General features: G+C 42.3%; 42 protein-coding genes and 4 tRNA genes (2 of these 46 running past the window's edge). 3 read left to right on the forward strand and 43 right to left on the reverse strand.

Going from position 1 to position 57671, the window contains the following annotated elements; translation table 11 throughout:
* The 20 genes from R8695_RS12630 to R8695_RS12725 all read right to left on the reverse strand — a co-directional run.
* Positions 1 to 202, reverse strand: the 5' portion of a protein-coding gene (locus tag R8695_RS12630) for an NADAR family protein (protein ID WP_118508267.1). Its footprint begins 272 nt before the window's first position; 202 of the gene's 474 nt are visible here — the first part of the coding sequence; it begins with the start codon at positions 200 to 202; the stop codon falls past the left edge of the window.
* A gap of 357 nt (positions 203 to 559) precedes the next feature.
* Complete coding sequence (locus R8695_RS12635; RefSeq protein WP_154780193.1) at positions 560 to 1723, reverse strand: RNA-guided endonuclease InsQ/TnpB family protein; 1164 nt, start codon at positions 1721 to 1723, stop codon at positions 560 to 562.
* Positions 1686 to 2330, reverse strand: coding sequence for an IS607 family transposase (locus R8695_RS12640; protein WP_154780192.1), 645 nt, complete (start codon positions 2328 to 2330; stop codon positions 1686 to 1688). Before R8695_RS12640 ends, R8695_RS12635 begins: the two co-directional genes overlap by 38 nt.
* A gap of 139 nt (positions 2331 to 2469) precedes the next feature.
* The gene (locus tag R8695_RS12645) at positions 2470 to 4407 is read right to left on the reverse strand and encodes a bifunctional metallophosphatase/5'-nucleotidase (protein ID WP_330585104.1); all 1938 of its coding nucleotides are present in this window, start codon (positions 4405 to 4407) and stop codon (positions 2470 to 2472) included.
* A 94-nt stretch (positions 4408 to 4501) separates the two neighbouring features.
* A complete protein-coding gene (locus R8695_RS12650) occupies positions 4502 to 5371 on the reverse strand; it encodes a DegV family protein (protein WP_118512491.1) in 870 nt (289 codons plus the stop codon).
* A 498-nt stretch (positions 5372 to 5869) separates the two neighbouring features.
* Positions 5870 to 6976 (reverse strand): RNA-guided endonuclease TnpB family protein, encoded by a 1107-nt coding sequence (locus tag R8695_RS12655; protein WP_154780191.1) that lies wholly within the window; start codon positions 6974 to 6976, stop codon positions 5870 to 5872.
* 365 nt (positions 6977 to 7341) lie between these two features.
* Positions 7342 to 9015 carry an IS66 family transposase gene (locus R8695_RS12660; RefSeq protein WP_195979764.1) on the reverse strand — a complete coding sequence of 558 codons (1674 nt, stop codon included), beginning with the start codon at positions 9013 to 9015 and terminating at the stop codon, positions 7342 to 7344.
* 24 nt (positions 9016 to 9039) lie between these two features.
* A complete protein-coding gene (locus R8695_RS12665; RefSeq protein ID WP_167515506.1) occupies positions 9040 to 9204 on the reverse strand; it encodes a hypothetical protein in 165 nt (54 codons plus the stop codon).
* Positions 9205 to 9606: 402 nt separating this feature from the next.
* Complete coding sequence (locus R8695_RS12670) at positions 9607 to 10140, reverse strand: hypothetical protein (RefSeq protein ID WP_154781020.1); 534 nt, start codon at positions 10138 to 10140, stop codon at positions 9607 to 9609.
* A gap of 96 nt (positions 10141 to 10236) precedes the next feature.
* Positions 10237 to 11421 carry a S41 family peptidase gene (locus R8695_RS12675; RefSeq protein WP_154781019.1) on the reverse strand — a complete coding sequence of 395 codons (1185 nt, stop codon included), beginning with the start codon at positions 11419 to 11421 and terminating at the stop codon, positions 10237 to 10239.
* A gap of 62 nt (positions 11422 to 11483) precedes the next feature.
* Positions 11484 to 12389 (reverse strand): permease-like cell division protein FtsX, encoded by a 906-nt coding sequence (gene ftsX, locus R8695_RS12680; protein WP_154781018.1) that lies wholly within the window; start codon positions 12387 to 12389, stop codon positions 11484 to 11486.
* Complete coding sequence (gene ftsE / locus R8695_RS12685; RefSeq protein WP_118509339.1) at positions 12379 to 13062, reverse strand: cell division ATP-binding protein FtsE; 684 nt, start codon at positions 13060 to 13062, stop codon at positions 12379 to 12381. Before ftsE ends, ftsX begins: the two co-directional genes overlap by 11 nt.
* Positions 13063 to 13345: 283 nt before the next feature.
* Positions 13346 to 14434, reverse strand: coding sequence for a PucR family transcriptional regulator (locus tag R8695_RS12690; RefSeq protein WP_118509338.1), 1089 nt, complete (start codon positions 14432 to 14434; stop codon positions 13346 to 13348).
* A 185-nt stretch (positions 14435 to 14619) separates the two neighbouring features.
* Positions 14620 to 15492: a YitT family protein gene (locus tag R8695_RS12695; RefSeq protein WP_154781017.1), complete on the reverse strand. Its 873-nt coding sequence runs from the start codon at positions 15490 to 15492 to the stop codon at positions 14620 to 14622.
* A 107-nt stretch (positions 15493 to 15599) separates the two neighbouring features.
* Positions 15600 to 15968, reverse strand: coding sequence for a PqqD family protein (locus tag R8695_RS12700; protein WP_118509336.1), 369 nt, complete (start codon positions 15966 to 15968; stop codon positions 15600 to 15602).
* Positions 15968 to 17866 (reverse strand): OPT family oligopeptide transporter, encoded by a 1899-nt coding sequence (locus R8695_RS12705; RefSeq protein ID WP_118509335.1) that lies wholly within the window; start codon positions 17864 to 17866, stop codon positions 15968 to 15970. Before R8695_RS12705 ends, R8695_RS12700 begins: the two co-directional genes overlap by 1 nt.
* A 178-nt stretch (positions 17867 to 18044) precedes the next feature.
* Positions 18045 to 19838, reverse strand: a complete 1794-nt coding sequence (locus R8695_RS12710; protein WP_154781016.1) for a cobaltochelatase CobT-related protein — start codon at positions 19836 to 19838, stop codon at positions 18045 to 18047.
* Positions 19828 to 20748 (reverse strand): AAA family ATPase, encoded by a 921-nt coding sequence (locus tag R8695_RS12715; protein ID WP_118509334.1) that lies wholly within the window; start codon positions 20746 to 20748, stop codon positions 19828 to 19830. The genes R8695_RS12710 and R8695_RS12715 overlap by 11 nt, the downstream gene beginning before the upstream one ends.
* A 116-nt stretch (positions 20749 to 20864) precedes the next feature.
* Complete coding sequence (locus R8695_RS12720) at positions 20865 to 22985, reverse strand: glutamine synthetase III family protein (protein ID WP_118509333.1); 2121 nt, start codon at positions 22983 to 22985, stop codon at positions 20865 to 20867.
* Position 22986: 1 nt separating this feature from the next.
* Positions 22987 to 23937: a diacylglycerol/lipid kinase family protein gene (locus tag R8695_RS12725; protein WP_118509332.1), complete on the reverse strand. Its 951-nt coding sequence runs from the start codon at positions 23935 to 23937 to the stop codon at positions 22987 to 22989.
* 237 nt (positions 23938 to 24174) lie between these two features.
* Here R8695_RS12725 and R8695_RS12730 point away from each other — a divergent pair, with 237 nt between their 5' ends.
* Positions 24175 to 24969: a Cof-type HAD-IIB family hydrolase gene (locus R8695_RS12730; RefSeq protein ID WP_154781015.1), complete on the forward strand. Its 795-nt coding sequence runs from the start codon at positions 24175 to 24177 to the stop codon at positions 24967 to 24969.
* A 44-nt stretch (positions 24970 to 25013) separates the two neighbouring features.
* Here R8695_RS12730 and trpA read toward each other — a convergent pair whose 3' ends face one another.
* The 9 genes from trpA to R8695_RS12775 form a co-directional block, all read right to left on the reverse strand.
* A complete protein-coding gene (gene trpA / locus R8695_RS12735; protein WP_154781014.1) occupies positions 25014 to 25793 on the reverse strand; it encodes a tryptophan synthase subunit alpha in 780 nt (259 codons plus the stop codon).
* Positions 25786 to 26970, reverse strand: a complete 1185-nt coding sequence (gene trpB / locus R8695_RS12740) for a tryptophan synthase subunit beta (RefSeq protein ID WP_154781013.1) — start codon at positions 26968 to 26970, stop codon at positions 25786 to 25788. Before trpB ends, trpA begins: the two co-directional genes overlap by 8 nt.
* 40 nt (positions 26971 to 27010) lie before the next feature.
* Complete coding sequence (locus R8695_RS12745; protein WP_154781012.1) at positions 27011 to 27634, reverse strand: phosphoribosylanthranilate isomerase; 624 nt, start codon at positions 27632 to 27634, stop codon at positions 27011 to 27013.
* Between the two features lie 30 nt (positions 27635 to 27664).
* Positions 27665 to 28465 carry an indole-3-glycerol phosphate synthase TrpC gene (gene trpC, locus R8695_RS12750; protein ID WP_154781011.1) on the reverse strand — a complete coding sequence of 267 codons (801 nt, stop codon included), beginning with the start codon at positions 28463 to 28465 and terminating at the stop codon, positions 27665 to 27667.
* A 39-nt stretch (positions 28466 to 28504) separates the two neighbouring features.
* A complete protein-coding gene (trpD, locus tag R8695_RS12755; protein WP_154781010.1) occupies positions 28505 to 29518 on the reverse strand; it encodes an anthranilate phosphoribosyltransferase in 1014 nt (337 codons plus the stop codon).
* Complete coding sequence (locus R8695_RS12760) at positions 29511 to 30089, reverse strand: anthranilate synthase component II (protein ID WP_154781009.1); 579 nt, start codon at positions 30087 to 30089, stop codon at positions 29511 to 29513. The genes trpD and R8695_RS12760 overlap by 8 nt, the downstream gene beginning before the upstream one ends.
* Positions 30086 to 31573 (reverse strand): anthranilate synthase component I, encoded by a 1488-nt coding sequence (gene trpE / locus R8695_RS12765; RefSeq protein ID WP_154781008.1) that lies wholly within the window; start codon positions 31571 to 31573, stop codon positions 30086 to 30088. The genes R8695_RS12760 and trpE overlap by 4 nt, the downstream gene beginning before the upstream one ends.
* A gap of 461 nt (positions 31574 to 32034) precedes the next feature.
* The gene (locus R8695_RS12770) at positions 32035 to 34860 is read right to left on the reverse strand and encodes a bifunctional diguanylate cyclase/phosphohydrolase (protein ID WP_243139600.1); all 2826 of its coding nucleotides are present in this window, start codon (positions 34858 to 34860) and stop codon (positions 32035 to 32037) included.
* Positions 34861 to 35087: 227 nt separating this feature from the next.
* Positions 35088 to 36014 (reverse strand): hypothetical protein, encoded by a 927-nt coding sequence (locus tag R8695_RS12775; protein ID WP_118509322.1) that lies wholly within the window; start codon positions 36012 to 36014, stop codon positions 35088 to 35090.
* A gap of 213 nt (positions 36015 to 36227) precedes the next feature.
* On the opposite strand from R8695_RS12775, the gene R8695_RS12780 reads away from it, so the two are divergent.
* Positions 36228 to 37556 carry an ATP-binding protein gene (locus R8695_RS12780; protein ID WP_118509321.1) on the forward strand — a complete coding sequence of 443 codons (1329 nt, stop codon included), beginning with the start codon at positions 36228 to 36230 and terminating at the stop codon, positions 37554 to 37556.
* 15 nt (positions 37557 to 37571) lie between these two features.
* A complete protein-coding gene (locus R8695_RS12785; protein ID WP_118509320.1) occupies positions 37572 to 38285 on the forward strand; it encodes a LytR/AlgR family response regulator transcription factor in 714 nt (237 codons plus the stop codon).
* Positions 38286 to 38483: 198 nt separating this feature from the next.
* On the opposite strand, the gene R8695_RS12790 is transcribed toward R8695_RS12785, so the two are convergent.
* The 14 genes from R8695_RS12790 to R8695_RS12855 form a co-directional block, all read right to left on the reverse strand.
* Positions 38484 to 39944 carry a uracil-xanthine permease family protein gene (locus R8695_RS12790; protein WP_118509319.1) on the reverse strand — a complete coding sequence of 487 codons (1461 nt, stop codon included), beginning with the start codon at positions 39942 to 39944 and terminating at the stop codon, positions 38484 to 38486.
* A gap of 265 nt (positions 39945 to 40209) precedes the next feature.
* Positions 40210 to 40551, reverse strand: a complete 342-nt coding sequence (locus tag R8695_RS12795) for a hypothetical protein (RefSeq protein ID WP_154781007.1) — start codon at positions 40549 to 40551, stop codon at positions 40210 to 40212.
* Positions 40552 to 40846: 295 nt separating this feature from the next.
* Positions 40847 to 40920 (reverse strand) — tRNA-Met (locus tag R8695_RS12800).
* Between the two features lie 17 nt (positions 40921 to 40937).
* Positions 40938 to 41010, reverse strand: a tRNA-Val gene (locus R8695_RS12805).
* 31 nt (positions 41011 to 41041) lie between these two features.
* Positions 41042 to 41115 (reverse strand) — tRNA-Met (locus tag R8695_RS12810).
* A gap of 16 nt (positions 41116 to 41131) precedes the next feature.
* Positions 41132 to 41204, reverse strand: a tRNA-Val gene (locus tag R8695_RS12815).
* Between the two features lie 213 nt (positions 41205 to 41417).
* Positions 41418 to 46055, reverse strand: a complete 4638-nt coding sequence (locus R8695_RS12820; RefSeq protein ID WP_118509317.1) for a leucine-rich repeat domain-containing protein — start codon at positions 46053 to 46055, stop codon at positions 41418 to 41420.
* Between the two features lie 293 nt (positions 46056 to 46348).
* A complete protein-coding gene (locus R8695_RS12825) occupies positions 46349 to 46756 on the reverse strand; it encodes a hypothetical protein (RefSeq protein WP_118509316.1) in 408 nt (135 codons plus the stop codon).
* 134 nt (positions 46757 to 46890) lie between these two features.
* Positions 46891 to 48927 (reverse strand): protein kinase domain-containing protein, encoded by a 2037-nt coding sequence (locus R8695_RS12830; protein WP_167515503.1) that lies wholly within the window; start codon positions 48925 to 48927, stop codon positions 46891 to 46893.
* Between the two features lie 291 nt (positions 48928 to 49218).
* Positions 49219 to 50124 (reverse strand): MetQ/NlpA family ABC transporter substrate-binding protein, encoded by a 906-nt coding sequence (locus tag R8695_RS12835; RefSeq protein ID WP_118509314.1) that lies wholly within the window; start codon positions 50122 to 50124, stop codon positions 49219 to 49221.
* Between the two features lie 107 nt (positions 50125 to 50231).
* A complete protein-coding gene (locus R8695_RS12840; protein WP_117675204.1) occupies positions 50232 to 50891 on the reverse strand; it encodes a methionine ABC transporter permease in 660 nt (219 codons plus the stop codon).
* Positions 50878 to 51933 (reverse strand): methionine ABC transporter ATP-binding protein, encoded by a 1056-nt coding sequence (locus tag R8695_RS12845; RefSeq protein WP_118509313.1) that lies wholly within the window; start codon positions 51931 to 51933, stop codon positions 50878 to 50880. Before R8695_RS12845 ends, R8695_RS12840 begins: the two co-directional genes overlap by 14 nt.
* 229 nt (positions 51934 to 52162) lie before the next feature.
* The gene (locus R8695_RS12850) at positions 52163 to 52612 is read right to left on the reverse strand and encodes a FliH/SctL family protein (RefSeq protein ID WP_147419141.1); all 450 of its coding nucleotides are present in this window, start codon (positions 52610 to 52612) and stop codon (positions 52163 to 52165) included.
* A gap of 29 nt (positions 52613 to 52641) precedes the next feature.
* Positions 52642 to 57671, reverse strand: the 3' portion of a protein-coding gene (locus tag R8695_RS12855) for a leucine-rich repeat protein (protein ID WP_317676142.1). Its footprint extends 445 nt past the window's final position; the window shows 5030 of its 5475 coding nt (coding positions 446–5475); the start codon falls outside the window, past its right edge — the gene reads right to left on this strand; it ends in the stop codon at positions 52642 to 52644.

Below are 57671 nucleotides of genomic sequence, written 5' to 3' on the forward strand. Positions count from 1 at the left end.
CTAATTTCTTAATCTCTGCAACATTATCTGTATGAAGTATGTTATCAGCTATTTCTTCATCATGAAAGCGATATGCCTTCTGATACATCATAAACTGCTCCATTGACGAAAAATCTATTCCGTTGACTGTGAAATGACTAAGATACCAGTTACTTAAATAGCCATTTTCTTCATCTGGGTTATGGAAACATATAACGTTCATTACATTTCACCTGCTTTCTTTTTATAAAATCATTTAATTTAGATAAACTACTGTTCTAATTTTCCCTACGGATTTGCACTACTCACTGGTTTTTCCAGTTGCACAGTGTGTGCCTTTAAAGGCTTCATATTATGAGGTCTTTTTCTTTTTTCCAAAATAGAAATAGCTTTTCACATATCCGCCCTTTACCCGTTACTGAAAACTTATAAAAAGTTATAAACTTCTATGTTTCATTCCTACTTCAACGAGTATGCTTTTGATGATATAAATATCTATCTACTCACAAGTTCTTGTACTCTCCATAGGCGTAAATTCCGGACTAACGTATCCGTACATATTTGCATTAACGTTTCAATGTTAGCTTGCAAATTTTTCTCCATAAGTCTTGAGATTTATAGATGCCTGGAAATCTCTGTCAATCATATTCCCACACTCACATCTATAAAATCTGTCAGATAACTTCAAATCTTTTTTGATATTCCCACAACAGCTGCAAAGCTTTGATGATGGATAAAACCGATCAGCCACAATAAGCTGAATCCCTTTATCACTGCACTTATATTCAAGCTGTTTTCTAAACCAAAAAAATCTCTGTTCCTGGACTGCTTTGGATAAATGTCTGTTTTTCATCATTCCGCTGACATTCAGATCTTCAATACATATAAATCTTGGTTTTCGATTTATGATCTCAGATATGGTCTGATTCAAATAGTTTTTACGGATATTTGTTAATCTGTGATCTCGTTTTAATAAAAGTTTTTCCTTTTTGATTACATTATTTGTTTTACAGTAACTTTCTCCTTTTTTATTTTTCTCGTAAGAACGAGAGATACTACGCTGTAATCTGCGTTTCTGTTTTTCTAATTTCTTTATTTTCTGACTCTTATTGATGTTCTTATACTTAGTTCCATCAGAGCAGACAGCCAGTTCTTTGATTCCCAAGTCTATACCGACTCCGTCATCATTAAGTATTTCCCTACAGTCAGGAAATTCTACACATACACTGATCCACCAGTTCAATCCGTCAAAGGATATTCGCGGATTCATATATTTAGCATTTGTCGGAATTCGTCCATGTTCTGCAAGTCTTACCCAATTCATTTTTTGTTTATTGGCTTTCCTGCTGGAGGAAAAGCCCTCAAATTTAACGTGGGTATTACTAAATCGTATCTTAACGTTGTCCTGATAGAACTTCGGCATTGACCTCTTTTTTGACTTGAATCTCGGGAATTTCTGCAAACCCCTGAAAAAGTTCTTATAAGCAGTACAGGCATCTTTGATCGCCTGTTTTGTTACATTATTTGAAATATTCAATAACCATGCATATTCATCAGAATGTCTAAGCTTTGTAAATTCTTTTCTGAGTTCTGCATCTGAAATGAATTTTCCGCCTTTTTCATAGTTTTCTATTTCCCTGGCCAAAGCCCAGTTATAGGCAAATCTTGAAGCACCGGCGTACTGAAACAACTTAGTTTTCTGCACGTTATTTGGTATCAACATTACTTTTATGGCTTTTACCATCTGTTTCCTCCTGTATCAATTCCCGGATAAGTTTCTTAGCTTTGTTTGCTCGTTTTCCTTGTAATTTGCAACTGAATACAGTAATTATCTGAACCAGATCTTCAACAAGTTCCTGCTGTTCGGACTTTTCAGTATTATCAATAATCTCAATCTCACAATTATAAAGTGAAGCGATATATTCTATCAACTCAAAACCAAATCGCGGTAACCGATCTTTATACAAAATAACAACCTTTTCAACCTGATTTTGAGATATTAGCCTAATCAATTCCTGGAGCCCTTTTTTCTTATAATTAATTCCGGAACCGATATCACTTATTATCTCAAACGGCTGTCCTTTTGCCAGAAGATATGTTTTAACATTATCAATCTGTCGTTCCAGATCATCTTTTTGTTTATGACTGGAAACACGACAATATCCAATTGTAATGCGGTTTTTAGGCTTTACATTTATTACCTGGTTGAGTTGCTCATCAGAATAATATCTATAGCCACTTACTGTAGTATGATGCGGATGAAGTTTTCCATTGGCATCCCAATTTCGTAATGTCTGGGCAGATACGCCTATAATTTTTGAAAATTCATGTATAGAATAATATTTACTCAAAGTATCAACTCCTTTCAATAATATTCTACTCTAATATCTTATAAAACTCAACATATACTTATATGATTTTATAATTTATATTTAACTGTTAATTTTCTCCTGATAGAGCAACTGATCATGCAATGTTTATAGTAAAATGCTATCTCCTTCTTCTGATAATCTTTACAATTCCAAAGATCAGCAACAGAATCACCCCAACAGCCACAATACAGATTCCCACAATCGCTATGGCAAATTTATTCGGATGTTTTACCAGATTTATGATGTTTTTGCTGTTGTCTACAACTTTTCTTTCGTGTGTTGTATTATAATATTCCGGCACATTTGCAATTCCGTCTTTGTCTGTGTCTTCAAAGGATTGCATGTATTCTGCGATTGCAGCCCAGGCTTTCAGTTCTTTTTTTCCATCCATGACTGCATAATCTTCCAGGTTCTCTATGGGATTGCCGTCTTTATCCTTAGGGACGATGGATATCAGTCCATAGGATTTGTCCAGAACAGAACCCAGCATACGGCCTGTGTACAGGTCGGTGACAACATGATACAATTTATCGTCCTGTATTTCTTCCCTTTCCCCGTCCTTGCCTGTCAGATAACAGTCTGTTACTTTATTTAAGATCATGCGGTGGGGATTATAGGTGAAATTCATTCCACTGCAATATAATCTGGCTATTGTCATAAAATCTGAAATTGAGGCATCTACCTCTGCCACTGTTTTCAGTTCTTTTCCCGTTAAATATGCACTGATCAGAGGATAACCTGCAAGTCCGTCCTTTCCTGTTCCCAGCGAGAAGGAATTATATACCTGCTCCACTGTTATATCGCCTTTTGTATAAGTATCTCTTACAGTTCCGGCAGGTACGATTGCAACATCTACTTTTTCTCCGTCAGAGTCTCCTGTATTCTCTACTGCATATACATAAGCATCTGATATGATATCTCCCAGATTTAACTCCTCATGCTTTGTTTCCATCTCACTGAGGCTGTTAAATTCAATGTCATTCTCTGCCAGAATTTCCTCTCTGGTGTAACCAAAATTGGAAAGATAATTGGTGTCAACAGTATCTGACAATTCATCTATTTTCTTCTGTGTGGCTTCATCTGCCTTGATTTCATCCGTAACCGGAACAAGCTCATAGGTATCAGGTTCCCATCGTCCATTCTCTTTCTGAGTCATGGAAAGCGTTCCCAGATTTTTCCCATATTCTCCACAGGATACGATGCAGGTATCTCCCTGCAGGATTGGTTCTGCCAACTGTGTGTGGGTATGTCCGCTGACGATCAGATCAATGTCCGGAACATTCTTTGCAAGGATTTCGTCCTCTGATACTTTTTCGTCCTCCCATGTTCCGCTGTGTGATACACAGGCGATCATGTCTACATCTTCGTTCTTCTTTATTTCCTCTACTGTTTCTCTGGCTGCTTCTGACGGATCTTTGAAAAGAAGCTCGCATGTAGGAGCGCAATCCAGAGAATCCTTGCCGAAAACACCCAGTACTGCAATCTTTACATCGCCTTTTTGAATTACCGTATAGTCTTTTACTCCATATGTCTGAAATGCTTCATAAATCTGTTTCTGCCCTTCACTAAGTCCGGCTTTTTTCATTTCATCCCAGTCCACATTACACACAACCATCCCGGGAAGGTTTTCGCCTGAACTGACTGCGGCGTTTAGCATATCTGCCAGGCCATCAGAGCCGTAATCAAATTCATGATTTCCCAGAGTTGTCACATCACAGCCCAGATATCCAAGCATCCGCAGTTCGGCGGCCTCAGTGTCATATACAGTCTGTATCAGAGTTCCCATGGAGAAGTCTCCGCCATCCAATATGAGTGTATCTGTATTCTCTTTCTCGTGCTCATTGATCAATGTTTTCAGCCGGGCAAACCCGCCGGTCTCCTGCTGTGTCCCGTCTACAATCGTTTGAAAGCTGTTCAAATGGGAATGCAGGTCATGGGTGAACAGGATATCCAGATGTTTTTGCTCCTCTGAGGCGTTTACCTGATATCCTGTCAGCCCTGAAACGCTCAGCATAAATATAAATATGAATGTGAATGCTTTTTTTAATAATTTCATAAAATTCTCCTGTAATATCAAAAATGGTTCCACAGTATCATTTATCTTCCTGCAGGATAATGATACCATGAAACCAATTTATAAAAAACCTAAATTATCTTTCATCTCCCACAAAGAACAATGCCATTGTTCCCGGACCGGAGTGGGCGCCGATGGTGGCTCCTACCTGGTTCATGATGATGGTGTTGATCTGGTATTTCTCTTTTACTTTCTCTGCTACGTAGTTGGCTTCGTCTTCGCAGTCGCCGTGGCTGATGAAGATGGTGTGGCAGGTGTCGTGGTAGCTGCCTATCTTCTCATCCATGAGTTTTACCAGTTCCTGAAGGGATTTCTTACGGCCGCGAACTTTACCAATGGCAGTGAGTTTTCCGTCATTGTCCACATGGAGGACCGGTTTGATGTTCAGCATGCTTCCTACCACTGCAGTAGTTCTGGAAACGCGGCCGCCGCGGTACAGATGATTTAAGTCATTGACTGTGAACAGATGTACTATGTGAAGCTTATTCTCTTCTGCCCATCTGGCTACGGTTTCTATATCTTCGCCCTGCTCTTTCTTCTCCTGTGCAAGATAGACCAGAAATCCCTGACCGAGGGATGCTGCGAGAGAATCTATGACGATGATCTTGCGGTCCGGGTATTCTTCCATCAGTTCCTCTGCTGCGATGCGGCAGCTGTTGTATGTACCGCTTAGTCCGGAAGAGAATGCAATATGAAGAATATCTTTGCCTTCCTTCAGGTATGGTTCCAGCAGTACTCTGGCGTTCTCCGGGTTTACCTGTGCGGTGGTCGGCATGGAGCCGTTTCGCATTGCTTCATAGAATTCATGTTCCGGGAGGAAATTTCCGTGTGTATAGTTCTTTCCGTCCATGGCGTAGCTAAGGTACATACATCCTACACCGTGCTCGGTGAGGTATTTCTCTGGAAGGTCTGAATTGTTGTCTGTGGTGATCACATATTCGTTCATATTGTCTGTCCTCTTTTTTCTGAATTTTCATATAACTATGTATAGTATAGCATCAAATTTTTTCTCTCACAACTATATTTACATTAATTCACAACCATTCTTCTTTCAAACCGTTACATCTGACAAGAAAAAAAGTACAGAACAATCGGAAATGACTGTTCTGTACTTTTGGTTATAAATGTTCTGCCATTACTTTGTCTTAACTGATTTTGCTTTTGACCAGGTAGAATAGTATTTTGTTTTGCCTGATGTTTTGTATGTACGGATCCGTACATAATATTTTTTCTTTTTTCCTAAACGTGAAATCGTTTTGGAAACAGTTTTGGAAGAAGAAATCGTAACGGTTTTGGCATTCGTGACATGCTCTCTCCACTTAAATCTTACAGATTTTGAAGTAGGGGCTTCCTGCTCGATTGCCCTTCAGGGCAAAGCTAAAACAGGCTATCCCCGCGTGTCCCGCGGTTCTTTTTTATCCGGTTACGGATCTTTTCTGTACTATTATGCACATTTTTTATATATTCTTTTTCCTTCTTCCAGAATATTGACCGCCGCATTCACATCCCGGTCCATCCGGTTTCCACATTCGCATAGGTATGTCCGTTCTGATAATGCCAGCTCTTTCTTCTTATGTCCACATACGCTGCATATCTTACTGGATGCAAAATGTCTGTCTACTTTTATCAGATATTTTCCACGTTCTTCCAGCTTATATCCAAGCATGGAAAGGAACTGACCGTATCCGTTATCCTGTATCCCTTTTCCGAAATGCAGGCCTCCGGCTATCCCCTTCAGGTTCAAATCCTCCACACATACCGCGTCATAGTCTTCTGCAAGGCTGTGACTGAGCTTATGCTGGAAGTCCTTCCTCTGGTTCTTTACCTTTTCATGATATAATGCAATCTTTTTCTTCTGTTTCTGATAGTTACGGCTGCCCTTTTCACATCTGGAAAGCTTTCTCTGTTCCCGGGCAAGTTTTTTCTCTGCATTCCGGTAAAACATGGGATATCCGGCTCTTTCACCGGTAGAAAATACACACATCCCATGCATGGCAAAATCGATCCCAAGAAATTTTTCCGCCTGTCTTTTCTCCGCTGTTTGGTTTTCACAGTCGAACAGCAGGCTGCCAAAATATTTTCCGGACGGTTCCCTGCTCACAGTCACTGATTTCAGCTTCCATCCCTCCGGGATCATACGGTGGAGTTTTATTTTTACCGGCTGCATCTTTGGCAGTTTCAGGAACCTGTCCTGCAGACAGATATTCCCATTTACCATATTCGTTGTATAGGATTTCCGCGAATGTTTTTTTGATTTATAATGCGGAAATCCCACTCCCGGTTCCCGGAAAAATTTCCGGAAAGCCCCTTCCAGATTTAACTGTACATTCGCCAGCGCAAGAGAATCTACCTCTTTCAGCCATGGATATTCTTTTTTATATCCGGCCGGCGTATTTTTCAGCATCTTTTTTTCTTCCTGATAATAACGGATCTTATCCGCAAGCATCCGGTTATAGAGAAAACGACTGCAGCCGATTGTCTTCTCTATCTGGGCTATCTGTTCTTTATTTGGATAGATCCTTATTTTTACTGCCCGGTTTATCTTTCTCACCCTGACTCTCTATATACTGATGGATTGTTTCAACAGGTACTATATTTCAAAAATTTCTTTTGTTCTCTCTGACATCTTATCGTCCAGCATCTTTCTGCTATATTTCATAACCAGAATCAAACAAAAACACTGAATGAGAATTATTATCTAAACTCATTATGTACACTCACTTATTGCTTATTTCGACCATCCAATTTTCAAGAGCATATTGTTCTTTTTCTATTATAATATATTTATTGTATCAGAACAAGTGTTTTTGTGATTTTTTATGAATTTGAGCAGACATGCTGTTACTGTTCAAGGGTTAGCTGGACTTGAGAAAACCGATGGTGTAGACTGATAACAGTCAAAGCCATCGGTTTTCTTTATCCAAATATTCTGGACACTCTGTCATATATATTTGCCGGATCTTCAAGGCGCATCAAAACAAGCATGCTCATGCATTGGCAGAGATAATCGATGCTTTCGAAACTTCTGAATGTCACGGCCTGCGCCTGTTTCCGCTTATAATTCCTTAGAAGCCTTTCGGCTTCATTATTCGTGGCAGGTACCCGGATATCATGCAGGAACAACAGATGGTTGTGCATGTATTTCTCCATTCTCAGGAATAAATTGTACCCGTCTTTATAATAATCATTTGCCGGAATGTCTTCATATTCTTTCCGGGCAGTTTCCAGTATCTCACGGTATCGTTTTTCGAATCCGGAGACTATTTCCGGATCTGGCCCGTGTGGCTGCCGGCATCCATTTCGGAAGTGGACCATTTCCTGCACCAGTGCATGCATTTTTTTATTCCAGGTACGGTCTGGTTCATTCTCCATGCTGGCTTTCAGATACCGCAGTACATGGGCAAGGCATTCCTGATGATCTGCTCCATAATTATAAAAGGTAATATCATGGTCATGGACAAGGATCCCCTGATAGTCTTCTGTAACCGTACCCTTTACTCCTTCGTGTCCCTTTTTCTCGCGGGCAAAGTACAGGGCTTTTCCGTCCGGGGTTGCACAGACATATACCTGGCAGCTCTTTCCGTTTTCCCTGGCATTTGTACAATCCGTATGCATAACAGGGGAAAGCAGCATATCTGCATAGGCAGACCTGCGTTCAGGCTCAGTTTTTAAAGCAAACTCCCGGTTTAGTCTGCTTATCATGCCTTTGGAAATATTCAGTTTTCCACCCGTCAGGTCGGACAGAAAAGCTCTGCTCTTATCAATGGATGTACAGCAGTCATTGTTCAGAAGGAACAGAAAAGCCCGTATGCTGCCATCATAATTCACATCATCGATAACTCCATCTGGAAATGCTGCATGTGCACGTTCTCCCGTATGACTGTTATAATAAACATCTGCATGATATTCCATTACATTCAGGACCATACGGATACTTACCATCTGCTTTATGATGGTCCTGGCAGTCTTTTTAAAAGCACAGTCTTCGAGCACTTCTTCAGGTGGAGGAAGGAGGATAACTGGCTGCGTAGGCTCCTGCCTTTTCCGGCAGTGCCCTTTGTGGCCAGGCTGCCCGCCTGGTTTTCTGCCTGTTTTTTCCCTGTTGTTTGTGATCTTTTTACGTCGTACTGCTTTTGAAGAAGGAATAGAAGAGTTTTCATAATCGCGGTTGATCTGTGCCCGTAGTTTCAGATTCTTTCCCTGTTCTTCTTCCAGTCTGGATGCCGCTTCATAAAACTGATGTCTGAAAACGGCTGCTTTATCCAGTGCATCATCTCTTTGCTTTTCTGCATTCAGTGCACGGATCTCCATTTTTCGGAGTTCCTGCGCGGACCTTTTTTGTGCCTTTTCAAACTCTCGGAGCATATCCTCCAGTACCTGAAGCCAGTAATTGCGCACACGGATCGTTTCTTTGTGCGCATCTGCAAGTTCTTTTTTCAGCTTCTCAATCTTATGTTCATAAACGTTGTACTCTTTCTGATGAAGTTCTTCTAACTGGATATATCTTTCGCCAGATTCCAGTTCTTTGTTTCTGCGTTGTGCAGCTTTCAGCCGACACATGAGAGTGATATGATCATAAGTATCAGGCATACGTTTTCCTCCGGTACAGTCCTGCTAAACACTGCTGACGATATCTGTGATCTTTGAGATATGATCCTCGAGATATTCGATCAGCTCTTTCTGTTTCTGGATGAATTCCTCCTGGATCTCGATCTGCCTGAGATAGCCGTCAAGAAGTTCATCACGTTTTTTTAGTTCCTGTATAAAATCAATCTCCATAAAAACAACCTCTCTTTCTTGAAAAAAGTATAGCAGAAATGCAGAAAAAAGCGAATTCCCGGAAATGACCCATTGGGCAATCTGACTGTGGATAAATCTCCATTATAAGATTAAAAATGAGCAGATATAAGGCCTCTGTCTGAAAGAATGGATAAGATTCGGTGTATAACTTTTGTGAAAAAGAACAGCAGAAAAAACTATAAACACAGTTTTTTCTGCTGAAGATAATTATCCACAAAATAGAAAAAATAATTTCGTCACTTTTTACAATGACTTATACACACCTTTGAACAGTAACGACATGCTCGAATGTGCAATTCATCCCATCACCTATAGAGGGGAGGGAATTCTTGCTACGGTTGTTAAACCTTTTCTTTTCATTGTCCTTTTCTCCTGTTATTTTTACTTTTTCATAGATTCCATTATTCTTTCACCAATCACTTCCACGGGATACAGCTCCAGATCCCGGAAAATAATTTCCATCACCCCTTCCTGAAGATTCACTGCATACATATAGGAAAGAATCCCGCACAGATTTTCTTCCAGCCAGCCCAAGACTGTATCCAGTTCATGCTGTTTGTAATTTCCATCTGCCGAATAAACCTGAAACCCCTTTAACTTCCCGGCTTTCGAATATCCTGCCGGTAGGATCCTCTGGTACACCTTTTCCTTATAACAGTAAATCTGTCCCTTTATACAGCTGTCTTTTATTTTCAATACACATCCCGAAAAGCCCCAGTCAGACCATTTCCGCTGTCTGTCAGTATCATAAAATCTGGTCTGATAGAACAGCTGAACTTCTTTTTTACCGCAAAAGTACTGACGTACACTGTCACAGATCAGATTTTCACCATATCCTGCCAGTTCCGGCAAAAGACTGACTGTCTTTCCATCAACATCAGCTGTTGCCTTTGGCATATTTCTTTTAAAAAACACTGCACGACTTCCTTTCCTGCTTATTTGTAAATTCTCATAGGACATGCCTTTCTTTTTCTTATTGTATCGCTCTATCTGATACAAGTACAGCAGAATTTATTTTTCTACTGCCTTTATGGCTTCCTGCAGCTGATTGTCTTCTTCATGAGTAATCTCGTCTTTATCTTTATTTAGAAGGCTGGTATCCAGGGAAACTTCTATGTCCGGTTTGATCCCTATTTTGTTGATGTTGTTTCCTTTTGGAGTGTAGTAGTTGGCGATGGTCAGTTTGATGGCACTTCCGTCTGAGAGCTGACGGATGGACTGTACCACTCCTTTTCCATAAGTAGTTGTACCTACGATGGTTCCGATTCCATAGTCCTGTACTGCACCGGCAAAAATCTCCGATGCGCTGGCGCTGTTTTCATTTACCAGGACTGCAAGTGGAATCTGGAGTTCATTTTTGCCATCACAGGTTTGTTCTTCTCTGTTTCCGTCTTTATCCTCTGTATATACGATCAGGCCTTCCGGCAGAATCTCTCTGAGTATCTCGCATACAGAGTCCAGAAGACCTCCCGGATTGTCCCTAAGATCTACGATCAGACGTTTCATTTCCTGTTCATCCAGATTCTGAAATGCCTCACGATACTGCTCGCAGGTCACGCCTTTAAATTCTGTAATACGGATATAACCAATCTGGTCATCCAGCATTTCATGGAATACAGAGGGCAGTTCCACATCGGTTATGGAAACTTTGATCTTCATGGGTTCTTCCACATTCTCTCTGTGGACAGTAAGCACCACGCTTTCTTTGTCTGAATTCCGGATCATATCTGCCACATCAGAAACTGCTGTATCTGTAATATCTTCCCCGTCAATGGCGCTGACGATATCATCTTTCTTCAGGCCTGCCGCTTCCCCGGGACCGCCCTCATAGCATTCTACGATCCGTATCCCTCCTTCTTTGTTCTTCTCCATGGAAATTCCAATTCCCTGATAAGTTCCCTGATTGGAGGTGTTTTCTTCTTCGTATTCTTCTGCTGTATAATATCTGGAATAAGGATCATCCAGGCCGTAGATCAGTCCTGTATAAAGACCTTCTTTTAATTTCTCCTGATCCTTATCTCCCAGATAAGACTCATCAATGATTTTCTCCAGTGCTGCCAGTTTCACGGTACACTTTCTGTCACTGAGCACACTTTTCCCGCCTGTGTAATTCACACCATAAAACACTCCTGTTCCCAGTACTGCCACAACAAGGCCTCCCGCAAGGGTGCCTTTCCAGAATTCTTTATTTTTCATGTTTATTCTCCACTTCTTTATAAAGAAACAGCCGTCGGTAAAATCCGGCGACTGCTTTTGTACTATACTCTTAAATGTTTTCTGGTTGTAAAGAAACTTCCGATCAGACCGATTCCGATTCCAAGTCCGAGACTGATAGGAAGCAATGTCTGATAAATCTGCCATACAGGAATGAAATCCACCACTCCGCTGAGCACATTAAATTTCGTGAGAATATAGGATACTGCTCCATTATAACAGAAATACAGACCGATCAGCGGAACAGCCGCTCCGATAACGCCCAGAACAATTCCCTCCAGAACGAAAGGTGCCCGGACAAACGCATCAGTAGCTCCTATATATTTCATGATTCCAATCTCATCCTTACGTACAGCAATACCTACTGACACAGTATTACTGATCAGGAAAATGGAAATAACCAGAAGCAGCACAATGATCGCAATGGAAACATAGGAAACCAGTTTGTTTACATTTCCCAGCGTCTTCGCAGCTTCTTCCGACTGGTTGACTTTTCTTACATGTTTCAGTTCCTGTATATAAGAAACAAGTTCTGTCTGTTTCGTGATGTCATTCATATATACACGGTAGTTCGCTGAATTGGCAAGCGGATTATCGTCCTTGAATCCATCTGCCGCTTCTGATCCCTGGAAATACTGATCTTTATATTCCTGCCATGCATCATCTGCTGACTGGTACTCGATCTTCTCTACTTCCGGACGGGCTTTAATCTTTTTCCCGATGGCTTTGATCTGCTTATTTGTAGTTTCCTCATCAAAGAATACGGTGATGGGTACTTCCTGCTCTACTTTATGTGCAATGTTATTGACATTATTTACAATAGAAAAGAAAATCCCGAACAGAAAAATGCAGGCAGCCATGGTAATAATGGAAGCCAGGGAAAACATCCAGTTTCTTTTGATATTTTTGACACCCTGTTTCAGGGTGTACCAGATTGTACTAGGCCTCATGATATTCTCCCTCTTTCTCGTCACTTATAATGGAACCTTCGTGCATGGTCACAACTCGTTTACGCATGGCGTTTACGATTTCTTTGTTATGTGTAACAACCACTACTGTGGTTCCTCTGTCGTTGATCTGTTCCAGAAGTTTCATGATCTCTTCGGAAGTCTTCGGATCCAGGTTTCCGGTTGGCTCATCTGCCAGAAGGATATCCGGGCGGTTTACCAGAGCTCTGGCCAGTGCTACTCTCTGCTGTTCTCCTCCGGATAACTCATCCGGATTGGATTTATATTTACCGGCAAGTCCTACCTCCTGAAGAACTTCCGGAACCCTTTTACGGATGACGCGGGTAGGTCTGTTTACCACACGCTGGGCGAAAGCTACGTTCTCGTATACGTTTCTGTCTTTCAGAAGACGGAAATCCTGAAATACTACCCCGAGTTTACGGCGGTATTTGGCTACTCGTCTGTGTTTCATTCCTTCAAGGCGCTCTCCGCTTACAGTGATCTGGCCGGATGTGGAATCCAGTTCTTTCATAAGAAGCTTCACCAGGGTTGTTTTTCCTGATCCGCTGTTTCCTACTATAAATACGAATTCACCTTTATCTATATGTAAGTTCACATGGTTCACGGCCGGAAGCCCGGGTCCGTAGGACTTGCTTACATCTACAAGGTCTATCATGTATGTTTCCTCCAAATGGTTAATGTTTTCGTAATATTATTGTAATATACGTTTCCGATTTGTGCAAGAGGGTGTTTTCAGGTTTCATAGAATGTTCATACTTATTGACGTTCACTCCGTGTTCCTACACAACCCGAATTTTAACTATACACTGTTGCAGAGAATTTGTAAAGAGCAGATATCTGACAGCAATAATGCCTGCCGTAAAAAACGGCAGGCATCTGGTAGACAAAGTTTCTTTTTTTAGTTGTTCAAAACGTCTCTTTTCCGCTAAAATACGGCATCAGTACTCCAATGTTTCCATATATTTCATATACCGTACTACCATCAGCGCGATCTTGAATGTGATGGCATCTTCGAATACACGGAGGTCAAGCCCTGTGCTTTTCTGAAGTTTATCGAGACGATAAACCAGAGTGTTTCTATGGATGTAAAGCTGTCTGGAAGTTTCGGATACGTTGAGACTGTTCTCGAAGAATTTGTCAATGGTAACAAGAGTCTCTTCATCGAAATCGTCAGGGGACTTGCCGCCGAAGATCTCCTTTATGAACATTTTACACAGCGGGATCGGGAGCTGATAGATCAGACGTCCGATTCCAAGTGAACTGTATGCAATAACCTCTTTATCCCCGAAGAAGATCTTTCCTACATCCAGTGCCATACGGGCTTCTTTATAGGAACGTGATACTTCTTTCAGTTCATTGACGATGGTTCCATATGCCATATGTGTTCTGCCGTCATTTCCCATGCCAAGTGTATCCAGGATCGTATGGGCAAGCTGATCCATCTCCGGATAGTTCTCGCCTTCATCCAGTTCTTTTACAATAATGATGCTCTTCTCATCTACTGCTGTAATAAAATCCTTGCTCTTGCCGCCGAAAAGGCTCTTCACGCTCTCCATGGAACTGTGGTCTTTCTCCTGAGGCATTTCCAGGATCATTACCACTCGGCGTACATCCGCTTCAATATGAAGTTTCTTCGCACGATTATAAATATCCACCAGAAGCAGATTGTCAAGGAGAAGGTTCTTGATAAAGCTGTCTTTATCAAACCGTTCCTTATAGGCTACGATCAGATTCTGGATCTGGAATGCTGCCAGCTTGCCCACCATATAAGTATCCTCATCATCACCGTGAGCAACCAGAATATATTCCAGCTGATAATCATCACAGACTTTAAAATACTGGTAGCCTTTTACAAGCTGACTGTCAGCCTGAGACTCTACAAAAGCCTGCACATCTGCTGATGCAATGGAAAAATCTGCAAATGTACTTGCAAGCACTTTCCCCTCTGTATCAATTACACAAAATTCTGTTCTTGAAATTTCTTTTAATCCTTCAAGAGTATTCTGAAGCACCTGATTCGATATCATCCAAATTCAATCCCTTCTCATCTATAGTGTTTGTTCTTCCGTTTTAACCATAAATCTTTATACCTGCAATACATTTTAATACAAATTCACCAAAAATAAAAGAGGAAAGATGAAAAAACTTACAATTTTTTGTATAACTTTTTTTATATTTTGCTCAGTTTTGTCCTATAAATTGACGCTTTTGATTATTTTTTCTCGATAAATCCTTCTCCATGTACTTCTCTTGCATCTGTAACGATCACAAATGCATCCGGATCGATCTTATCCACCTTTTCCTTCAACATGATAATTTCTTTTTTGTTCACTACACAGAAGAGCATCAGCTTATCCTGACCGGAATACATTCCTCTTGCATTGATTCCTGTGACTCCACGATCAAGGTCATTGATGATCATATCTGAAATCTCTTTTGGCTTTCCTGTGATGATATAGGCTGCCTTGGAAAATTTCAAACCTTCGATCAGTCCATCAGAAACCTTGGTCACCAGATATACTGCGATGATGGCATATAAAGCTTTATGAACACCGAACACATACATTCCCACAAGCACAACCATTGCATCGATCACTTGCATGATCTGTGCAATGGAATAATGTTTCAGGAATTTCTGGATAATAGCAGCCATCATGTCTGTTCCTCCGGTTGTTCCACCTCCCAGGAAAACCAGACCAATTCCTACCCCCTGGATCACACCACCGTACAATGCCGAAAGAAGCAGATCATTTCCTGCCAGATTCCATACCGGCTGGATGGCCAGCCATACAGAAAGGGAGATTTCACCCAGTATGGCTCTTTTTATAAAAGAAAATCCTCTCACCTTCCAGGCAATAACAAACAGTGGAAGGTTTAATACACAGTTTGTAACCCAGAGAGGTATTCCGCCTTCTATTAGATTCTTCGTCCATGCCTTAATAATAATGGCGATACCTGAAAAGCCCCCGGTTACCATTCCTGCTGCATCAAATACAGAATTAATAGCAAGGGACATCAAACCGGTTCCCACAATGATCATCAGATAATCCAGCCCTACCGGCTTTTTCCCATTTACTTTTAACATCACTTTTCCTCCATGCTATCACTTCATCACTGCGCTGTAATTATTTTTCTGTAAACTACAAGAACGGCAGCAATCCCTCAAGGACTGCTCCCGTTCTTATTTTAGCCTTATTTCTTCGGCTTATTGATAAAATCAACAAAATGATAGCTCTCCATTATCTGGAAATACTTTACGATCCTCGGATAAAGAGGCTCTGCTTTCTCTCCGAATTCCTCTTTCACCAGTGCCGCAATCTCTGCCACTGTTTTCTTACCATCAATCAGCGGCCAGATAAAAGTTCCGTTCTGATCCAGATGTATCTTCGTATATCTGGGTTTATTGAACAGTTTCTGCGCGATCGTATTGAACGCACCTTTATTTTCTATTTCCAACACCATTTTCCCTCTGATGTCCTCATGCCAGCGAAGCTGACCGGAACGCTCAGGAATCAGATCCAGATAATTGATCTGCTGCTCTTTCTTTTTATTATTTTTCATCAGGCTTTCTTCTTTTTCCAGATACTGAATTTCATCAGGAACAGGATCATAAGAACCATAATGATCACGCCGCCGGCATTTCCAAGGTTAAGGCTTCCGGAAAGATCGAATACACCACTTACGTTTACAACTGCAAGAATTGCAAGTAAGATACCTACAAGACCTTCACCGGCGATCATACCAGCACAATAAAGTGTACCGTCTGTTGCCTGTGCCTCTTTAGTCTTAGCATCAACGTTCTTTCTGCCGTCAACGAACATACGAACAACACCACCGATCATGATAGTAGCGTTGAGGTAGATTGGAAGGTAAAGACCGATAGCAAATGGCATAACCGGAATTCTTAAGATTTCCAGACCAATTGCAAGGAATACACCGATAAATACCAGTGTCCATGGAAGCTTGCCGCCCATGATACCTTCTACGATCATCTTCATCAGAGTTGCCTGAGGAGCAGGTACTTCTGCACTTCCGTATCCCCATGCAGTGTTCAGAAGATAAAGAACACCACCGATAGCAAGACCGGAAGCAACAACACCGATAAGCTCACCGATCTGCTGTTTCTTAGGAGTTGCACCAAGAAGATAACCTGTCTTTAAATCCTGTGAAGTATCACCTGCGATTGCTGCTACGATACAGATTACGGAACCGATAGCAATTGCTGCTTTCATTCCGTCGATACCGGTTTTGCCGGATGCTTTGATAATCATTGTTGCGATCAGAAGAGTAGCGATAGCCATACCTGATACAGGGTTGTTGGAGCTTCCTACAAGACCAACCATACGGGAAGATACAGTTGCAAAGAAGAAGCCGAAGATTACGATGATCAGCGCACCGATCGGGTTAACCGGGATAGCCGGAACAAGCCAGATGATTGCAACCATTGCCACAATACCGATCAGGATAATGTTCATCGGAAGATCCTGTGCGGTTCTTTCTGTACTTGTATTCTTACCGCCCTTCATGCTCTTCATGGAATCGCGGAAGGTTGTAATGATCAGAGGCAGGGATTTGATCAGGGAAATAATACCACCTGTTGCGATAGCTCCTGCTCCGATATATTTTACATAAGTACTCCAGATTTTAGATGCTCCGCCTGCTGCATAAAGAGCAGAAATTGTTTCTGTTCCGGGATACATAACTGTATCAGCTCCGAACAGACAGATTACCGGAATCAGCACCATCCAGCCAATAAGAGAACCAACAAACATAAAGGATGCGATTCTTGGTCCTACGATATATCCAACACCGAGAAGTGCAGGATAGCATTCCATACCAATTTCACCTTTGAATCCTTTAAATGCTGCTGCAACGTCTGCAGGGATTACCTTTAAACCGTCAACGACAAATTTAAAGATCGCTGCGATTCCCATACCTGAGAATACTGTCGCAGCGTTTGCACCACCCTCTTCACCTGCAAGAAGAACATCTGCGCAGGCAGTTCCTTCAGGATAAAGAAGTGTTGCATGCTCTTTTACGATCAGTGCGTTACGAAGTGGCACCATAAAAAGTACACCAAGAACACCACCGCAAAGTGCGATTAATGTGATTTCCACGATACCCGGCATTTCACAAAGTCCTTCTTCTGCCCAGAGGAACAGAGCAGGCATTGTGAAAATTGCACCGGCTGCCAGTGATTCACCGGCTGAACCGATTGTCTGGACCATGTTGCTCTCCAGAATGGAGTTCTTTTTCATGATCTTGCGAATTACGCCCATGGAAATAACTGCTGCCGGAATGGAAGCAGATACAGTCATACCTACACGCAGACCAAGATAAGCATTGGCTGCACCGAAGATAACTGCAAGGATAACACCCATGATGATGGATGTCACCGTAAATTCAGGTGTGATCTTGTCAGCCGGAATATACGGTTTGAACTCTTTGTTTTTGTCCATGATTTCCTCTCCCTTTTGTATTGATTTATAAACATAGAACATTATAGCGAAATTTATACAAAAAGGCAAGGTGAAAAAACTGGTTTTTTATGCACTTTACCACATTGGCGTGCTAACTCGATAATCTCTTAACATATCATCACGCTCAAACAGCATATTTTTGCCCTGTTTTATCAGTCTATTCATCTGAATCCAACTGTTTAATCAGGTATCTCCCGACAATTCTGGAAAAATTCGAAATATCCCGGATATATGCGAAATCTTTGCCAAATATCTTTTTTTCTGTGGAAAGGTCTTTTTCTTCCCCTGCAAAGACTCCCAGAACACTTACTCCAAGGTTTCGCAGGTGCCGCACTTCTGTAGCAGTATCATTGATCGCATATTTTCCCATATAAGGTTCCGGGTTCTTTGCGTGAGGTCTGTTTACGATGACATCGTATGGTTTTCCATCACTTAATACAATGAGGATTTTTTTCTCCTCAGATCTCTGAAGCAGACCGTATCCTGCGGTTTTGATAGCAAGTCCATCCCTGTTATTGGAAGAAGTTACATAATTAAAAATATTTTCATTAGCTGACTGTGGATCATCGTACTCGCGGAATCTGTGAAGAATCGTATAGTCCCAGAATGTGCAGAAGCTCATGACACGGTGAGGCAGGTTTACATTGCTTAATGCTTCACTGATGATGTAAGCCTGTAATGCCACATCTCCCTGCCTGGACATCTGGGAACCGCTGGCATCGATCAGCACATCTACTACGAAATCAGATGCATCAGATTTCAATTCTCTTTTAAACAGATTTGCTTCACTGCTTCTGCCCACACGCCAGAGTCTGGACGGAATGATTGTTCCTCTGTCTGACAGTACTTCCTGCGTCTCGCTTTTCAGCACCAGCGTCTTTCGCAAAAGATCTGTGAGGGATGCGATGTTCTGCTTTACGATTCTGTGTTTGTCATGGTAGAGCCAGATATTCTTATTCTTTAATCGCACTGCATATTCGTACTGATAGTTTCGTTTGACCGGATTCTTAAGAATTCCTTCTGTAAAATAGAGGCTGCAGTCCCTGTGAAGTTCCCGGCACATCAGGTAATTCATTCTTTTTTCTTCTGCCGGAGTGAGGTAAGTTTTTCCGAAATTCAACTCTACATAGGTGTATGCTTTCTCAAGTTCTTCCTCTGTGAGAATTGTAACTTTATGTTTGGTCTGGCGCTGTTTTTCCATTTCTTCAGTGACAGTGGTGTCTTCCATGTCAGTAATCTTGTTTGCCATCTGTTCGATGTAGCTCTCCAGGGCTTCCTCATAGAGTTCTTCTGTGAGAAAATCTTCCCAGTCGTATTCTGTCAGTTCTTCCATGGTGACAGCCATGACCTGTTCCAGTGTGCCGTGGTCTTTCTCGAAATTCGGGTCAATGATGTTGTTATAAAGGTTATCAATGATGCGGATCAGTTCCATAGTGTCTGCAGCTGTCCGGGATTTGTAGACCAGATCGCGGATTTTGCGCAGGCGTTCTTCTACGTGATGATTTCCGTTCTGCAGACGATCACGCAGGATAGCAATCTTCAGGCGGCCCAGGATATCTCCGTAGGCTGGCATCTGCTCAAATTCCTGATCCAGGATATCCTCGAACGCTTCTCTTTGCATTTCCCGGACTCCCGGGCGTTCCTGACAGATTTTATCCCCGATTGCTTCTTCTACACAAAGCTGTGCTACTGCAGTCAGTTCGCCTTCGCCTGCCTGGCAAAATACTTTCTTTACCAGATATAAGCCAAGCAGATCTTTGTCATAGTATTTTGCTAGGGCACCTTGTTTGATACCGTCATACAGAGCAATTGCCTTTGAACGAAGATACAGGGAAACGTCTACTTTCATATTCAAGGTGTAGTCTCCGCTGATGGTCCAGAGAAGATTGCGAATCCTGTTTTCCAGTTCCAGACGGTAATCGTCGATTTCTACGATTTTCTCATCTTTCATATACATCATCCCTTGTCCAGTCTGCCGGAATTCTGGTTTTTACAATATCTTCTACGATTTCCTTCTCGAAAATATCGAAAGTCTTGTTTACAACGCCCATGTTAACTGCTTTTCTCGGAGAAAGTCCGGTTTCTACAATCTTCATGGCAGCAAGGAGTCCTCGCAGATCCAGAGGTTTGGTGGAAATCTCGCTGTTTGTGGCTTTTAGCTGCAGATCCAGGAATACACCGATAAACTGTGTTCTGGCGTTTTCTTTTACCTTCGGGAACATCTGGTGGAAAATGAATTCCAGGGATTCTTCAGTCTGGGCCGGCATGTCGATGACCAGGAATCTGGATACCAGCGCTTCATTGAGTTCTTTTGTTCCTGCATAGCCGTAGTTCATGGTTCCGATGAAACGGGATGCCGGATGGAGGTCGATCTTGTCATAGCCTGGCACATCGATGGAGCGGCGGTAGTCCAGGGTTGCGTGAAGAACGGAAACAGCATCATTCTTTGCCATGTTGATCTCATCGAGGATTCCGAATCCGCCATATTCTGCGCACTGGTAGATGGTTCCTTTGCGGAGTTTTACTTCATTGTCTACAAAGGTGTCTGTGCCGATCAGATCTCCGCTGTTTGTGTTTACATGAAAGGAAACATTGTATGCAGGACGGTTGAAAATATATGCCAGGTTCTCTGCAAGGATATTTTTTCCTGTTGCTTTCGGACCGGTGAGTAACAGGTTCTCGCCTTTGAGCAAGCCGGCAATTGCCATCTCCAGGATGTCTTTTCCATAGAATGGAATGGATGGTTTCACGATCCTGGCGGCTGCTTCCGGTGCTACTTCATACTGGCTGCGAAACTCTTCTACTCTCTTTATCAATTCAGGGGATACCTGCTGTTCCTCCAGAAATTTCAGTTCTTCCATTTAGTTCTCCTTTATATAACTATTATAGTCCAGTTTGTGTTATAGAAAAAGGCCGCTTATCTTTTACAGATTCACGACCCTTTCATTATAGCATTCTTCTTTATATTTTTACAACATTATACTTCAAATACAAGATCTCCATAAGAAGGCATCGGCCACATTTCCTTATCTACGATCATTTCCAGTTCATCCACAGGCTCACGTAAAGCTTCCATTGCAGGAACCACCTTTTCTCTGCAGAATACGGCTCTGTCCCGTCCCTCTGCATATTCCGGGGTCTTCTCAACCAGTTTGCTCAGCTTACTCATGGCACTGTTTGTAGCCTTTAAGAGTTTTGATGCTTTCTTGAGCAGATCAAGCTGAACACTTACATCGATCAGTCCCTCGCCCGCTGTTTTCACTGTATTGATCGATTCGCCAAGAACAGTGGTATATCTGATAACTGCCGGAATGATCTGCTTGGTTGCCATATCAATCATTGTCTTTGCTTCAATATTGATTGCTTTAGAGTAAATCTCATATTTAATCTCTGCACGTGATTCAAGCTCAGCTCTTGAAAATACATCAAAAGATTCAAAGAGTTTCACTGCCTTCTCTGTAGTAAGTGCAGGGATTGCATCTACCATGCTCGGAAGGATCGGAAGTCCGCGGCGTTTTGCTTCTTTCTCCCATTCCGGTGCATAGCCATTTCCGTTAAATACGATCTTCTGATGATCTGTGGCATATTCTTTGATCAGGTCATGTACCGCCAGTTCGAAATCAGGAGCTTTTTCCAGACGGTCACATGCTTCCTTAAATACTTCTGCTGTGATCGTGTTCAGGACTACGTTACATGCAGAAATAGAATCTCTTGAGCCTACCATACGGAATTCAAATTTATTTCCTGTGAAAGCAAAAGGTGAAGTACGGTTACGGTCTGTGGCATCCTTCATGAAATCAGGCAGCGTCTTAACACCTGTTTCCAGCTTACTTCCCTTTTTACTGTGAGTTGCTGTTCCTGTGCTGACCAGCTGCTCCAGAACATCCTCAAGCTGCTCTCCAAGAAATACGGAAATCACTGCCGGCGGTGCCTCATGGCCGCCAAGTCTCTGGTCATTTCCCACATCTGCCGCAGATTCACGCAGAAGATCTGCATGTTCATCTACTGCTTTCAGGATACAGGTGAGGACCAGAAGGAACTGAATATTTTCATGAGGTGTTTTGCCCGGATCCAGAAGATTGATTCCGTCATCTGTGGTAAGAGACCAGTTGTTATGCTTACCGGACCCGTTCACACCTGCAAATGGTTTCTCATGAAGGACACAGCGCATTCCATGGCGGCTGGCAACCTTTTTAAGGATACGCATCATCATCTGGTTCTGGTCTGCTGCGATGTTGACCGGTGCATAGATCGGTGCAAGTTCATGCTGTGCAGGAGCAACCTCATTGTGCTGTGTCTTGGCAGGGATACCAAGTTTCCAGCATTCTTCGTTTACTTCTTTCATATATGCGGAAATTCTCTGACGGATACTTCCGAAATAATGGTCATCCATCTCCTGTCCCTTAGGAGGCATGGCACCGAACAGTGTTCTGCCTGTGTAGATCAGGTCTTTTCTCTGAAGCCATTTTTCTTTATCTACCAGGAAATATTCCTGCTCTGCACCTACGGATGGAGTTACTTTCTTGGAAGTTGTATTTCCAAAAAGTCTGAGCAGACGGAGGGCCTGGGTGTTGATCGCTTCCATAGAACGGAGCAGCGGTGTCTTCTGGTCAAGTGCTTCTCCTGTATAGGAACAAAATGCAGTAGGAATACAGAGCGTTCCACCTGCTGCATCATGACGTACAAATGCCGGTGATGTGCAGTCCCATGCTGTGTATCCTCTCGCCTCGAAAGTCGCTCTTAATCCGCCGGACGGGAAGGAAGATGCATCCGGTTCCCCTTTGATCAGTTCTTTTCCGGAGAAAGACATCAGAACTTTACCATTATCCATCGGAGCTGTGATAAAGGCATCGTGTTTCTCTGCTGTCACGCCTGTAAGAGGCTGGAACCAGTGGCTGTAGTGTGTGGCACCCTTTTCAATGGCCCATTCTTTCATTTCGTGTGCTACTACATCTGCAATCTCCATAGACAGTTCTTTGCCTTCTTCTATGGTTTTTTTCAATTCTTTGTAGATTTTCTTCGGGAGTCGTGCCTGCATGACGGAATCATTAAACACGTCACATCCAAAAGTCTCTACTACATTGATATACTCACCCATTTTATTTCTCCTTTTTATTTATTAACGGGGAAATGCCAATTGACTTGGTTTCCTCATTCTTGGTGCTTTTAAGATATAAATTCAGTGCTTCGTGGCAGTTCTCGATCTCTATCTGTGTATGGCTGCCTCCGAATTCACCATCCAGAGTCCAGGGTACTGCTTCCTCTGATGTAAGGGTTACGCTGGCTGATTTAAAGGAATAGATCATATCTGTGTTGTCCTCTGCTGTCAGCATGGCGGTCATGATTTCCTGTAATTCCAGCGGATTCTTTGGCTGTTTGATCATGGTCACTTCAAAAAGACCATCATTCATATCTACATTTTTGCCGGTAAGATTCTTAAATCCTCCCACGGATCTGGAGTTTGTGACCATTCCAAAAATGAAATCATCTTCTGCATTTACTTCTTCTGATTCAATTTTCATATGGTATGATTTGATATCGAAAAGTCGTTTGACTCCCTCCAGAAGATAAGCTACATGTCCCAGAATGTTCTTGAGATCCTGATCTGTCTGATAGGCTACATCTGTGAATAGACCGAAAGCTGCTATATATGTAAAGCTCTGGTTATTGAATCTGCCGATATCACAATGATAAAGTTCTTCTTCCATGATCATGGAGGCTGCTTCTGTCATGCTCTTCGGCATAAAAAGACTATTTGCAAAATCGTTGGTGCTTCCTGCCGGAATGTATCCGATGGGAACGGAGCTTTTTTTCTCCATGATTCCGGTGACTACTTCGTCGAGTGTGCCATCGCCGCCACTGCATACGATGAGGTCTACTTTATCTTCGTATTCTTTGGCTTTTTCGTAAGCATCTCTTGGTTTCTGTGTGGAATAGATAGTGACTTCGTAGCCGCCTTTGTTGAATATATCTACAATTTCAAGCAGGTTGGTTTTGATCTTGCCTTTGCCTGCTTTGGGGTTGAAAACAAAGAGCATTTTTTTGTTCATTCGAGCAATTCTCCTTTTTTCAGAGTTTAGGGACGCATACAAATGAGGGTATGCGGATTTCTATTTATATAATATAAGAAAAAAGGTGGGAAAAGTCAATGGGGTTTGAGGGGCAAAAAGTTTGGGGACGGCAGGAAATATTTTTGCTGCAATTTTTTATAGAAAGATGTAAGACTGCATGATAAAATGAAAAATGTCACTAAACGAATGTTGGATTTATAAAAAGAGGATTTTGCTATGGTTAAACTGATTGCTTCAGATATAGATGGAACTTTGGTAAAGGATGGAACTCTGGCGATTGATCCGGAGTATATGGATGTGATCGGGCGGTTGATTGATAAGGGGATTGTTTTTGTTGCCTGTTCAGGTCGGCAGTTTCGAAGTGAGCGGAAATTGTTTGCACCCATTGCAGACAAGCTTCTCTATGTTTCAGATGGAGGAACTGTTGTCCGGACTCCGAAAGAAATTCTGAAAGTACATGCCATGCCGGATGAAATCTGGAAAGGGATGTGTTCTATGATCCGTGAAAATATGCCTTCCTGTGATTATTTTGTATGTACACCGGAGTGCTGCTTTGCCGAAGACGGAGGAAGCCGAATGTTCCACTGGCTCAGGGATTCTTATGGATATGATATCCGCGAAGTACCCGAAATGTTAAAGCTAAAAGATCAGCAGATCATTAAGTTCTCCGTATATCACCAGAACGCCTGTGAAGAAATGTGTGCATCTCTGTTCACTCCTGCCTGGAAAGATAAAACCGTCATGGCCGCCGCAGGCAAAGAATGGATGGACTGTACTCCCATCGGTTCAGGAAAAGGACCTGCGCTTGCCTTTCTGCAGAAATATCTCGGAATCTCCCCTGAAGAAACCTGTACCTTCGGAGACAATCTCAACGATATAGAAATGCTCCAGAACGCAGGATTCAGCTACGCAGTCTCCAACTCCCGCCCGGAAGTACAGGCCGCTGCCAAAGATACCTGCCCGCCTTACTGGGAAAATGGAGTTCTGCAGGTTTTGAAAACGTTTTTATAAATAACAAACTCCCGGGATTGTTTTCCGGGAGTTTGTTATTTTAATTATACTTCTTTTACTGCATCTTTCATAGATTTCACATACTCTTTCACATACGGCACACAATCAACTCCATGTGCTGCACATAATTTCACAATTGCAGATCCTACAATTGCACCGTCAGACTGTGCTGCCATCTTCTTCGCCTGTTCCGGTGTGGAGATTCCGAATCCTACTGCGCAAGGAATGTCTTTTGCAGTTTTCACCAGTTTCACCATTGCGCCGATGTCTGTCGTAATGTTGGTTCTGGTTCCTGTAACGCCGAGGGAGGATACGCAGTATACAAACCCTTCCGCTTCTTTTGCGATCTGTGCGATTCTCTCGTGAGAAGTCGGTGCGATCAGGGAGATCAGATCGATGCCGTATTTCTTGCATACAGTATCAAACTCTTCTTTTTCTTCAAACGGTACATCCGGCAGGATCAGGCCGTTCATTCCAATTTCTGCAGCTGTTTTGATGAAGCGTTCTGTTCCATAGGAAAATACTACGTTTGCGTAGGTCATAAATACCATAGGAATGGAACTGTTCTTTCTGATCTTTACTACCATGTCAAATACTTTATCTGTCGTTACGCCATCGGAGAGGGCTCTTACATTTGCTCTCTGGATCACCGGACCTTCTGCTGTCGGGTCGGAGAATGGGATTCCAAGTTCAATCAGGTCTGCACCTGCTTCCTCCATTGCGTATACAAGCTGTTCTGTCACCTCCAGAGACGGGTCTCCGCAGGTGATAAACGGGATAAATGCCTTACCTTTTTCAAATGCTTCTGCGATTTTCTTATTCATGGATATCCTCCCCTCTGTAACGTGCGATTGCCGCGCAGTCTTTATCTCCACGTCCGGAGATTGTGATGACTACGATCTGGTCTTTGCTCATCTGTGGAACAATTTTCTTTGCGTAAGCTACTGCATGAGCGCTCTCGATTGCAGGGATGATTCCCTCTGTTCTGGAAAGGTACTCAAATGCTTCTACTGCTTCTTCGTCTGTAACAGGTACATATTCTGCACGTCCTATATCATAGAGATGTGCATGTTCCGGTCCGATTCCCGGATAGTCCAGACCTGCGGAAATGGAATATACCGGTGCGATCTGGCCGTATTCGTCCTGACAGAAATAGGATTTCATTCCGTGGAAGATTCCAAGTTTTCCGGTTGCGATAGTTGCTGCTGTCTCTGCTGTGTTTACACCACGACCTGCTGCCTCACATCCGATCAGACGAACGTCTTTGTCATTGATGAAATTGTAGAATGTTCCAATCGCATTGGAACCGCCGCCTACACATGCAAGTACTGCATCTGGGAGTCTGCCCTCTTTCTCAAGGATCTGCTCTTTGATTTCTTTGGAAATGACTGCCTGGAAATCACGGACGATTGTCGGGAATGGATGCGGGCCCATTACAGAGCCAAGTACATAGTGAGTGTCGGAAATACGGTTTGTCCACTCTCTCATTGTCTCGGAAACTGCATCTTTCAGTGTTGCTGTACCTGAGGTAACTGCGTTGACCTTTGCTCCGAGAAGACGCATTCTGTATACGTTTAATGCCTGACGTTCTGTATCTTCTTTTCCCATGAAGATTTCACATTCCATACCCATGAGGGCTGCTGCTGTAGCTGTGGCTACACCGTGCTGGCCTGCGCCTGTTTCTGCGATGACACGGGTCTTGCCCATTTTCTTGGCAAGAAGTACCTGGCCAAGTACGTTGTTGATCTTGTGGGCACCTGTGTGATTTAAGTCTTCTCTCTTTAAGTATACTTTTGCGCCGCCAAGGTCTTCTGTCATGTGGGAGGCAAAATAAAGACGGGATGGTCTTCCTGCATATTCGTTCAGAAGCTCTGTGAGTTCTGCGTTAAATTCCGGGTCATCTTTGTAGTGGTTATAGGCTTCCTCCAGTTCGATGACAGCGTTCATTAATGTTTCCGGTATGTACTGTCCGCCGTGAATGCCGAATCTTCCTTTTGACATCTGTGTGTCCTCCTTGTGTATCTAATTTCTGTTCTATATTTTATTTGTGCACCAGATTCACTGCTTCCACAATCTTGCTCCTGTCCTTTACGCCATCCGTCTCTACGCTGCTGCTTAAATCTACTGCATAAGAGCGTATCGTACGGACTGCCTGTTCAAGATTGTCAGGACCAAGACCTCCTGCCAGGAAAAATGGTCTGGTTATTTCCGGGATCAGGGACCAGTCAAAGGTTTTGCCGGTTCCACCGCTTCCCTGATCCAGCAGGATGTAATCTGCCGGGCTTTGTAATGCCAGTTCAATATCCTGAGTTGTTTTTACGGAAAAAGCTTTAATGACCTGGTGTCTGGTGTTTCTCTGGATTCTTCTGATGTAATCCTCATCTTCCTGCCCATGAAGCTGCGCAATCTGGATGGTTCCGTCGAGAAGCAGTTCCTCTACCCTTTCCGGGGAAGCGTTTACGAAAACGCCTACCGGGATAATGTCCGGATGCAGGTTTGCAGTAAGAGTTCTTACCTGGTCACCTGTGACGTTTCTGCTGCTTTTTGGAAATTCTATGATAAATCCGCAGTAGTCTGGTTTTGCCTCATTTACATATGTAATGTCTTCCGGGCGTTTCAGACCGCAGATTTTGATTTTTGTTCTTTGCTGTTGTTCTCTGGTCATGACAATCCTCCGCAGATAATGTTTTATCTATCAACGTAATGGACTGCCATTTAAGCTTTCCAGCACTGCTTTCTTGTCCGGGCTTCGCATGAGTGTTTCGCCGATCAGTACGGCGTCTACCTGATTTTCATAAAGAAGTCTGATGTCATCCGGGGTGCGGATTCCGCTTTCGGAGACAAAGACCACATTGTCCGGTGCCATTTTTCTCAGGCGGATACTGTTGTTCATGTCTACCTGGAAAGTTCTGAGGTCGCGGTTGTTTACTCCCACTATCTCTGCACCCAGATTTAAAGCTCTGTCTACTTCATACTCATCATGCGCTTCTACCAGCGCATCCAGTCCAAGCTCTTTTGCAAGCTGTCTGTACGCTTTCAGTTCACCGTCATCCAGAATTGCGCAGATAAGAAGTACTGCGGAGGCTCCCAATGATTTCGCCTGATAAATCATGTATTCATCCACTGTAAAATCCTTTCGAAGCACCGGGATGTGCACGGTGGCTGCGATTTCTTTCAGATACTGGTCAGAACCCTGAAAGTAAAAAGGTTCTGTGAGACAGGAGATTGCGCTTGCTCCTGCCTGTTCATATTCCTGCGCGATTGCCAGATATGGGAAGTCCGGTGCAATAAGCCCCTTGGACGGGGATGCTTTCTTTACTTCGCAGATATAGGACATGCCGTCTTTTTGCAGTGCCTGCAGGAATGTCATTTTCTGTAACGTGTTTTTGTTGATCTCCTGAATTCTGTTTTCCAGTTCAGATACCGAAACCTGCGCTTTTTCTTTTGCGATCCTCTCAGTTGTTCTGGCTGCGATTTCTTCTAATATATTCTTCATAAGCTTAATGATTGTTCTTTCATATTCTTTGTTTTGCTGTTACTTTTTATTTGTCTCTTCCACAAATTCTTCCAGTTTCTTCAATGCTGCACCATTGTCGATAAGGGATTCTGCAAGTTTCACGCCCTCTTCCATGGAAGCTGCTTTTCCTGCGATATAGAGTGCTACACCTGCATTTAAGCAGACAGCCTGACGCTTCGGTCCTCTTTCTTCGCCTTTTAAAATTGCTTTGGTGATCTCTGCGTTCTCTGCAGGAGTGCCGCCTGTGAGGGCACCTTTCTCGCATTTCTCATAGCCGAACTGCTCTGGTGTGATCTCGTAGGATGTGAATTTGCCATCTTTGATCTCGCATACGGATGTCGGTGCACACATGGAAATCTCATCCAGGCTGTCCTGTCCGTAAACGACCATTCCTCTGTTTACACCAAGGTTTGCCATTACCTGTGCAAGGGGCTCTACCAGTGCCTGATCGTAAACTCCCATCAGCTCCATGTTTGCACCTGCCGGGTTGCTTAACGGTCCAAGAATGTTAAATACAGTTCTGATTCCAAGTTCTTTTCGAATCGGTGCCACATATTTCATGGCAATGTGGTAGTTCTGTGCAAATAAGAAGCAGATGTTGATTTTCTTCAGGATCTCTGCGCTGCGTTCCGGTGTTAATGTGATCTTTACTCCAAGTGCTTCCAGAACATCTGCTGCACCTGATTTGGAGGAAGCTGCTCTATTTCCGTGTTTAGCAACTGGAACACCGCCTGCTGCGATCACCAGGGAAGAAGTTGTGGAAATGTTAAAGGAGTTGGATCCATCTCCGCCTGTACCTACGATTTCCAGAACATCCATGTCATGGAGAAGTTTGATGCAGTGTGCTCTCATGCCTGCTGCGGAAGCAGTGATCTCATCAATGGTCTCTCCTTTTAAGGATAAAGCTGTAAGATAGGCGGACATCTGTACAGGTGTTGCCTGACCGCTCATGATCTCGTCCATTACAGTTTCTGCTTCTGCGTATGTTAAATCCTGTTTCTTTGATAATTTGATAATGGCTTCTTTAATCATTTCTTACTACCTCCATAAAATTCTCTATCATTACTCTGCCGTCCGGTGTCATTACAGATTCAGGATGAAACTGTACTCCGAAGACAGGATATTTCGTATGTTCCACTGCCATGACCTCGCCGTCCTCTGACTCTGCAGTTACTTTCAGTTCTTCCGGCAGGGTGTCTTTTAATGCTGCCAGGGAATGATATCTGGCTGCAGCAAAAGTATCCGGCAATCCTTTGAAAAGCTGGCTTTCACATGTTTTATACATCAGCTTTTTCTTTCCATGCATCAGTTCTTTTGCATAAGATACGGTTCCGCCAAAAGCTTCGCAAATGGACTGATGTCCCAGGCATACACCAAGGATCGGGATTTTTCCTGCAAATTCTTTAATAACCGGAATGCAGATACCTGCGTCTTCCGGACGTCCCGGGCCAGGGGATAAAATGATGGCTTCTGGTTTCATTTCTGCGATTTCTTCCAGTGTACACTCATCGTTTCTCACTACTTTGATGTCCGGCTCTACTCCTCCGATGAGCTGATATAAGTTATAGGAAAAGCTGTCATAATTATCGATCAATAATATCATTCTAATCCCTCCTGTGCCTGTTCAAGTGCCTGTACCACGGCTTTTGCCTTGTTGCAGCATTCCTGGAATTCTTTTTCCGGAACACTGTCTGCCACGATTCCGGCTCCGGAGCGGATACAGATCTCTCCGTTCTTTTTGTAGACCAGTCGGATGGCAATGCAGGTATCCAGGTTTCCTGCAAAATCCAGATAGCCGATGGCGCCGCCGTAAATTCCTCGTTTACTCTGTTCCAGTTCTTCGATGATCTGGCAGGCTCTGAATTTCGGTGCTCCGGAAAGGGTTCCTGCCGGAAGTATGGCATCTACTGCGTCTACCGCATCTTTATCATCCCGGATGATTCCTGTTACTGTGGAGCCCAGATGCATAACATGGGAAAAACGTTCTACGCAGAGATATTTCTCTACTTTTACGGTTCCGATCTTGCTGATCTTTCCAATATCGTTTCTGCCAAGGTCTACCAGCATGTTGTGCTCTGCCAGTTCTTTCTCGTCTTTGAGAAGTCCCTCTTCAAGAGCTTTGTCCTCTTCTCTTGTTTTTCCTCTTGGTCTGGTTCCTGCCAGAGGGAATGTGCTTAAAGTGCCGTTCTCCAGTTTCGCAAGTGTTTCAGGGGAAGCACCTGCAAGTTCGATGTCATCACTGGAGAAGTAGAACATGTACGGTGACGGGTTGGTTGCCCGGAGAACACGGTAGGTATCAAACAGGCTTCCGGTTGCTTTCGCACGCATCGGGTTGGAAAGTACTACCTGGAAAATATCGCCCTCTTTAATGTAGTGTTTGGCTTTCTCCACCATGTCTGCGTATTTTTCTTTCGGGAACTTCGGCCGGATCTCGGACTCAAGTTCCAGTGGTTCGAATTCCATGTGTTCACCGTTTCGGATAAGCTGTGCCATTTCCTCTAATTTCTTTACTGCTGCTTCGTAAGATGCTTCCAGATCATCTGTCATTACGCCAGTGATCAGTAGGACTTTCTGTTTGAAATGGTCGAATACGATGACCTGGTCGAAAAGCATTAAGTCCATATCGCGGAAGTCCTGCTGTTCTTTGCCTTCAAGTTTCAGCTTTGGTTCGCTGTATTTGATGTAATCGTAGGAGAAGTATCCTACCAGTCCGCCGGTAAATGGCGGCATATTTTCCATTACAGGAGTTTTATATTCACGGATAATCTCACGGAGGGTATCGCCGGGATGTGTAACCTGCTTTACGGTTTCTTCGGCTTTTCCCTGCGCATCTGTTCTGCGGATCTTCAGGGTACCGTCTGTGCAGGTGATTTCCATAGATGGTTCATATCCCAGGAAAGAATATCTGCCCCATACCTCTGTCTGGCTGGCGCTTTCGAGCAGGTAGCAGTGGCGGCTGGCTTTTCGCAGGATGCGCATTACTTCTACCGGTGTGTATCTGTCTGCGTAGAGTTCTCTGCACAAAGGAATGCGACGGTATTCTTTTTTCTGTGCGAACTGTTTGATGGTTTCTAATGTTGGATACATGGTAACACCTCCTGTGGTTGATTGGTTTCTGTCCGGAGAAACAAGAAAACGCCCGTCCATGACAGAATTTATGTTTCTGTCAAGGACGAGCGTATATATTTCACCCGCGGTGCCACCTTGATTTACGGTATGATCCGTACACTTTGCGAAATACCTTCATATTTCCGGCAACTGACGTATGCCCTACGTCGCAGGATACTAAGCTGACTCTTATCGCTTTTCACTGCGCCCTCAACGGCCCATTTGGCAGACTGCATTTCCACCCGGCTCTCACCTTCCCGGATTCTCTGTGCGCGCATGACTGCTTTGACTTCCGCTTCATCGGTTTAATCTGTTAAATTTATACTTAATTTACCACCGTAAACTATATTTGTCAACCCTGAATTTCATTCAATAACATCGTAAGTTTAAACCTATGCTGGCGGGCAAAGGTTCTTCCAGGGGGCTGTCAGAAACTTTTATTATTGATTGGTATCCATATTATTTTCCGTCATAGACAGATATTTGTATGTTGGAAGAAAGTTAGTGCTTTTTGCCTGTTTATAGTATTGCATAAAAATACGTTCCATAATATTGGGAATCTGAGATTCAACCGGCTGAAACAGGATGATCAGGTATTGCATGGAACTGTATCTGGTACAGATATCCACACGCCGGATGGTGTTTTGGATAGCCTGCTCCATATGAGAAAGAGTCTGTTCAGTTTCCTCAATATGAGCGAGAGTGTCCGAAGTGGCTTCCAGTGTGACCATTACCAGATAGCAGTGGTTTCCGCTTCGGATAATGAGCTGATGCATATACTCATACTGTCTGGAAAAATCCCGGTAATTCAGATCAAGAGCACCTGCATATCTGCCGCTTTTGCGAAGCGTGTTTGCCACCTGCTGAAGATCCCTGACAGTACCAAGTGAATCGGAAGAGGGGTGGCTGACCTGCTGATAAAAGGAAAAGTGATTTTTACCATTTTGCTTCACATTGTATAATGCCTTATCTGCTTTGGTATAACAGTCTGCAAAGGTATCGCGGGTAGTGCACATATACAAACCGGCAGACAGTGCAGCATCTTTGATCTCGGGATCGGCGTCTGCAATGGAATGAAAGTGGTGGAAAAGCCGTGTCATCAGTTTCGACGCAGTTTCGGCACTTACGTCTGGCAGAAACAGAAGAAATTCATCTCCACCAAGACGGCAGGCGATACCGTTAGCTGTATAGCGGGAAAGCAGGGTTCCCAGATTCCTTAAGGCGCGGTCACCGGCCTTGTGTCCATGAACGTCATTGATTTTCTTCAGATTATCCATATCAAGGAAAATAAGACAGCCGTCATGTTCCTGCATGAATTCTGCAATAAGCCGTTCTCCAAGGCTTCTCATGGGAAGACCGGTCAGGAAATCATAATTCTTTGAATCCTCCTGGTTCTTTATGGTGCTGACTACTTCTGAAATGAATTTGTTAATGGTGAGGTCAGCCTCTGGTGAGGCTGTTATTTCCTGTGTGCGGATATTGTGGAAAACAACACGTTTTTCATCTAATAGTTTCAGGAATATATCTGTAATCTGAGGGTCAAACTGTTTGCCGCGGTTTTTTTCAAGTTCTTCTCTGATTATTTCAGGCGGCAGGGCATTTCGATAGATGCGGCGGGAATTCATGGCATCATAGCTGTCTGCAACAGCAACAATACGGGCATGGACTGGAATGTCAGTTCCTTTCAGTCCGTCCGGATAGCCGCATCCGTCATAACGTTCGTGGTGGCTGCGGGAAACTTCAATAATGTATGGGATAAAGGTGATGTCCTTTAGTATTTCCGCGCCGATAATGGTATGCTGTTTGATCAGATTGAATTCTTCATCTGTAAGACGGGAGGGCTTGTTTAAAATCTGTTCCGGAATACCGATCTTTCCGATATCGTGAAGATAGGCAGCGTGCTTCAGCTGCTGAATCTGTTCCGGGGACCATCCAAGCTCTGCTGCGATCAGTGCAGCATATTCCGCTACCCTGTGGGAATGTCCGCAGGTGTATTCATCTTTTGCCTCAATGGTCGTGGAAAGTGTCTGCATCATCTGCAAGGACATTTCTTCTGTTTGTTTCTGCTTTTTTTCCAGTTCCTGCTGCTGGCGTGTTTTTTCCATATTTTTTATATTTCGAATGGTTCGGAGTATGCTGATAAAGAGAAGAATCAGCATGCCAATACCAATAAAGACACCGGACAGGTTTGTGATAAAATATACAGAAGCAGATTCTACGGCAACACAGAGCATAGCAATCAACAGACCCAGAAGCAGAAGATGATCTGTCTGATCCTGACTTGCGTGGGTATACAGGCAAAGATGTATAAATATTATTAAAAAGGTTCCAATCAGGATGATCTGTCCAATAGGAAGAGTTTCAATATAATCCGCAATATCTGCAGTTGTGAGAAGGGTGCAGATGGCGAAGTCCAGAAGTGCAGCACCGCCGATCCAGCAGTAAAGCCGATGGTGAAGTCCATGCTGTACACAGTCTGCATAAAGGAGAAGCGGAATAGGGCAAAGCAGGATCATTACAAAGCATAGGGAGCCAAGGGCTGAGGCATTAGGAACAAGAATCTGTCTGAGATTGGACTCGCCCAGCATCCAGACAGCACCCATAACCATACACCAGCTGAGGTATTCCATGTCAAAATGCTTGTGATATACCATGCCCAGCGTTAAACTGAAAAGTATGCCGATAGTCCCGGCAAACAAGATAAAAAGAGCTATGTAAGTGGCAAATCCGTATTTATTGAGAATTGTCTGCCAGATATCCGCCTTGTCACCGCAGAACACCTGATTGACGATGCCGGAATAGTTGGAGGTATATGTAGTCAGCTCAATGCGAAGCTCCTTGCCGGCATCTGCCTGTGAGGTCGGGCAGAAAATATAGCGGCTGGCGGAATTTTTTCCAACCAGACGTGTTTCTCTGGTGGTATAGCGTGTTCTCAGGGAACCGTCAACGTAGATGTTCACATCCTGTAAAGAAGAACGGATCGCCACAGTACCAGCGTCAAAATCTTCTGGAAGAATTGTGGTGATTACCATAGTTTCTCCGGCCGGAACATCGTAATCACCTGGAATGGAAATCTTCTGTGTGGTACCGTCTGATTTTTCCCAAGTGAAAGTACCGGAATAAAGAACTGAGGAAGAAAGTCTGTCAACAGAGCGCTCATCGGCACCAAAAATCTGCATGAAAATAAACCATCCAAGAATGGCGAACATTAGAAAATAGAAAATATATCTTGGTCCCTGTCGGGCAGGGGTGTTTATCTTGTTCAAGGCAATTTTCCTCCTCCGTATAGGAAATTATATAAATGATATGAGTGTCAAAAGGCCTTTTGACACTGGTATCATATAAATTATTATACCAAGTCGCTAGCGCGACGGCTAGCCCTAGGTACGTGAAACCATCACTTTTTTCATAAAAAAATAGCAGTTTTTAAATTTATATGGATTTTCAATCTTAACAACTACATATCTAAAAATTTTTTCCGTCCACCGCCTCTTCATAATTCCTCATAAGACTCAATCTCTGCATAAAGATGTGTGTCTCCTGTCACATCTTCCTCTGGCTCATGCAATTCTTTACATTCCTTATCTGTATACAAAGTGTAATAAGAACTATCATCATGAAGCATGATCCATACGTGATTATCTGCAGGAACCGTGATTGCATAATCCTTTTCCTGCTCTGTACCAGGAGCTGCAGTAACTGTCACATTACGTACATCACCTTCTGCTTTTTCTGCTTCTTCGTACTTTTCACAGAGATCTGCTACATCCTCAGGTCTATCCACGCCGTAGGAGAATTCCATCTTCGAAATTTCTTCTGAAGTGCCGTCCTTATGATTCAGAATCTGAGTATGTTTCAGTGGTCTGTAATCATCCGAAGCAACCACATATTTCATAAAAATCCAGTCTCCCTCTGTGTAGGATTCTCCATCTCCCTGAGAATTCAATGCGCTCTGCGTAAGTTCTTCAGGTACCTTTGTCTGTATAATGATCGTATCACCATCTTCCTTCAGATCCGTCACTTCTTCCTCTATGGTTTCATCTGTGTAAAAACTTATAAGATCATCTGCATCTCCATCTGCTTCATCAATATACAGACATGAGAGATACTCATCTCCTTCTTTTCCGTATTTTAATTCGCCATCTTTATAGAGCATCTGGGTAGTACCATACATATCTACATACATCACTTCAGAATCTTCATAGTCATATACCTTTGTATTCTGCAGTATATATTCACAGGTAGCTTCATAGCTTTTATGATTGCTTACAAGACTGTCTGTTTCTCCTGCTTTCATCATCTGTTCCAGTGCATTGTCTTTTGTCAGTTCAGGTAAAATATCTGATGCCTGAACGCCCACACATCCTGATGCCAGAGTTCCCATAATCAGTACTGTCACAATAATCATTCTTTTCTTCATTTTTTAGTCTCCTTTCTTTTGAATGTTTTTGTGGCTATATTATTTATATTTTTATATTATTTGAATTTAATTCCCTTGTCTATATTTTTGCGTGAATAGTCAAAATATGGCGTAAAAAGGCCTTCATATGATTTGATTTTGCCTTCTGCCAATGGTATACTTATTTTTAATAGGTAACCTGACCATTATCTATCTTTTTGACAGGAGGTTTTTATGATAGCATTGCGTTATTTCTGCGGATTTTCTCTTCAGATTTTTCCTTATGCATTTTTCTGTTTGTATCCATTCCGGGATCGTTTCCGCCTAAGCACAAAAAAGGCAATGCTCATGGCACTGTCCATTTTTATTGTAATGGTCATTCCGTTTTCTCTTATCGCACAGTTCAACATCGGCGGTGATTACAAAGAGCTGATCTCGAATGCTATTTTTTATATTGCCCTGTTACTGTTCGGAATGTTGTACTGCTTTATCATCCAGGCGAAAACAGTAGAAAAACTGTTTGTATTTTTTGTTGTAATGAGCTACGGATTCTTTGTTACAAGTACTGTTACTTTTTTGCACCGTACTTTCCGGTTCCCATCCGATCATTTTATGTATCCGCCCCTTGCACTGATTCTCACACTTATCATAAATCTGCTTCTTGCGAAACCATTTCTCATGCTGATGGAGCGAATCCGTACTATGATCAACGCTGATCTGGAATCACGCATCTGGAAGATTCTCTGCTCCCTCCCTGCTTTGTTTATTCTAATTGCCAGTATTGCACAATTCTCAAGCATAATAAATCTTTCCACCAATATAATTGTACATGCTATGTTTGTATTGTTTGCAGTATTTGCTTTCATGGTATATGCCGTATTCTTCAGTGTCATGGAATACATCCGCAGTAAACAGGAAGAACAGAGGATTTCCGAGCGCATACTGGAAAACTACCGGAATCAGGCAGAAAACAATGAACATATTCTGGAAATACACCATGAGATCCGGCATCATATGAATGCCCTGTCCTCCTATCTTAAACAGGAAGACTATGCAGGTGCCAGACAGTATATACAGAAATTTACTGAAGAAGCCGAGCAGCTTCCTTTTGTCACCTACACAGCCAATGCTCTGGTCAATTCCATCCTTTCAGAATTTGCAGAACGTGCCAGCCGTTATAAAGCCATAGTGGAGTACAGTATTATCATTGGCAGAAGGCTCAACATGGAAGACATTGATTTGTGCCGGATGTTGACAAATATATTGGAAAATGCCGTAGAAGGGTGTCAGAAGGTTTCTGAAGGACAGCGGATCATCCGGCTGAATCTCCATTCAAAGGGAAATTTTCTGTTTATTAAATGTGAAAACTCCTGCAATGAGGATAACTTGAGAATCACGAATGGAAAATATAAATCCAGTAAAAAGAACAGTGACAGACACGGTTACGGTCTTAAGATCATCAATGGAATCGCCGAAAAATACAATGGTATACTGAGCGTACAGGTACGTGGTGGCTTTTTTGCTGTAACAACAACGCTTTGTCTTGACGAAAATAACGAATAATAGGAGGCTTTCACTATGTACCATATTGTCATCTGTGATGATGAACCGATTTTTTTAACACAGATATCAGAAATGATCATCGATATTTTAGCATCCATGGGAGAATCCTGCGAGATTCGAAAATATACTTCTATTTCAGAATTAAAAAATACATTGCAGAATATTCCCAAAAGCTGTGACATTCTGATTCTTGATATTATGCTGGGTGAAAACAATGGGATCAGCTTTGCAGAATGTCTCCGTGACACCGGAAAACAAATTCCCGTTATCTTCATTTCCAGCAGTAAGGAATTTGTATTCGATGCATATTCTGCTGAACCTGTAGGTTATATCCTCAAGCCGGTCAGCCGTCAAAAACTTGCAGAAGCACTAACCCGTGCAATCCGACATCTGATCCCGAAGTCCATTATAATCGACACTCCGTCCAGAACTGTATCCTTTCATATCAGGGATATTACCTATATTGAAATAATCAATAAAGAACTGCAGATTCACCTTCAGGACGGTACTGTCACGAAGATATATAAATCCCTTTCTGCAGTCCGTGAAATTCTGCCGAAAGATATTTTCGTGCAATGTCACAGATGCTACATTGTTTCTCTGTATGCTGTCCGTTCAATCAGACGCTTTGAAATCACACTGAATAATCATGAAATAATTCCGGTCAGCAAATACAGCTACCGGGATGTCCAGGAACAATTACAGCAATACGCTGCAAAATGGTTTTAATTTCTCCAAACAGCTCAAAAATTATTTCATCTCTCACAATTATCTTTTATCAGTCAATCAGCTATAAATGCAAACAACAGTAAAGGGGCTGTCGGAATTATCTATTTCCCGACAGCCCCGCATATTAAAAAACATTTGTCAAGTAAAATTTAAAAATATCAAGTAGGTATCAAAGAGATTATTACTATTTATAGCCGACTATTTCTTCTGTGTCTCTTTTCTCTTCATGTCAAGAATCTCTTCTGCGATCTCAACTTCGGATTTCTCATCCGGTGGAAGCACAATATTCAGAATGATAGCAAACAGTGCTGCAGGTACAATTCCTGAACCACCAAAGATCAGTGTGATCGCCTGCGGCATATGTGCAAGGACTGCTGAGTTTGCCCCAAGTCCATAGCCAAGACCAAGTGCAACGGAGACAATTGTTACGTTTCTCGGAGTTACCGGCCATTTTGTGATAAGCTGGATACCGCTGACAACAATAGATGAGAACATCATAACTGCCGCACCGCCCAGTACACTCTGAGGCATGATGGAGATCAGTGCCGCAAGCTTCGGAAACAGACCACATGCGATAAGGAAAATACCGCCTGTTGCAATTGAGAAACGGTTTACAACCTTGTTCATTGCAACCAGCCCTACGTTCTGGCTGAAAGAAGTATTCGGAAGTACGCCAAATACTGCCGCCAGTGAAGATCCAAGGCCATCACACATAACGCCGCCGGAAAGCTCTTTGTCTGTAGCTTCTCTTCCAAGACCGCCCTCTGTGATACCGGAAATATCACCGACAGTCTCTACAGCTGTTACAATAAACATGATGCAGATCGGAACGATTGCCCTTGCATCAAATACCCATTTGACAGGCATGATCTTCGGCACTGCAAACCAGGATGCGCTTGCTACTTTATCCCAGTTAAGAACCCAGGATTTGGTAGCTTCTACTGTTGCACCTGCATCATCCACATAGGTAAATGTGGTAGGAAGAACTGCCGCCATAATACTTACCAGCACATATCCAACGATAATACCGATCAGAATTGATGCAAAGCTTGTAAATCCTTTTGTTCCATGTTTTAATACGACAATTACAACCAGAACTACAAAGCCTACAAACAGATTCTCCAGAGAACCGTAGTCCTTAGCGGAACTTCCGCCTCCAAAAGAACTGATACCAACAGCAATCAGCGAAAGACCGATTGATAATACAACGGTTCCTGTTACAACTGACGGAAAAAATTTTCTCAGTGGTTTTAGGAAGCTTCCCAGTACAGTTTCAAAAAGACCGCCGATAAAGGATGCCGCCATAATTGCACCATACGCAACCACTCCATTACCCATGACTCCTGCAGCACTCTGGCATACGCCAATAAAACCGGAACTGGTTCCCATAACGATGGGGAGTTTACCACCCACAGGTCCTATGGTAAATACCTGAACCAATGTTACAATACCTGCGATTAGCATGGCGTTCTGCAGAAGTGCTACCTGCAGTTCTCCGCCGGCTTCGATGCCACAGGCTGCTGTGATGATCAGAAGCGGTGTAAGGTTACCTACGAACATGGCCAGCACATGCTGCAAACCAAGAGGAATCGCCAGCTTCAGTGGCGGCCTTCCATCAAGGTCGTAGGGTGTTACTGTGTTTTTCTCTTGTTTCTCCATTCCTTTCCCTCTCTTTCGTGGATGTTGATGTGTAATGGCAAGGCAGTCTGTTTATCAATAGTCAGAATTTATTTAAAAAAGGCAGCTATCCCCTGAGAATAACTACCTTGTTATTATTTCATCATACTGTTGATATATCTCCTTGCTTTTACCCGTTGATATTATAAAGGATTTAAGAAATTATGGCAATAGATATACAAAAATTTATGTATTAATCTATCGAAACCTCAATAAGCTTCACATCCAGACTTATTGTTCCTGCGCATTACAATTCCATATTTTTTTCTACTGCCTGCATTCTGTTCTCAAGATTTGCAACATGTTCTATCAGGTAACTGGTCTGTACTGTATTCACATGATTATTATGTGCTGCTTCTACGGCTTCATTGAATTTTTTCACCATATAGCCATGATTTTCCGCTAAAATTGAAATATTTCTGTCAGTTACATTTTCAAGATGAAGTTTAACACCGTTTACTTCTTCTTTTAAATCGCAAATATCCTGCTGTAACGGTTCAATAGCTTTCTGAACGGTAGCTTCTACTGTTTCTTTTAACGTAGCTTCCATCATTTCCCTTAACATTTTCATATCGTTTTTGTCCAGCATGTTTCTCACCTCCTGATCTGTTTACTTATCATTTCGTTCTTTTAACAAGTTCCGGATGTGAAGTCTATTCAATTTTCAATATTCCATGTATAACCATTTTCCATATTTACGTTTCTATAGTACATTTCATAATTCTTCTGTATCATAATTGTTTGCAGGGTAAATATCATAAAGAAACAATTTGTGAATCGGATATTCGCAATCCGCTTTCGCTACTTGCTCATGATTTATTCAGAAATGAAAAAAAGCCCACAAACCTCCTATCCAGGTTTATAGACTTATCTTTCGTAAGTAGTAGCGAGAGGGGGATTCGAACCCTCGACACCACGGGTATGAACCGTGTGCTCTAGCCAACTGAGCTATCTCGCCATTTTCTTTTTAAGATATGGAACCTATAGGGCTCGAACCTATGACCCTCTGCTTGTAAGGCAGATGCTCTCCCAGCTGAGCTAAGATTCCATATTTGTTGGTGACAGGTTTCTCTGTCAAGTAGCGAGAGGGGGATTCGAACCCTCGACACCACGGGTATGAACCGTGTGCTCTAGCCAACTGAGCTATCTCGCCATTTTCTTTTAAGATATGGAACCTATAGGGCTCGAACCTATGACCCTCTGCTTGTAAGGCAGATGCTCTCCCAGCTGAGCTAAGATTCCATATTTACCTGTTTCGGAGAGCTTGTTTGTTGTCCGCTCCGTAACTTGCTTTGCTATTATATAATGGATTTTGTCGGATGTCAACACCTATTTTGAAATTTTTTATATTTTTTTAACTGTTTATACAATTATCATTCTTCAGGCTTACTGTACCATTTTTCTGGTCTGTTTTTAAAGGGGCTGCCCTTCATGGACAGCCCCTCTTTATCAGTATTACTTCGTTATTTTTACAGAACCATTCTGTCCTTTTCCTTTGAACAGTTTCTGATATGTTTTCAGCATGGCTGACGGTACTTTGATCACAGCATTTTTCGAAATTCCTTTCAGAGCCTGGCTTCCCACTGATTTCACTCCCTGCGCCTGAATCACGATTGACTTCAGTATCCTGCATCCGGAAAATGCCTGTTTCCCAATCTGTGTAATATTTTTGCCGATCGTTACTTTTTTCAGTTTGGTACAGTCAGAAAATGCCTTATCACTGATGGCAGTGACATTAAATGCATATCCATCCAGTTTTACAGATGCTGGAACCGTTGCACTTGTCAGAGTTTTCTTTTCCGGTGCTGTTACACATACAGTTCCACCCTGATAAGCGGATTTTATGACCTTATATTTCAGTCCTCCTGCTGTATATGTTTTGCCTTTTGCAGGAATAGCTGCAATTTTAAAGGATCCTGTTACAGTTCCCGTGTAATTGCCTTTTCCTTTAACAGTCACTGTCGCTTTTGCTCCGGATTTTTTATTGTTGGAATAAGTCACTGTATAATCGCTTCCGGCTTTCAATCTGCTTCCGTCCAGAGTCACGATCACTGTAGGGCATACTGCTTTTCCTGCATAAATCTGATCTTTGATTACCGCAATAACCGCACCTGACAGGCTTTCTGCCTTCTTTACGATCTTTACAGTCGAACGCTGTCCTCTGTTTTTCAGAAGTTTCTGATATGCTGCACACTTCGAAGCAGGTACATAGATCACCGCCTTTGATGATATTCCTTTCAGTGAAGAACTACCAATATATTTTACAACTTTTGAACGGATTTCAATCTTACTAAGGTGTGTACATCCGGAAAATGCTTCTTTTCCAATGTCCTGTACATTGATTCCGATCACTGCTTTTTTCAGCTTTGAGCAGTCTTTAAACGTCTTATTTTCGACAGCAGTAACTTTAAAGGTATATCCATCCAGTCTCACTGTTGCAGGAATGGAAACCGCAGTGACGGTCTTTTGGAATGTTCCACATACGGATACCGTTCCATTTTTGTACGCAGATTTCGTGATCTTGTATTTCAGATCTCCCAGGGTGTATACCTGATCTTTCTGCGGAACTGCTGTAATCTTAAAATTCTTTATAAGAGTTCCTCTGTATGCTCCCATACCTGTCACGGAAACAGTTGCCGTAACACCGGCTTTTTTGTTGTTTGCATAAGCAACTGTATAGTCTGTATTTTCTTTCAGCTTTTTCCCATTCAATGCCACAGTAATGGACGGCTCCACGGAGCTTCCTTTATAAATCTGGTCTTTAATCTCCGAAATTTGTCCATAGCTCAGATCTTCTGCCGGCGCATCTGTGAAGGCAAAATATGCCTGTATCTCCACAGCTTTCGCTTCCCCTTCCGTGCTCCACCAGTCTACATAAAACGCACGGCGTTTGCTGCCTTCCATTCCCTGGCTCAGTCCAGGATAATCATTCTGATACAGGAAACGCGGCTGCACCACAGCGTTTTTTTCACCGTCCTCTGTATCAAAAGTAGTCTGCAGGTTAATTCTCGCGAAAAGTTTCTCTGCATCCAGACTGCTGTTTACCGAAGCCATACAGCTTTCTTCTCCCTGGTAGTACCAATGATAATCCCACCAGCTATTTGCTTCCTCTTCTCCCCAGTCATATCTGTAATCTGGAGCGAAACAATCTTTGGAAACAGGAACTCCTGCTTTTTTCGCCCGGGCAGCATCAAACTGCAGTACCAGAAGCTGGCGTGGATATTCTCCCACATCCCACTGGCAGGAACCCAGATTCAGGTCACCTCCAAAGTAAACCTGTGCAGCTGACTTTCCATCATTTCCAAGAATGATCTGTGAATATTCCTGAATCTCCGGATAGGAATTCTCAATCTCGCCCAGTTCCAGATATGATCCCGGCTGTGCATAAACAACCAGTTCCGGATTCCATGTACTCTGCTCAAACTTCAGATATTCTCCAACTACAAGCCGGTTGGCATCTGAAGCATCAAGATTTCTGCAGGTCAGATTCAATACTGCTGCCGCAACATTGATCTTTAGTGTATCTGCTGTGACCCTGCCATTGACACGGCTGTTCAACAGCTCCGTTGTTCCATTCCCGGAGACAGTCAGCGTATCTGTATTTACAAGCATGTTCATCAATGAGATCTTTTTCCAGTCAGATACTTTCACGGATGAAATGTGGATCGGATATTGCTCATCTGTTTCTGTTTCTTCATCATAAGTTTCCGGTCCCACATATTTTACAGCCTGGACCGTATCAGGAACAGAAAGTTCTTCCTGGATCATGGCATCTTTCCCCATCTGAACAATGTAATATCCTTCTCCCGGCTTCTTCTGCTGATATGCTTTCATATATCGTTCTGCCTGGGCTGTATCCGGCAGAGCCACCAGCCATAAAAGACTGTTATCCGGGACTTCAGAAGTTCCATATGCCTCAAAAATCTCCTGGGCTGTCATGCCTTCATTATCTTTGCACCGTTCAATATCAACAGCATTACTTTCATTCTGCATCCAGGTTTTTCCATTCATATCAGGTCTGTAGCCATTCTCCGGCGCATGGATTTCCACACGCTGCAGCATATCCACGATATCCGTATCAGGCATATCGAATACCACACTCTGATATCCTTCTCCTACATCGATCATCTCCCAGTCATCCCCGTAGGTTTCGAATGTTTCAAAATACCTGATAGACATCTTATAGCTGTCTGTCCAGGAAATCCCCTCTTCATTAACGAAATCTCCTGTTCCCAGGTCAAATGGTTTATGGAAAATAACAGATCCCGGATTCTCTTTTCCCTCAATCTGCAGTTCTATGGGGAACATATCGTCTTCCGGACTCTCATTTTCATTATAAATATTATAAAATTCCGCTGTTCCTGTAAGATTCAGGTTATCACATTGTCTGCCGAAATGGATATTTTCTACCCCCTGAAGTCCTCCTACTACGGAATCAAGCTGAAATACCACCGTATCATCTGCTCCTGTGCCTTCTACTGTTCCATTTATTACACAGTTCTGAATCCTGACTGTTCCATTTCCTGTTACTTTTAATCCGCTGTTCATGATCTGATCAGAAAGTGTGATGATCTGTCCTTCCTGTGTCTGCACAGTTCCAATCTTCACAGGAAATTGCACTCTGGTATCCGTCTCTTCGTTATACTGATAGGGTCCCCAAAAAGTAACACCTTTTACACCTGCCGGAATACTGATGGTATCAATCTTCGCATCTTTCGGCATATCAATGATATAATATCCTGAAGAATTCTCCTTCTGTGCATCCGCTTCCAGCGTTTCTGTAACCTGACTGATATCTGCTGCTCCTGTAATAAGGATATCCGCTCCATCCGGATAATCGAAATCTCCCAGTCCATTATTGTCAAAAATCTCCTGGGCTGTCTTATCTCCTGCATCCTGATATCTGTAAATTCTGTACAGCCTGTTCTCATTACGATCCCATATTTTTCCATCTAGACTTAACTCACAGTCATAACTATTCTGTGAAACGTACAGCCGGTTAGACAATTCAACAGCATCTTCCAGAGACATATCAAATGTCACTGCCTGACTTCCGGATGAAATTTTCACATCCTGCCAGTCATCTTCTTCAAAAGATTTTACATAAGAAATACCTAACGAATAATTACCGGTCCAGGAATCACCTTCTTCGTTTTCAAAGGTTCCTGCCCCCCAGTCAAATGCTTTGTGAAATACTGGCACTTTTTCCTTGCTGTAGCCTTCAATCTGAATCCACGCAGGACTATACTGTTCATCATGTCCGGTATCATTGTAAAGATTATAGAACTCTGATTTTCCTTTAATATTCAGATTCCAACAATCAAAGTGTACATTCTCTATTCCGGAAATGCCGCCGATCATTGCATCGTCAACAAATGTTACTGTATCATCAGCTCCAGTTCCCTTGATTTCTCCATTCATATGAAGCTGTTTGAATGTGACCGTACCTTTTCCTTCCTTGATCTCTATGGATTCTTTGTCATTACCGACACCCCAGAATGTGATATTTCCATTTGGAGTAATGCTTCTGATCTTTACATCTCCGTCTCCATAGCCTACAAATACATTCATTCCCTCAGGAACTACAATATCTTCTTCATCTTCCAGATCATGTGGTACAACCAGACAGTATCCGGTATTATCTCCTTCCATGCTATTCAGTGCATTTGTGAGAGTTGTTTTCTCCATTGTCTGCATTTCCACATCCGGTCTGTCTTCATCTGTACGCAGGCAAGTGTTAAACTGTCCCTCATTGATAAAAGCTACCTCATAGGTTCCAGTTCCCTGAGCCGTTGTTGCCGGTTCTGTCTGTACATCTGCTTCCTCAACAAACGCATCCTGCTGCTCTTCTTCGCCAGTCTCAAACTCAGCAGCTTCTTCCTCTCCTGATGTCCAGATTTCTTCTGTGTTTTCCGGTTCATCAATATCTACTGCTTCATCCGCTGTTTCTTCCAATAGAGTTTCTTTCTCCGCGTTCTGCGCTTCACTGTCTTCTTCTGAAGAAAATTCCGCGCCCATCACTGCCATACTTTCCGCAACAGGCGATACACATAAAAGCGCTGCCAGCAGTAATGCAATCTGTTTCTTCTTCATACTCTTGAACCTCCTTTATCTTGGATTAATTTATAAAATGCTGCCGTTCTCAGGCAGCATTCAGAATTCCTTTACCGGGATATCTTTCTAAAAATTCAAATTCTCTCCAAGCCTGTTTCTGTATATCTGCTGTCAAACGTTACCTATCCTCATTCACTACACTATGCCTTCATATTGTATGTTTAATATTATACAGTATTTTTATATCATTCGGCAATTATTTCATTACTTTTTTATATTAATTTTAATTTTTTCTATTTATTTTTCTTATATTTTATTATTTTCAGACTTTTCTACAGTAGACTCTCTTCTCCGATTTTATCAAGAAAACTATTCATTTCTTCCAGAGTCATCTTTTCTTCCAATCCGTAAATAATCGCTGCATCATAACGTATACGCGGATAAAGTCTCGGCTTCTGCCCAATGTCCAGAAGCCTTTGTGTATCCGACAGATCAAGAGAAAGGAGAAACGCACACTGCAGCAGTATTTTCCTTGTAGGAATTCGCTGACCGCCAAACAGTTTTCGTGCATAGGATTCTTCCAGATTCAGTTCACGCACAACATCTTTCTTCTTCATTCCACGCTCTTCGATCAAATGCTCAAGATAAAGTCCGACCTCTACCTTGTTTCCTCGTTCTCTTGCAAAATATGCGGCACCTTCTTCTTTTATCATTCCCATGATTTCATCTGTTTCTTTCATTTCTTCTCACACCTCTTTCCTGTTCATATCTCCTTCCTGCCAGAACACAACTGCCTCCAGTTAAAAAAAGCAGATACGATACTAATAAGTGTACCATATCTGCCCATTTTAGGACGGGACAAATTTGTCCCTTTTTATGTATAGATTTCAAAATCCGGGAAAGAATTCACTTTCAGGATTTCCTGTTTCTGTTCTTCTGAACAGCGTACCTCTTTCAGACCTGTATGTTTAAACAGCGCTTCATAGTTTTCAATCTCTGCATTTGAAATATCTATCACTTGCAAATTCTCTGCACCTGTGATCGGCGTCAGATCTTTTACCAGACTGAAACTCACTGACAGGAAATTCAGTGATGGAAACTCTTCAATTCCCTCCACTGAAGAGATCGGTGCCGTAAATGCAAGAGACTCCAGTCCGTTCATTCCTTTTAATGGTTTTAAATCTTCCAGTGAAGTTTCTCCGCCCCACATAACCAGTGATTTCAGTGTGCTCATCTTAGAAAGCGTTTCTGCTGCTGTTTCATTTACATTACACATGCACAAAGAATCCAGATTCTTCATTTCTGTTAATGGTTCAAATATGCCGTTTTCTACTTCTGCATTATTCATATCCAGATAATTCAGGTTCATACTTTTCAGAAAATTGATATCTGCCAGATACATTCCCTGAATATTTAGCTGTGAAACACTGCTGCATTCCCCAAGTGATGACAGATCCTCTGCCGGATTCTCCATGATGCAAAGGATATCTAAATCTATCAGGCTTTGGATGCCAGAGAAATCAGTGATCATGTTTTTGCTCAGATAGAGTTCTTTTAGTGGCAGGTCTTTCAGGTCTGATATATCTTCGATCCTCTGATTGCACAGCGCAAGTTCTTCCAGATTTATCATCTGTGTCAGGTCAGAAAGATCCGTAATACTTCCACGGACAGAACCGAAGCTGCTGTCTTTTCCATCTATGTGATGCCCGATACCCCAGAAGCAGTCTTCATCGTCAAGGATTTCCTTTCCGACAATGCGGAGTTTTCTTACATTTTCTAACATATCGGCTGTTATCTCATCTGTTTCAGAAAGATTTAGTTCTTTACGTACTGCTGCTTCAATTAATTCTTCTTTGAATATTATCTTATTATTCTGAGACTGCTTTGCATCCGAAATCTGTTTCGGGTCCTGACTCTGCTCTGTATTCTGGTCTGTCTCTTCCTCCTGCGTATTCTCTGCTGTAATCTGATTCTCCGTTACATTACGGTCTGCTGTAATCTTTCCATTTTTAACCACTGTTGTACACGGAAAAAGAACTGCCAGTATATAGCCGGCCACTATCAATCCAACCGCTGCACCTACTTTTTTGTAACCATTTTTTCTATTGTCTTCCTGGCACTTTTCAATTGCTTTACCTAACTCAGCAGCATCTGCATATCTTTTATCCGGTTCAAAAGAACAGGCTTTTTCTATCACTTTTTTCATTTTTCTGCTGATATCACATTCAGAAAGTTGGTTCTGTTCATAGTTCTCTATAGCCATATACAGCATTGTCTGCCCGATCGCATACACATCTGTCCTCTGGTCTGTCTGGGTGTAACCGTATTGCTCCGGAGCTGCAGTTCCTCTGGTTCCTACCACGAACGTATCTCTCTGACTGTCTTTTTTATAGCTGCGCATGGTTCCAAAATCAATGAATATCACTTCACCGCCGGGAGTAATTACAATGTTCTCCGGTTTAATATCACGATGGATCATTGGATCTTCTAAGTCCTGAAACTGCTCTGCCGCGTGGCAGATTTTTATACTTATCCTGCAAAGTTCTCTTTCCTGTATACCGCCTTTCTGCAGGACTATCTGAGATAACGGTGTTCCTTCTATGTATTCCCGCAAGAAATATACTCCGCCATTTTCTTCAAATATTCTGTAGGCTTTTGGGATTCCGGTTAAGCCCATTTCCGTTAATTTCTGAAGAATTTCCATTTCTTTGCGCAGCATTTCCGCCTGAAGTTTTCTGCCCCATTTCAGAACGCAAAAAACGCCTGTCACCGATTCTTTCACCAGAACTGTAAAGGAATCTTCGCTTTCTTTCAGACTTTCATATACTGTCCAGTGCTCCTGCATTTCCAACGGCAAATGATATTTAGCTTTCTCAGAAATACTGTTATTTAATATCTGTTCCTTTTTCATATACATTTCTCCATGTATAAAACCTTGACCCTGCAATTATCCTCACATTTTCATCTTGAACCAGACACCACTTTCAGAAGATAATCCAATTACTATAATCAGATTTTAACAGAAACCATAACAAAAGCCTATCTGTTTTTCCTGAATTTCTCTCCGCCATAGCGTAATCCTGCCTGAAGAACTTCTTGTATAACAGGAAATTCCAACATCATTTTCTGTTATGCAAAAAATTCCCTCTCCAGCTTTTACCGGAAAGGGAATTTTTTAGTTATATGATTTATTTTCTGTTAATCATTCAGCATCTTCTGCTGCTTCAGTTGTCTCTGCTGTTTCTTCTGCACTGTCTGCGTCTTTGCTGTCCGCTGCATCTTCAGTATCTTCACTGTCATCATATGGGATTACTGCACCATCATAGTTCTCATTGATAAAATCTTTGATCTCATCAGATTTCAATACATCAACCAGAGCTTTGATCTTGTCGCTGTTTTCGTTGCCTTCTTTTACTGCAATGATGTTTACATATGTTTTTGCAGCTTCAGAATCTGCCTGCTCATATGCAAGTGCATCTTTTGCAACTGAGAAACCGGCTTCCAGAGCGTAGTTTCCATTTAATACTACGTAAGCCGTCTCGCCTGTAACACGTGCTACCTGTGCTGCTTCCAGTTCTACGATCTCTACATTGTGAGGATTCTCTTCGATATCTTTTACAGTTGCATTTAATCCTGCACCGTCTTTCAGTGTGATGATTCCGTTGTCCTGGAGAAGAAGAAGTGCTCTTGCTTCATTTGTTGTATCGTTTGGTACTGCGATGGAATCTCCGTCTGCCAGATCATCCAGGCTGTCTTTTGTTCCAGGATAGATTCCAAATGGCTCATAGTGGATGCCGCCGGCATTTACAAGGTGTGTACCTTTTTCTTCATTGAACTGTTCCAGATATGGGATGTGCTGGAAATAGTTTGCATCGAATTCGCCGCTCTCTACAACCTCGTTTGGTCTTACATAGTCATCAAATACTGTAACTTCCAGGTCATATCCTTCTTTTTCAAGAAGTGGTTTTGCTTCTTCAAGGATCTCTGCATGAGGTGTTGCGGATGCTGCAACTGTGATTGTCTTATCATCATCTTTTGCATAAACGCCTGTGCTTAATGTTCCTGCTACTAATACACCTGTTAAAACTGCTGCTACTAATTTTTTCATAATAATCTTCCTCCTGAATTTTATAATTCTGTTTTAACTTTTTTCTTTTATTTTTATCCGCCCGGAAATTCTTCATTTCCTCCCCGCGGAATATTTTTTATTTGTACTTACTTTCTTCTGTCGATTTTATTTGCGATCAGCATTCCCACTGACTGGAAAATCTGTACCAGAATAACCAGCAGGATAACTGTTACGATCATGATATCTGACTGATATCTGTAATATCCGTAACGAATGGCGATATCACCAAGTCCACCGCCTCCAACTGCACCGGACATCGCGGAATAACCAAGGATGGTTCCGATTGCAATGGTCGCTCCCGTGATCAGTGATGTTCTGGCTTCTACCAGAAGCACTTTCACGATAATTCTCATGTTGCTTGCACCCATGGCTCTGGCTGCCTCGATTACACCTGCATCTACTTCTTTAATAGAAGATTCTACCATTCGTGCGATAAAGGGAATCGCTGCCACAACCAGCGGCACTACAGTTGCTGTAGATCCGTAACTCTTTCCCACCACTGCTCTGGTAAAAGGAATGAGCAGGATCAGTAAGATCAGAAACGGAATACTTCTCACTATATTTGCAATGGCATCCAGTATCTTATACAACACTGCATTTGGCTTCAGTCCCTCTTTATCAGACACTGCCAGCAGCACTCCCATCGGAAGTCCGAACAGGTATCCCAGAACTGTGGAAAGAACTGTCATGTAAAGTGTTTCTCCCACACCCTGTACAATCATCATTATTGTTTCATGATCCCACATATTCTGTCACCTCCCCGATTGCTAAACCTTTTTCCTTCAGATACTGCTTCATCATTTCTGTTCTGGTACTGCCCTCCATAAATTCCAGTATCATTTCTCCCTTGGCTACACCACCTACATTCTTGGTATCTGCCTTCAGGATATTTACCGGTTCTCCGAAGGTAAGGATCAGATTTGCGATTACAGGCTCAAAAGCTGAATTCTCGGAGAATACGATTCGTATCTTCTCACCGCTTTTGATCTCTGCCTGTCCTTTTTCCTTACCGGCATCCAGTCTGCTGTCTGCGCCGATATCGGAGCCTGTATCCTTTCGGATCAGTTCTTTGGCAACCTCTGACTGAGGATTTGCAAAAATATCTGCAACCAGTCCTTTCTCAACCACTTCACCCTCATACATGATCGCCACATGTGTACAGATTTCACGCACAACCGACATCTGATGAGTAATGATCACTATGGTGATTCCAAACTGTCTGTTAATCTTTTTCAGCAATTCCAGAATAGAAGAAGTAGTCTGCGGATCCAGTGCACTGGTAGCCTCATCACAAAGTAAAATCTTCGGATCCGATGCAAGTGCTCTTGCAATGGCAACCCTCTGCTTCTGACCACCGGAGAGCTGTGCAGGATAAGCATTCTGCCTGTCCCCCAGACCAACAATCTCCAACAGCTCTGCTGCCCTCTTTCTGGCCTCTGCCTTCTTCTTTCCTTTTATATAAAGGGGAAAACAGACATTATCGATCACTGACTTCTGCATCAGCAGATTGAAATGCTGGAAGATCATACCAATCTCTTCCCTCTGTTTTCTCAATTCCTTCTCTGTCAAATCTCCAAGAGCCTTCCCATCTATCAGAACCTGTCCCTCTGTAGGAACCTCCAGAAAATTCATACATCGTACCAATGTACTCTTACCTGCTCCCGACATACCGATAATCCCATATATATCACCGGAATCGATATTCAGGTTCACATCCTTCAAAGCCTCGACCACTCCATCTTTCGTGTCAAAAGACTTCCTGACCTTCTCAATCACAATCCCAGACATCTCATTCTCCCTCTCTCTTATTCCCCGCTCCGTTGAGCATGAACATACTATACCACTCCACTTCCGATTATGCCAATTCATAATACCTAGTGCCAGCTATAGTTTAAAGCTATATTTTTATCGCTTTACCTCATTAAAATCTATATCTCTTGGATTTCTTACAAAAAGAAAAACAGCAGGAGAAAGGTCACATTCCTTTCATCCTACTGCTTTGAAAGCGTAACATTCATTAAAGACTATATTCCTTATATAATTGCTCACGTCTTTTAGAATCTGTTGATACAATCGGGATTTCTTCCGTTCTCTGATCCTGAATCAGCCGAGTAATCAGACTTCCTAGTCGAGCTTCTCCCTGAATCTGCCCGATTGCCTCTCCTCTTGCCTGTCCAATTGCTTCGCCTCTCGCCTGTCCGATTGCCTCTCCTTCTGCACGTCCAATTGCTTTTCCCTCTGCTTTAAGTCTTTCAGATTCCAATTCCAGAACTTTTCCTCCCATAATATCACCTATTCCTTTCCGAACATTATCATCTTCGCGGAAAATATAGTCCGCAATTTTTATAATTAGTTTTGTCAGATCTGTATACAATTCTGACTTTCCTGTTTCTGTCAGTTCTTCTTCCAGGTTTACCCGGATTTCTTCGTATTCATTTAGGAATACCTGGAATAATTCTGGATTCAAATTATCCAGATGAGAGTGGCTCAATTAACTTAGAGTCTTTTTTTCTTCAAAGCAATACTTTTTACCACGCTTCCTGCTCCTTTCACTGCCTTACCGCTGATTTTTCTGAACGGAACTACTTTATAATAATATGTCTTTCCCTTCTTTACTTTTTTATCTGTGTATTTCAATGTCTTTCCACTGGTAATGGTTTTAATCTTACTGTACTTTCCTCTTTTACTTGTAGCACGATAAATGTAATAACCTGATGCCCCATTGGTTTTTTTCCAGTTTACAGAAACGGTGTTGTTTTTAGTCTTCAATGAAACAGTCGTATTTAATTTTCCGGATAAACCTTTTTTGTTATAACTGCTGTATGTTTTCTTTCCATTTACAGTTCTATAAGCTTTTACTATATAAGTATACTTATAACCAGCTTTTACTTTTGTATCTTTGTATGAAGTTCCCTTTGTTGTTTTTACGAAAATCCACTTATCAGCATCTATCTTTCGGTATACCTGATAGCCGTTTGCACCGAATACTTTTTTCCAAGTGACTGTAATAGAATTATTCGATGCTGTAAGCTTTGATAATTTCGGTGCAGATAATTGGGGAATCGGAGTGACAGTTGGTGTAACAGGTATTTCCTCTTTTACAACAGTTACCTTTATTTCTTTGAATAAATCACGATTTTCCACCCAGGCTGCCCTGACAGTTGTTTCTCCAGCTGTCATTCCTTCCACTACACCATCTGAATTAATCTTTACAATGGCATCATCTGCTGATGACCAAATGATATTCTTGGTTGCTACATTATCTGGTAATATCTGTGCATTAAGAAGTATTTTCTCTCCGATTTTCAAGTTGACATCATCTATCTCTGTTTTAATGCCAGTGGCTTCAATATATTCTGTTTTTTCTGGCTTTGCGGCATACTCTTCTTTTACGCTTCCCTTCTCATCAAGAAGTTTACAGGATGGCTTATCTTCTTCAATATTTGTAATTGCAATAGTACTTCCTTTGAAAACAGGAATATCATCCGTTTCTTTCCTTTTTGCGGTGCCATCTGCACTGATATCTGAAACAAAATAGTCTACTTTTCCCATATCTGTGGCAATACATCTCAGTGTATATCCATTGTTCTGAGGCAAATTGATTATTTTTACATAATCCTGATCCAGCGGATGATACGTGACATTATAATAAATATCACCTATATTTCCGGAACTCTCCTTTCCATCATATACAGTCAGTATTTTATTGCCTGATTTATCATATACTTCTACATTAACCGGACAAGAAATAACTGAATTAGAATATTTTCCTAATACTCCTCTTGCTTTCAGACATTTTTCTATAGCTTCCAAAGTTGAAGTAACTTGAAGGGAATAGGTGTATTCTTTTTTACTGGACTTTTTCGTCATATCCAGATATTTTCGTACACTTTTTTCTCCTGCTGTTCGTGATTTCATTAGCATGTAAAATGCAAATACTGTTCTCTTCGCATAATAGTTTTTTTCGGAAGCTTTAGACTGCTGATACATTTTTTTGTTATACTGCATCCAGTTACTGAGATAATATCCGATATATGCCACACAACGCATATTATCTACCTGCTTCTGCGTATCGCCTGTATTAAAAAGAATATTGGCAAGACCTGTACTATATTTATATGATTTATAAATTACTATACCCAGCGGGAGGGCTGAAGCTACTGATGTCAGCATGGAATCCAAGGCTACGTCACTTAATTCATCAAAAGCTGCATTTGACAGATACATCATCTGATTTTCATATGTTCCGTGGATCACACCATACAGTTCTTTTGCAGCTTCACATATAGGATCGTATTCGCAGTTATTTTTCAGATATAATAACATTTCTGAATACATTTCATCTGCTTTGGCCAGTGCTACAATGTCATAATATCTTTTGATGGTATCTGTGCCGACTTTTATAATGCTAAGACCATCACTGATAAAGTCTAAACCATCGGAAAGTGTTTTGGCGAAATTTTTTGATGAGGAAAAGCTTTTAATACACTTTATAACTTTTGAATCTCCGGCAAAGTGTCCGACATTCTGGAGATAGTCAGCCAAATCATCATATTTTTTATCAACAAAAAAAGCAGACAGAGTATCTTCCGTACATACTGAGGCTAATTTCTTTATTTCGTCATTACTTAATCCATACGCAACTGCATAAGCCCAGTCCCCCTGTTTGAAAGTATCCAGATATATTTTAGCAAATTTCTTTGTTGTTTCTGCCTGTGAGAGATCCAGCACAGTTCCTGAATAAGAATCCAGCAATGCGATCAAAACTTCCCTTGCCTGATTCTGACTGGTTTCACCGGAAAATATCTGCTTCCATCCGTCTTTTCCACGGAAATACATGTTTGACATTGTTTCTACTACGCTGTCAATAAAACTGTCATCCCACTGTGCAACCAGCATAGAATTCATGAAATTTCCATCTCTTGTAAGGTATGCCATAGCACTGGCCGTTCCCTCGTCCTGTATCCAGCGGTTGAGATTTTCTGTATAATCGTATTCTTCATATTTCGAGGTATATTCGCCCAGACTCCGGAATGGGATGTTTTGTCCGGAAGCATAAGTTTCTGCATAGGTGCCAGTGTAGCCATAGATAGTGAGAAACTGGCATTCGTCAAATGCAAAACCTGAGATGCTTGTTATCGTTGGATATAGTGTAATGCTTTCAAGTTTTCTGCAGTATTCGAATGCCTCATAACCGATCTTTTTCAGCCGTCTTCCCCCGGTTACTTCTGTCAGGCTTCCACAGTTCTGAAATGCAGAATCCCCGATCTCTTCAACACTGTCCGGGATTTCTATCTCTGTTAAACTTGAGCAGCTTTGAAATGCCCTACTGCTGATTGACTTTAAACCTGGCGGCAGTGTCACCTGTTTTAACTTCGTGCATCCTCCAAATGCAGATGTATTTAATTCTGTCAGTCCTTCCGGCAGTACCACATTCTCTAATTCTGAATTTGCAAACGGCATATCCGGTATATTTCCTGTGAACCCGATCTTGATATTATAATCTCCGCTGGATGGACCTGCTGTTTTCAGACAGTCACACTCATCAAATATTAAACTGCCACTGAATTCTTTGATCGTTGATGACAGTGTGATGCTTTCAAGTTTTCTGCAGTACTCGAATGCTTCATAACCGATCTTTTTCAGCCGTCTTCCCCCGGTTACTTCTGTCAGGCTTCCACAGTTCTGAAATGCAGAATCCCCGATCTCTTCAACACTGTCCGGGATTTCTATCTCTGTTAAACTTGAGCAGCTTTGAAATGCCCTACTGCTGATTGACTTTAAACCTGGCGGCAGTGTCACCTGTTTTAACTTCGTGCATCCTCCAAATGCAGATGTATTTAATTCTGTCAGTCCTTCCGGCAGTACCACATTCTCTAATTCTGAATTTGCAAACGGCATATCCGGTATATTTCCTGTGAACCCGATCTTGATATTATAATCTCCGCTGGATGGACCTGCTGTTTTCAGACAGTCACACTCATCAAATATTAAACTGCCACTGAATTCTTTGATCGTTGATGACAGTGTGATGCTTTCAAGTTTTCTGCAGTACTCGAATGCTTCATAACCGATCTTTTTCAGCCGTCTTCCCCCGGTTACTTCTGTCAGGCTTCCACAGTTCTGAAATGCAGAATCCCCGATCTCTTCAACACTGTCCGGGATTTCTATCTCTGTTAAACTTGAGCAGCTTTGAAATGCCCTACTGCTGATTGACTTTAAACCTGGCGGCAGTGTCACCTGTTTTAACTTCGTGCATCCTCCAAATGCAGATGTATTTAATTCTGTCAGTCCTTCCGGCAGTACCACATTCTCTAATTCTGAATTTGCAAACGGCATATCCGGTATATTTCCTGTGAACCCGATCTTGATATTATAATCTCCGCTGGATGGACCTGCTGTTTTCAGACAGTCACACTCATCAAATATTAAACTGCCACTGAATTCTTTGATCGTTGATGACAGTGTGATGCTTTCAAGTTTTCTGCAGTACTCGAATGCTTCATAACCGATCTTTTTCAGCCGTCTTCCCCCGGTTACTTCTGTCAGGCTTCCACAGTTCTGAAATGCAGAATCCCCGATCTCTTCAACACTGTCCGGGATTTCTATCTCTGTTAAACTTGAGCAGCTTTGAAATGCCCTACTGCTGATTGACTTTAAACCTGGCGGCAGTGTCACCTGTTTTAACTTCGTGCATCCTCCAAATGCAGCTGTATTTAATTCTGTCAGTCCTTCCGGCAGTACCACATTCTCTAATTCTGAATTTGCAAACGGCATATCCGGTATATTTCCTGTGAACCCGATCTTGATATTATAATCTCCGCTGGATGGACCTGCTGTTTTCAGACAGTCACACTCATCAAATATTAAACTGCCACTGAATTCTTTGATCGTTGATGACAGTGTGATGCTTTCAAGTTTTCTGCAGTACTCGAATGCTTCATAACCGATCTTTTTCAGCCGTCTTCCCCCGGTTACTTCTGTCAGGCTTCCACAGTTCTGAAATGCAGAATCCCCAATCTCTTCAACACTGTCCGGGATTTCTATCTCTGTTAAACTTGAGCAGCTTTGAAATGCCCTACTGCTGATTGACTTTAAACCTGGCGGCAGTGTCACCTGTTTTAACTTCGTGCATCCTCCAAATGCAGCTGTATTTAATTCTGTCAGTCCTTCCGGCAGTACCACATTCTCTAATTCTGAATTTGCAAACGGCATATCCGGTATATTTCCTGTGAACCCGATCTTGATATTATAATCTCCGCTGGATGGACCTGCTGTTTTCAGACAGTCACACTCATCAAATATTAAACTGCCACTGAATTCTTTGATCGTTGATGACAGTGTGATGCTTTCAAGTTTTCTGCAGTACTCGAATGCTTCATAACCGATCTTTTTCAGCCGTCTTCCCCCGGTTACTTCTGTCAGGCTTCCACAGTTCTGAAATGCAGAATCCCCGATCTCTTCAACACTGTCCGGGATTTCTATCTCTGTTAAACTTAAACAGCTTTGAAATGCTCTTTCCCCTA

The organism is Blautia luti (genome assembly GCF_033096465.1).
Lineage (GTDB): Bacteria > Bacillota > Clostridia > Lachnospirales > Lachnospiraceae > Blautia_A > Blautia_A luti.

Coding starts and splice junctions, on each gene's coding strand:
- R8695_RS12665 (WP_167515506.1), bottom strand. CDS start 9,204: ATGGAGATTGATTTTATACAGGAACTAAAAAAACGTGATGAACTTCTT.
- R8695_RS12845 (WP_118509313.1), bottom strand. CDS start 51,933: ATGTCTGGGATTGTGATTGAGAAGGTCAGGAAGTCTTTTGACACGAAA.
- R8695_RS12745 (WP_154781012.1), bottom strand. CDS start 27,634: ATGACCAGAGAACAACAGCAAAGAACAAAAATCAAAATCTGCGGTCTG.
- R8695_RS12725 (WP_118509332.1), bottom strand. CDS start 23,937: ATGAACAAAAAAATGCTCTTTGTTTTCAACCCCAAAGCAGGCAAAGGC.
- R8695_RS12825 (WP_118509316.1), bottom strand. CDS start 46,756: ATGAAAGAAACAGATGAAATCATGGGAATGATAAAAGAAGAAGGTGCC.
- trpE (WP_154781008.1), bottom strand. CDS start 31,573: ATGTATCCAACATTAGAAACCATCAAACAGTTCGCACAGAAAAAAGAA.
- R8695_RS12710 (WP_154781016.1), bottom strand. CDS start 19,838: ATGAAAGATGAGAAAATCGTAGAAATCGACGATTACCGTCTGGAACTG.
- trpC (WP_154781011.1), bottom strand. CDS start 28,465: ATGAAGAATATATTAGAAGAAATCGCAGCCAGAACAACTGAGAGGATC.
- R8695_RS12695 (WP_154781017.1), bottom strand. CDS start 15,492: ATGTTAAAAGTAAATGGGAAAAAGCCGGTAGGGCTGGATTATCTGATG.
- R8695_RS12840 (WP_117675204.1), bottom strand. CDS start 50,891: ATGTGGGATCATGAAACAATAATGATGATTGTACAGGGTGTGGGAGAA.
- R8695_RS12675 (WP_154781019.1), bottom strand. CDS start 11,421: ATGAAAAATAAAGAATTCTGGAAAGGCACCCTTGCGGGAGGCCTTGTT.
- R8695_RS12650 (WP_118512491.1), bottom strand. CDS start 5,371: ATGAACGAATATGTGATCACCACAGACAACAATTCAGACCTTCCAGAG.
- R8695_RS12795 (WP_154781007.1), bottom strand. CDS start 40,551: ATGCTGGACAAAAACGATATGAAAATGTTAAGGGAAATGATGGAAGCT.
- R8695_RS12690 (WP_118509338.1), bottom strand. CDS start 14,434: ATGATATCGAATCAGGTGCTTCAGAATACTCTTGAAGGATTAAAAGAA.
- ftsX (WP_154781018.1), bottom strand. CDS start 12,389: ATGAGGCCTAGTACAATCTGGTACACCCTGAAACAGGGTGTCAAAAAT.
- R8695_RS12775 (WP_118509322.1), bottom strand. CDS start 36,014: ATGAAGAAAAGAATGATTATTGTGACAGTACTGATTATGGGAACTCTG.
- R8695_RS12700 (WP_118509336.1), bottom strand. CDS start 15,968: ATGAAAAATAATAAAAAGAAAGAGCAGCAGATCAATTATCTGGATCTG.
- R8695_RS12820 (WP_118509317.1), bottom strand. CDS start 46,055: ATGAAGAAGAAACAGATTGCATTACTGCTGGCAGCGCTTTTATGTGTA.
- R8695_RS12715 (WP_118509334.1), bottom strand. CDS start 20,748: ATGGAAGAACTGAAATTTCTGGAGGAACAGCAGGTATCCCCTGAATTG.
- R8695_RS12780 (WP_118509321.1), top strand. CDS start 36,228: ATGATAGCATTGCGTTATTTCTGCGGATTTTCTCTTCAGATTTTTCCT.
- R8695_RS12760 (WP_154781009.1), bottom strand. CDS start 30,089: ATGATATTATTGATCGATAATTATGACAGCTTTTCCTATAACTTATAT.
- R8695_RS12785 (WP_118509320.1), top strand. CDS start 37,572: ATGTACCATATTGTCATCTGTGATGATGAACCGATTTTTTTAACACAG.
- R8695_RS12660 (WP_195979764.1), bottom strand. CDS start 9,015: ATGCCTGATACTTATGATCATATCACTCTCATGTGTCGGCTGAAAGCT.
- R8695_RS12720 (WP_118509333.1), bottom strand. CDS start 22,985: ATGGGTGAGTATATCAATGTAGTAGAGACTTTTGGATGTGACGTGTTT.
- R8695_RS12705 (WP_118509335.1), bottom strand. CDS start 17,866: ATGGACAAAAACAAAGAGTTCAAACCGTATATTCCGGCTGACAAGATC.
- R8695_RS12835 (WP_118509314.1), bottom strand. CDS start 50,124: ATGAAAAAATTAGTAGCAGCAGTTTTAACAGGTGTATTAGTAGCAGGA.
- R8695_RS12635 (WP_154780193.1), bottom strand. CDS start 1,723: ATGGTAAAAGCCATAAAAGTAATGTTGATACCAAATAACGTGCAGAAA.
- trpB (WP_154781013.1), bottom strand. CDS start 26,970: ATGTCAAAAGGAAGATTCGGCATTCACGGCGGACAGTACATACCGGAA.
- ftsE (WP_118509339.1), bottom strand. CDS start 13,062: ATGATAGACCTTGTAGATGTAAGCAAGTCCTACGGACCCGGGCTTCCG.
- trpA (WP_154781014.1), bottom strand. CDS start 25,793: ATGAATAAGAAAATCGCAGAAGCATTTGAAAAAGGTAAGGCATTTATC.
- R8695_RS12830 (WP_167515503.1), bottom strand. CDS start 48,927: ATGAAAAAGGAACAGATATTAAATAACAGTATTTCTGAGAAAGCTAAA.
- R8695_RS12730 (WP_154781015.1), top strand. CDS start 24,175: ATGGTTAAACTGATTGCTTCAGATATAGATGGAACTTTGGTAAAGGAT.
- R8695_RS12645 (WP_330585104.1), bottom strand. CDS start 4,407: ATGAAATTATTAAAAAAAGCATTCACATTCATATTTATATTTATGCTG.
- trpD (WP_154781010.1), bottom strand. CDS start 29,518: ATGATTAAAGAAGCCATTATCAAATTATCAAAGAAACAGGATTTAACA.
- R8695_RS12790 (WP_118509319.1), bottom strand. CDS start 39,944: ATGGAGAAACAAGAGAAAAACACAGTAACACCCTACGACCTTGATGGA.